The sequence below is a fragment of the Fibrobacter sp. UWH6 genome (assembly GCF_900142465.1).
GTDB lineage: Bacteria > Fibrobacterota > Fibrobacteria > Fibrobacterales > Fibrobacteraceae > Fibrobacter.
The window spans coordinates 1-40,725 of sequence record NZ_FRAX01000025.1 but is presented as its reverse complement, the minus strand read 5'-3'; the positions used below and the strand labels follow the sequence as shown (position 1 = coordinate 40,725).

Sequence of the window (40,725 nt, the reverse complement as noted above, 5' to 3'; positions counted from 1 at the left end):
GCATGTATAAGACACGCCACCAGCGTTCGTTCTGAGCCAGGATCAAACTCTTCATTAATTTTTTAAAGTCTTGGTCCCGTAATCACGTTCGTATTCGACTAATTCCAAGAAATTTCTTGGGCCGTCACTAAGCACATCTCCGATTCCTTCAATCTTCTCGAGAGCCTCTCGGGTTCTCGCTTCCGTCCGTTTCAGCGTTTCGGCTGTCTCGTTCGGAGGTGAGGCCAATTATAGAATTTTCTGGATGAATGTCAAGGGCGTTTCTGCAAAAAAATTCACTTTTTTTGCGATTTTTCAAAGATAACTGTTTTTAATCCACAAAAACTACAGTTTATTAACATTCTATCCACATTTATTTTCTCCAGGTTAGCGCTTGAATGCCCGACTATCCCCATTTTTTCATTTCATTATTCCACCCCATCTTCTAAAAAACTCGAAAATTCTAAATTTGGCACCAAAATTAGGAGGATTCATGCAGCTTAAGCACCACGCTTTGGCAACAACAGCCGCATTTTTCATGTTGAACCTGGCTAGTTGCAGCGATTCAGAGAGCAACGCAGACTTCGCAATCGAGGCTCCATCCAAATCGCCCATTGAAACTTGCAACGAAGAATACAACGTTGACGAAAGTGCCTACTGGGAAGAGGGTCTATCGGATAACACCTATCTAAAGACTTTTGTTTGCGATCGCACAAGCTATTTCCTGGATTACTACGGCGCCACCTGTACAAAGGTCAAATACAACGAACAGAAAAACCGGTTCGACATAACCATCCAGGATAGTCACGGGACCTACGAAATCTACTCCGTCCATTCTTCCAGCGACGCCTACGCTTGCACCTTCAAGCTGGGAACCGACGCGGCCTACATCGCAGTCATTAGCGACATGGGCATTTGGAACATCCCCAATTGTCTCTGCAAGAAAGAGGCTGGAACAATCAGCTACATCAAAAGCGACGCCCTCACCTCCACCGAACCGGAACACTCCACCCAAATTGAATACGAGCAGTCAAGCAGCAGCATAGAATGCAGTTCCAGCTCTTCTATGAATTTGTCCGTAAATTCATCCAATACAGTTTACTACAACGCCGTATCCAGCAGCTCGGAATTCATTAGTTCAAGTTCCTCATCACTCTATTCATTGGAATACTTTGAAGATTTCGAAGGCGATTATACTTGGGAAAGCGGAACACTTGAGAACGGCTATACAGGAAAGGCTTTGACGCTCGTGAACAAGAACGTCCAGCTGCCCATCGCCATGGAAGACACCCTCCCCCAGGGAACCATCGAATTCTATTTCAAACCCGGCGAAAACTTTGACTACAAAAGAAGCGCTCTGGTGGGAAACAACGAAGGACGATTAACTTTTGTTGTCAGCGAAAGCAAGCTTTTCTTCTTCAAGAATGGAAGCGATCGATACGACTATGTTTCCGCCCCAGTTGTATTTAAGGACGGCTGGAATAAAATCGCCGGCCAGTGGGACGGATCAAAAACAGCCATATTCCTGAACGGCAAACAACTGGCCTACATCATGGACCCTTACGGTTACAGTCCATCATTCCGAGCACGCAACGACCTCTACATCGGCTACAAGAACACATGCTGCATGACGGGTATAAGCGGCGTATCCAATTTCATGGTAAAAGGTTCCTTCGACAACATAAGAGTAACTTCCCAGTTACTTTACGATTTCGAATAAACAAAGCAAACAAAAAGGGAAACTCACCAAGGTGAAATCCCCACACAAAAAAGCCGACGAAATTAATCGCCGGCTTTTTTTGATTTTCATTGAGTCACGTGATTCCCGCAGGAATCGCAAACTTAGAATTCGATAATCTTGTCGTTCTGCAACATCTGTTCGAAGGATTGTCTTTCTCGGACAACCTTCATTTCGCCGTTGGTGTACATCACTTCGGCAGCGTAACGACGGCTGTTGTAGTTGCTGGACATTGCAGCACCGTAAGCGCCAGCATCGTGGAGAACCAGGAGGTCGCCCACCTTAGCCTTGGGGAGCTTGCGGGTCACGACGAAGCCTCCTTCTTCCTGAGTGAACACGTCACCGGATTCGCAGAGGGGACCGCCAACCACAGCGTCAACAGTTTCGTTCAGTTCGCGGCCATCGCGGGCGATGACAGAAATCTGATGGTAGGAACCGTAGAAGCTGGGGCGAACCAGGTCGGTAAAGCCAGCGTCAACGATGTAGAACAGATTGTCGCCCTGCTTCTTGACAGCGCGGATTTCAGCCATGAGGTAACCGCTTTCTGCAACCAGGTAGCGACCCGGTTCCACTTCCAGATGAACGTCGTGACCGATGCTCTGCTGGATCTTCTTGCGGGCCTTGTCCCAAATGCCATAGTAGGCAGCCATGTCGATATGCGGGCCCTTGTTCTCTTCGTGGTATTCGATGGGAAGACCACCGCCTGCGCTGATGGTGCGGAGGTGAGAACCGAGACGGCGGCTTGCGTCGCACATAGCTTCAGCAACAGAAGCCAGATGTTCAAAGTCAGAACCGGAACCGATATGCATATGCAGGCCAGTGATCCACATGCCGTTTGCCTGGGCAAGCTTTACGCAGTCCTTGATCTGTTCGTGCCAGATACCGTGCTTGGAAAGATCGCCACCAGTGTTGGTCTTGCGGGAATGACCATGACCGAAACCCGGGTTCACGCGGATGGTCAGCTCGGACTTCACACCGGCATCAGCCAGCTGCTGGATCATGTCCGGGGAACCCACGTTCACGGCGATGTTGTGTTCCTTCACCAGTTCCAGGGCGTCCTTGTCGAAGATGTCGGCGGTGTAAACGATTTCGGGAACCTTACCCTTTTCGCAGCCGCCCTTGTAGCCGGCCTTGAGAGCGCGGACAATTTCGCCGGCGCTGACAGCGTCCACCACGCAACCCTGCTTGCGGACCAGGGAGATCACGCTGAGGTTGGGGCAAGCCTTCTGGGCAAAACGCACGTTATCAAAAACCTTCACTTCCTTGCAACGCTGTTCGATTGTTGCGCGGTCGTAAATCCAAAGCGGGGTGCCGAACTGAGCGGCAGCCTTCACAAACTGTTCTTCGGGGATATTAGTGTTCTTCATGTTTTCCCTTTTCTGGCGCGGCGCGCCTCATTAAATTACAGCGCGAAATTTAGAATATTTTTTTGGCTGTTGCTGGCTCGCGCCAGCCGGGCCCTTGCGCTATAAACGCCTCCGGCGTTTTTCGTTCAACCGGGTTCTGGGAACGCCTTACAAAAAACGTAAACCCGTTCGAATGGCTACGCCACTGCGGTCCCTAACAGAAACACTGCAAATAAAAACTAGTCCTTCACGCAGCGAACTGATAGACCATTTCTCTTGTCACTACTGTTTATGCTGGCGTTATCAGAGTTGTACCCCAAACGCAGATAATACCCGTTGCCGCTAGATTCCTCCGTAGAAGACCAAAAGCGAGTTCGTTTGCCCTCATCGTCAAAAAGACCATCATCAATGCCGTCGTAATCACCAGCAGGCAGCGCGCCAAAACCGAAGTCGTCCGTACCGTTGCCATTCTCTGCCCAACCCGATTTGGACTTCAGCACCACACCAGCCTTTTCAATATCTTCGGCAGTCTGGCCTGCCAATGTTCTCAAACCTTCAAATTCATCCTTGTTAGGCAAATGCCAGCCACCGGGACAAGCATTCATGGCGTCATTCCAAGTATACAGGCGTCCATACTTTTCGCAGTTTTCAGACTTGTCGTCATAGCACTTGCTGGCCGCAGTCTTGTAATTCATATTTTCCGCCATCCAGACCATCTTTCCAATCTTTACGGTCTTATACTTCTGACCATCTCTGGAATCAATCATGGAACTGGTTTCTACGTTACCATTGGAAGTGCCAGGATCGTCTCCTGCCGAGGAACCCGAATCGCTGCCGCAGGCATTCAATGCAAAAGCCATGGCAGAAACCAAAACAGCGACACCCATTCTTGCAAAAATATTCTTCATAAAAACTCCTTTTTTGCAGTCACTATTCTACAATTTTTTTTTCAAAGATGGCAACAAAAGTGTCAAGCGACCTACTTAAAGTTCGCAGTTATCTTCAAGCCGTCTTCAGGATCAATGGTGCGAGTTGCGTCCTTGACGCCATCACTCCAGCCTATGAATATTCCGCCATCCTTCGGCACAGCAGTAAGCGTCACGGGCGTACCCTTGAAGAACTTGATCTTCAGTGAGGATTTATCCAACGGCAAGTAATGAACCTGCACATTGCCATTGCCAGAACTTGCAAGAGTCACGTCCACCATTTCGCCCAAGGCAAAATGTTCCTTCATTTCCTTGCGGACCACATCCTGGCGGGTGGTGGCGAAGGTCTTGATTCTGCCTTCATGTTCCGTCATAGTAGCCACGTTCTTGCTCCAGCGTTTTTGATCGCGGGACACTTCGGCGGTGATGGCTCCATTCAATTTTTCCATGCGGGCCACCACACGTTCTGCGCTAAAGTTCATGCAAAGAATGGCGGCTATCTGGTTGATGAACGCGGCCTTGAAATTTTCATTCTTCAGCAACATGCGCAAGTGCTGAGTGAATTCAGGATTGTTGGGCCAGCCAGAATTTGCGGCAGTCACGAATTCAAAAATATTGCCCTTCAAGTTTTCCTGTTTATCAGTCTGGGAGTTGTCAAAGGCCATATCCGTATCGTACATGAACCACTTCCAGGGAGTCTTGGGGCTACTCCCACGCCAAACCTTGCGATTGTTGCCGGGCCAGTCGCGATTGTTTGCAAATATTTCTGCAGCATAGTAGTTGATGAAATTGTTCAAATCCATCTGCTCATTCACAGTGGCCACATCTTCATCAGTCATGGTCTTAGTAAGCAAGAAGTTGGTCAACGCAATGAAATCCACCGGGGAGCCTGTGATAGATTCAGCGGAACTATTCAAGATGTCCACCTGGTCCCCGTCCAGATTGTACTTGGCCAGGTAATAATTCTTGTTGGAGGATTCGCGAATGTTATGAATGCCGTAGTATTCCCCGTTATAGAAAACAATGGAGGCGCGGCCATGCTGATAATCAATGCCCAGGCCTTCCGTAATGGAGGAAGCCAACATATCGCGGATGTAATCAAAGTGATAGTTGTTTCCGTTGTTGCGCAGTTTGAAGCTCTTGAATTTTTTCAAGTCGGGAAATTCCGGGAACAGCACATAATCCAGTTTATTCTTTCCGTACTTTTCGCGGAAGGTAATTTCCACAGATTTCTTCGCCCAAGTTCGGGTGGCGTTACCGCTAATGGCAAGACCTGCGTTCTCGCTGAAGCCGCTCACCTTTTGACCGGCTTCCAGCAATTCAATGTTCACAGGAATTTCCTTGTCGCCCCAGAAATTTTCATTCATGAACAAGCCGGAATCGGCATGGAACATCTGCAGCGGATCGCCAGTAATAAATACGGAAGCGACCGTAGGCTGGTCTTCAAAAACATAAGTGCGGTTAATGACGTTACCAGGAACAGCACCGTTTTCAAAAGTAGCACAGCGCAAAACCGTGGTGGTATCAATCTTCAAACTAGTAACCATCAGCGGGCTCGTTGCTGTGGGAACAGTACCGCCCTTTTCGCAGCGGATTTCATCATCAGTTCCAAAGGCAATAGAGAATGGCGCAGAATAAAAACCGGAGTTAGGGAATTCTGTTTTCACAGTTTGGGGAGCATTTTCCACAGCGCCTACAGTTTCACCATAAGGCGTTGCATTTGCGAAGCCCCACTTCGCGGAGGTACTGGTAACTGCGCCGGCGACCACACCATTAACTGCCGCAATTTCTCGGGACCAAGTTTTTCCGATAACAGCCGCCGGATACATCACGGAATCCACAAGCTGTTTTTCGCCATTGAACAAATAGAGAGAACCACCATCCTTCTTGGACTTGAAATTGGCGTGAGGTTCGTATCCGCGGCCATAGGCGATATAACTGAAAACCTTAATATCTGTAGCAAGAGAATCGTGATAATCCTTGTCCAGGCGAAGGCCAGTAATTTCAGCCAGGTTAGGATAGTCGGAATGGAGAGGCGGCCTAATGGAATAAACCGTGTTGGAATCTCCCGTTCCCACCAGCATCTTGTTCCAGCTTTTAATTTCGCGGAAACCCTTCTGCAAAATCTTGAAGTAGACTTCGTGATCCTTGGGGATATAAGCTTTCAGCTGAAACTGATTTGCCTTGGAAAGATCCACAGGAACCTTACCCTCGTTCGTCGAGCCGATGGTCAATGACAAAACGTAATAACCCAGGGACGACTTCACGGGAATCATCTGGGCGCCGGCCCTATTCACTCCGTTTTCCACAAAGCAAAAATCGGACGCACCATCCAAAGGTTTTATTTCGCTGGCACCACGACCAGGATAATTTACCGCATCCGTTTCCCCTTCACAATAGGAACTCAAAAGATTGACAGTATCATGGGGCGCCACATAGTCCGGCAAGTTTCTCCCAGACAGGTAAACAATCATGTGGGACTTTGGCTGAACTACCACATTGCCAAACTGGAACTTGGTCTGTTCCGCCTTGGAGTTGGTCAGATAATAACCCTTCAGGTTTACCGCCGTATCTGCTGGATTATAAACTTCCACCCAACCGGCGTCACCACCTTCTTCATCCTTGTAAGACAAATTCACAAGGTCCACTTCGGTAAAGATGACCGGAGGATTTTTCAGCGCAACAACCGTGTCTGCCGTAGGGTCCGTCGCGGAACCTGCCGACAAGTCCTCTGCGGAACTTGTCAAGGAATTTGAAGATGTTCCCGCCAACGAATCAACCGACGAATCTGAAGAACCGGAAACTAAACCGTTAGAATTTTCCTCACCTGACGAAAACAAATAATCTTCAGAACCCGATGACAATTCATCCATCGGAGCCGTGGAACTTTTATCGTCAGAGCCGCAAGCCCCAAGATTCAGAGCCAACGCGCCCAAAAATCCCGCAAAAAAGAACTTCATTCCCTTCACAATATTCTCCACCCACACTTGTTTAAAATTTCTCCATAGAGAATCTAATTCTTTACCGCAAAGAAAATTCTACCCAACAAAGAAACTTTCCCAATAATCCAGGCATTCTAACCTAAAAATGAAAAGGCCCCTCCTTAGAGGAACCTTCTCAAACGCAATTTGTAAAATCAGCAAATTAAACGTGCATGATCTTGTTGTCGCCTACGTCCCAGTTTTCACCGTCGCAAACAAACTTGTATTCATAATCGCCCGGAACAAGTTCCAGCTTGATCTTCCAGAGACCAGTCTTCTTGTCCTTCTTCAGCATGTCCACATCAACCATCCAGTTGTTGAAGGTACCTGCGATAGAAACGGTGGTAGCAAGCGGACAGTCAGCAACGACTTCCTGAGTAACCTTCTTGGGAGCGGCAGACTTCTTTGCAGCCTTGGCGGGAGCCTTGGGAGCGGCCTTGGCAACAGTCTTCTTTTCGGCAGCGGGCTTTGCAACCTTAGTAGCAGCCTTTGCTGCAGGCTTAGCGGCAGCCTTTGCAGGAGCCTTCTTAGCAACAACCTTTTCTTCGGCCTTTACAGCGGGCTTCTTTTCGGCGGGCTTTGCGGCCTTGGTGGCAGCCTTTGCAGCGGGTTTAGCAGCAGCCTTCTTGGCAGCCGGCTTTGCAACTACGGTCTTAGTACCTTTAGACATTTTATTTTCTCCTTGGTTTTTATTTAAGCGTAAAGATAGTAAAATGTAATTTATCCGTCTAATGTTTGTTTGCAAATTCCATGCCAAGCCGTTACATGGTCTTGCGAGTCCTTGGCAAAATTTCTAACTTGCAATTCATGAAACAGATCATCGCACCCAGCGTCTTGAACGCAAACTTTTTGGAACTGGGTAACGGCCTCAAGGCTATCGAAAACGGCGGCGCAGGCCTCGTTCACCTGGATATCATGGACGGTCATTTCGTCCCCAACATCAGCTTTGGCCCGGGCATTTCCGCCTGCGTCAAGAAGGGCACCAGCCTCCCCCTGGATTGCCACCTGATGATTGCCAACCCCGAAAACTACGTGGCTGAATTTGCTAAGGCCGGCGCACACCTCATTAGCGTCCACGCCGAAACCACTAACCATCTGGACCGCTTGCTGCACCAGATTGCAGAACTTGGCGTAAAGCCCGCTGTGGCCATCAACCCCGCAACCCCGCTTTCTAACATCAAGCATGTGCTGGACATCGTTGACATGGTCCTCGTCATGTCCGTGAATCCGGGTTTCGGCGGCCAGAGCCTCATTCCCTATTGCCTGGACAAGATCCGCGAGCTTCGCCAGATGAAGCCGGAACTGGATATCCAGATCGATGGTGGCGTCAAACTGGACAACATCCTCGCCTGCAAGGAAGCTGGCGCCAACGTCTTCGTAGTCGGTTCCGCCATCTTCGGCAAACCCAATCCCGAAGAAGTCTGCCGCCAGTTCGTAAAGATGGTCAACGGCTAATTTTTTGTATCGTCCGCGTCATCCTGAGGGAACGCAGTGACCGAAGGATCCAAAAAGCATTAAACCCCGACACTTTTGTGCCGGGGCATTTATTATTAAATCCATCGTTGACTTTTTTTACTTCACCACTTTTCCATTCACACGGAAAATTTTATTGTCGAAGTGTTCACCGCCACGAACCTTGATTTGGTAATCATCGCGGAAAATCATAGGCTGGTTATTGTGGCGACGATCGTTCCGCACAATGGGTTTTGCAATAGCCTCAATCACTTCGCCCGCATCAGCAGTCAAGCGAACCGCCACAATGGATTTTGCCGGCACTTCGAGAGCCACTGTACCAGCAGCAACATCAACAGTTGCAGCGCCCTTCTTCAATGCATTGCTTTCGTGAGAAACGAAAGTTTCACCGCTGATTCCAGCCAATGTCAAAGTTTCTGCAGAAGCACCCACATTCTTCAAGCCCTTCACATTCAAGGTCACGCTTTGTGCATCCTTTTCTGCGCGGTTCACAAGAATCACCGTCATGGAATCTCTTGCGTTGCTTACAGAGGAATAGGCTGAAAGCAAAGAATCGTTGCTGGATTCAGACTGCACTCGGAATTCCCCGTTATAGCGACTAAAGAGGTGCAGCACTTCGTACATGCCATCGCCCCATGTCCAGGGAGTGAAAATTTCCACACCGTGATCCATAAAGGTTCCAAGCCAGGATGCATATGAAATCGCCGTGGTCATGGGATCTTTCTCGTCAATAATGGAAGTTTCGGTAAGGCCCAAGGTAATGCCGTGACCTTTACCGAAATACTGATCCAGCCAACCATTCACACGTTCGAAAATATATTCCTTGGTCTGGTTGTTATCCCACTTGCCGCTGACCAACTTAATACCATTAGCACCAGAATAATTGTAGGTGGTATCAAAGAAAACTCGGTGCCAATTGACACGTTCTGCGTAAGTCTTTTCCGAGGGATACCAGTGCATGTCAAACACGTCAAGCATACGGACGCCAGACTTTTTCTGTTCTTCGGCAAGGCGCTTGATAAAGTATTCAAGCCAGCAATAATTACGGTCTTCGCCTTTGCCTAGGCCAGACTTGCCTTCAGACGCACCCGTAGTACACCACTGCCATTCGTTTGCAACCACAGGACCCGTCAACTTGATTTCGGGCCAAACGGTGCGGGCCTTCTTGGCCACGTCAACATAGCGTTCCACCAAGAAATCCGGATCCATATCCAGCGGCAAATCTCCGTGGGTGCCGTTCCAGATTTCCATTTCATTGTCCATGCTCCAATACTGGAGTCTGGACATGTCGTACTTCAATTCTTTTGCCCAGTGGTCAATAATTCCAACAGTGGAATCGGCGGGCCAAGGCTCGCAATACAAGCTGTAATCACCAGCCTTGATGAGAGTCTCTCCATCGTCGGCAACTTCGCCACCGCCAGCCAAGTCAAGGGTTGCCTTGGCCCAGGTATCGTTATGAGCCTTGTAGAAAGTCCAATCTGCAAAGTTGTATTCGTTGGTGGCGGCCGCATAACCTGTCAGCTGGAAAGCATACATGGCATCTGCTTGAGGCATGTTGTCCAGAATCTTCTTGGCGGTAATGTCCCAGTCCACGGCATTCACGTTGTTGTACCAGTCCGGATGAACGGTCAACTTTTTTCGCCAGTTGTAGCGGGTAGAATTGTTGCCGTAGTTTGCACGAATAAAACGAATGCCGGCTTCGTTCATCGTCTTGATGGAAGTTTGGTCTTCATCGCTGAGGCGGGCGCTATCGGCGCTGACCTTGTCAATGTTTCGGCCATAGAGGTAAGGGGAAATTTTCTTGACGCCGGCGGACGCATCCACCATTACAGAAATCTCCGCCTGGGCAGAAGTTCCGAGGAACGCCACCAGAGAAAGCGCAGGAACCAAACTTCCCGCAAACCCAAACAACTTTTTCATAACACCACCTTTTTTTTGTCGGCGCCACCCGACTTTTATTTCACGGCTTTTCCATTCACCTGGAATGTCTTACCACCATGCAACTCGCCACCACGAACTTTGATTTGATAACCGTTGCGGAAAACCATCGGCTGGTTATTGCGAGTGTTGCTCTGATGAAGATTTTTTATCCCGAGAGAAGTCGGTCCTCGAATATCCTTTGGACGAACATAGGTTTTGCCCAAGTATAACCCATCCACAGATTTTTCGCACATAAAGATGGATTCGTTCACATTGGCAAAGGAAATCCCTTCGACTTGCAAGACGACATCGTACTTGCCTCGAGAGCTTTTTCCTTCAATGGTAAATTCATTCATTCCATCAAAGGTCAAAGTTGTATCAGAGCCATCAACAACAATGGAGCGTCCATAAACTTTTCGCAAGTCAAAAACATCACTGATATCCATCTCGTATGCAGCCGGGCACACATCACACGGATCTACATCCTCGATAAACACAAGTTTTGCAGACGCAGATTTCGTCAGATTTCCAAAGCCCACATTCTGAATTTTGAACTTTGCTCGGAACAAAGTGTCGTCATACAAAGAATCCGGCAACCAGGATTCTCGCAGAACAAAGCGATAACCTAGATGATCTTCTACATACTTATAAGCAGTTGCACCAACATATTCGGAATCGGGTGCACGAAATCCCTTTCCAAATTCAGGACCGAGAATGGAGTCCTTCATGTTCTGGATTGTTTCGTAATGCCATTCCCAATTCAAATAGCTTGTATGGGTTCGGAAACCTTCATAGCTTAAGTAGCGTGCCGTATTCATGGGATGGTCGCCATTGTAATTCGCCACCATTTCACCACCATAAGGCGTATTCAAAGAATATTGTTCCAACCAGGAAACCATCATTTCGCGAGTAAGCTTTGGATTGCCCATGGCCACTGTGCCCAAATCCGTGGTGCTTCCCAAATAGCCATCGTTGTACATGCCCACACGATAGATGGTATCACCCTTTGCTTTTACCGCAGCCTTGAACACATCGGAATTGATATCAAAATTTTCGTAGCCAACCTTGGTAATGTTGCCAGCGTCATCTCGAGTTTCACTTTGCACGCCCAGCCAATAAGCAACAATATCTGGACGACGCACGCCCACCTTAATGGATGACGGGGTATTCACAATCATGGTCTGCAGGGCTTCTGCGATTTCTGCATTGCTGCCATTGTTACTGGTATGCTGTTCGCCCCAGCTGCCATACATTCCAAGTTCCACATAGGTAATGACATCCGAATTCTTTCCATAAACTTCGGCCAACTGCTTTATATGGCCGAGAATTATTTTCTGAGGAGGATCCTGTTTTCCGCGACCATCAATATCGTAGGATGTACGGACAATGACCTTATTGCCTTTTTCTCTAGCATTCGCAAAAGTGGAATTAAGAGCCGCCAAAGCGTCGTCTGTCAAAGGTTTGGAAACACCGTAAATCGTATCGCGGGGAGTCTTGCTAGAATCAATGGATTGTAAGCCCTTTTCGGAAAAGGCGGAAATGTCCACACGTAAATGAGTCAAAGGCTGAGAAATTCCAACAGCCTTATTGTCGGATTCCTTAAGGCGCAATCCCTGGGTACGATACCAGCCTCTGCCAGGATTATTCAGAGACTTTCTAGAATCACTATACTTCAAATCCTGCAACGCCAGGGCAGAGTTTTCAGCAAAGGCAGAACTTACCGCGGCACATTCCGCGGCAACTGCAACACAAATAAAATTAAGGATTCTCTTTAAACTCATTATTAACCCAAACTTTCCTCTAAATATATACTCCCCAAAAGAAAAAGGCACCCCGCGCAAGCGGGGCACCTTCTCTACATACCTAATTTTTATTCAAATCTAGGGTCAAATTCCCTTTTTCGTGAAGATGGTATTGCCGAACAGATTTCCGTTCTGCAGCACACGCATAATGTACATGCCATTCTTCATGTCACCAATGCCAATGCTGAAAGTTGCGCTGCCGGCATTCAATGTTTGAGCCTTCACCAGGCGGCCATCCATGGAGAAAATCTTCACAGCCACATTGTTCTGCAACGGAGAGCTAGCTTCGATCTGCAACACATCGGAATTTGCGCGGGCACGGAGCTGCGGCACAGTGCTTGCGACATTTCTGCGGCTAGCAACAATTGCTGCAGTAGTGTCTTCTACGACAGGTTCCGGCTTCGGCTTGTTGCGCAACAGGCGCACTCCGAAGATACCGCCCACCATGCCGGTGCTTGCCTGGAACTTTACGGTAATCACCTTCTTGCCCTTCACCATTTCATCGGGAATGGGATACTTCACATTAACGAATTCATCCTTCTTCCACTTGTTGGAAATGTTTTCGCTGGCAAGCTTTTCGCCGTCGATCATAATATCGAATGCGCGGGTGCAACCTTCGTTACCCCAGTAACGCACCATCAAATCCAGGGAGTCTTCGCTGTTGGTTTCCAGCTCGTAGCTAATGAATCCGCCATCGCCGCCAGAGCACTGGCCTGCATCGCGGTAGAATTCACCCTGATGAGTCCCGGTAGAAGAATTTTCGTTCTTCATGCGATGATCCGCCTCGGGCTGCTGTTCGCCAGGGGCCACCTTGTCTACCGTCTTTTCATCAAGAGCCAAGGCTTCTTCCTGTTCCTTCTTCAGCTTTTCAAGAACGGCAGGATCCGTCATCACCATCCAATACATCATGTAACGAGCATCATGAACTTCGTAGAACGGCTCCAGCAACAGGTTAGCATCCTTCTGGGTAGCGAACAAATAGGGAGCCTTGAAATGCAAGGGTTCGCCCTTTACGGGGGTCAGCTTAGAGGGAATGTCAGCCTTTTCACTGGCAAGCATGGGGGCACCATCCAGAGACTGCAAGGCGCCACCTGCAATGTGGCTCCAGCGGCCATCATCAGCCACGAGACCGCTAAGGCCTTCCGTTCCCGTCTTGGCACTCAGCACAATAGGTCCGTGAAGCAGCGCCACGTAATCGCTCATGCCGCGAAGTTCCTCAATATGAGTATGCATGGGGTAAATAACTTCCACCACGTCGCCAGCCTTTACAGTACCAGCAGAAACATAGCTGGACGCGTCAGACTTGGTTACCACAGTATCGCCATTGACCACAACCTTGAACTCATCGGCCTTCACCCAGTACGGATGACGCAGCATCATCTTGAAACTGCCGGCGCCGCTCACGGTAAATTTCGACACCTCACCCTTGGGGAACGCAGTCTCCTGCTTAATCTTAATTCCCTTTTCTTTCCAGTTCAATTCCGTCGCTGCATACAAATTCACGTACAACGCGTCATTTTCCTTGGTGTAGATAAACTGGGCATACTTACCCGGGTTTTCCATGCCGGAACCCACGCAGCACCACATGCCCGCATTCACCTTGGAGTAAACGCGGTAATGGCGGGGGCGTGCCGGAGTAAAGTAGCAGTAGCCACCGTGAGTCGGGTGAATTGTAGACAAAATATGGTTAAATAAGGCACGTTCATAGAAGTCCGCATACTTGGCGCTGGGAGTCATATGGAACAGGCGTTCCGTCAGCTTCAGCATATTGTAAGTATTGCAGGATTCGGGCCCTTCACGTTCCTCGATGTACTTGTTGTACTTGTCATATTCCGGGAAGTGTTCAGAAATACTGTTACCGCCAATGGCGATACTGCGCTTGTTCACCACAATATCCCAGAAGGTTTCAGCGCCCGCCTTATAAGTCTTGTCGCCGCTCAATTCTGCCACACGGGCAAAGCCCACAACTTTCGGCACCTGGGTATTGGCGTGTCTATTGGAAAGCACGTCGTTGTTGGAAGCCATGGCATTCAACAGCCACTTATGGGACCACTTCTTGGCCGCATCCAGGTACTTAGAATTCTTGGTAATTTCGTAAGCGTCGGCGTATACTTCGTTCATGCCACCGTATTCCGTACCCATCATGGATTCCATCTTGGAATCGTTAAGGCCGTTGGTAATGGTAATACCCCAGTCGCACAAAGCGAGGAACATATCCTTGGCACGAGTCACGCCACCGTACATCCAGGCATCACGCAAACCCGCATAAGTCTTGTGAATATTATACCAGGGAACCCAATAGCCGTTCTGTGCGCCGGCATCGCCGTTCTTGAATTTGAGCCACATGGACTTTCCGTTGGGAACGCCACTGATGTAGCCTACAAAGTTTGCGTCCTTGGAATTCTGCTTTTGGATGATTTCCAGTTCATCCACCACATATTCCATGCGCTTCTTGATTTCCGTATCGCCGGTAGCCGCATAATGCATAGCCAAGGCGCTCAAGTAGTGCCCCAGAACATGGCCATCCAAACCAGCCCAGTTGCTAAACTTGGTTGCCTTAGGCTTCATGCCCGCCTCTTCGTAGAAAGGCGCAATCAGTTTATCCGTATCGTAAGCCAGAAGGGTTTCGCCATTCAATTCCTGACGATCCTTCAAAGGACCATCCAGAAGTTTCACAGCCGACAGCGGAAACATTTCCGTGTAAAGCTGATCCTGTGCAAAACCAAAATTTGCAGCAAAGGCCGCAATCCCAAGCGATAAGGCAACTACGCGAGCCTTTCCGCGAAAACCAACTCCGAACATAATTTGTCCCTCATATTATTCTACGTACACACACCAAGGGAACTTCCCCACCCTAAAAATTACGTCCGAAAAGGGCCTATATTCACCCCCCTATAGCAAACAGTTTTGCAATTATTGCAATAGCCGTACAACGAAAAAAGGCCTCGCAAAAGCGAGGCTCAAAATAATAATCAAAACTATTTCCTATTGTACAATTTATCAGCCTTCCGTTCCTGAATCATTTTCAGCTGTTCCTCGGTACAGAAGCCGGAAATATAAATTTTGGCCGTTCCCGATGTATTGAGGCGAACATAATTTGAGTCGTAAGTAACTTTCCAATCCAAATCGTGAAATTTATTTTGCAAACCAGCAATTTCGTTCGCCCACTCTTTTGTTTGTTCTACTTTAAATTCATTTGCAAAAATATACTCTCTATCAAAAGAAAACTTATTAGAACATTTAGAAGGCTTATTCTTATCAAACGAGGATGATCCCATAGGAACACCAAATGAAGACCAAGGATCAGAAATAAAAACGCCATACAAACCTGTATAAGAACAACGAATATATGAAAAAAGGAAAGGCTTGTTTTCTTTATATTTTCCTAGGTTCCACACATTTTTCTCATCTTTGACAAGGCAATACTCGCCAAAGACATCATTTGAAAGGGAATCGCCTTCAGCAAACGATATAACTATGCAAAAGAAAATCACAATACTAATACTTCGGACATTCATAACTATCGCTCCAACCGCCAATTCCATAATCCTTGGACTTGTTGATTTTTTAATAGAGGGTTTTCCGCAAGCCATATTCATTAATCTGACGTTTTAAATATACGAATGTTGCAAATAAAAGAAGATATTCTCTACAATAAAAAAGACCCCGCCTTGGCGAGGTCCCTTTCAAAGTTTTCGCGCTATCCCGCGCGCGACCAATAAGTAAAATTACTTGGCGGGAGTATTAGCAATATTCAAGTAAATAGCCTGCAAGGCGCCAGCCACATAAGCCAGGGGAGCGTTCCAGTTAATGGCCACTTCGTTGGTTGCGTAGCTGCAACGGTTGTCGATGTAGGCCAGGGCCGGCTTGTCGGCAGCGGCATAGTTTTCGCACTTCCAGGATTCCTTGCCATCCAGGTTAATATCCTGCTTGCCAAGGTGCGGGCCACCCACCAGCATGCCAGGCACCGGATCGTCTACAAAGTCACCTTCGCTAGGACGGTGGTGAGGATTGCGGGCACTGCGATAACCGAAACCGGTCACATAGGAAATTTCCATGGGGTTCTTTCCGAGCAGGTAGTCCAGAACCTGCTGGGCGCCATCCACATAGCTCTTGTCGCCAGTCAGATAGTAGGCGTGGAGCAGCACCATGGCGTTGTTGGCCATTGCACTGTTGGAGCCCCAGTTCCAGCTCCAGGGGAATGCCGGCAGATGGTAACCGCTGGTATCGCCCACGGCACGGAGGTTGTTGGCCTCATCCATCACCACCTTCTTGGCAGCCTTGTTCAAGTCAGCACCGAAAGTGGCGCCGTCCATGGCCACGCGGAAAGCGGCAAGCATATTCACGTTGCCCCACCAGGCGCCATCGGGAGTAAACTTGTTAGCCTTCAAGTCAGCCAGATAGCCATTTGCAGCCTTGTCCTTCTGGCCAGCCACCACCTTGGCGCGGTAAAGTTCAGTTGCGGCCCAGCGGAATTCATCCTTGCCGTTTTCATCACCGGGAGCGTAGCTACCAGTCTGAACGTCATCAGGCTGCTTGTAAAAAGCCTTGGGATTCTTCTTGGCCCAGGCGTATGCCTTTTCGGCAGCCTTCAGGCACTGATCCGCATAAGCGGCGTCAAACTTCTTGTACACCACGCTGGCCTGAGCCATCACTGCGGCAAAGTCCAGAGTTGCGGTCACGTTCTTGATAATGGCATAACGGGGAGCGCCATCCTTTTCGGGCATCACGGATCCGCCGAACATCAAGGTAGTCACCTTGTGGTACACGCCGCCGTCTTCGTCCTGCATGGTCAGCATCCAGTCCAGATTATACTTGACCTCTTCAAGAATCAGGGGCATGTTCTTCAACTCACGGGGAATGTTCCAGGTGAGGGAGTCCATGTAGGTGGGGAAATTTTCATAAAGCTGCAGCAAGGTGAACACGGTAATGCCAGAATTCACCACATACTTGCCGTAGTCACCGGCATCGTACCAACCCTTGGAAGAATTGATAACCACATTCTTGCCAGCCTTTGGATGCTTCTTGCCCACGGACTTCTGGTAACCGGCAGCGGTACGTTCATCGGTACCGTAAACAATCACCTTATCGTCAGGATGGCCAGCAGCACGAACCCACTTTCCACCATACTGAGCCTCGATAGGCATGCTGGCACGCTGGTAATAGAACCACTTGATGGCACCCTTGGCCAACTCTTCATAAACGCGATCGCCGATCACGATGGGGTTACCCAGATACTCGCCACCGCGATAAAGGCGGTAGGTACCCGGAGTCTTCACTGCAGAAAAATCATAGGTCTGGACTTCTTCCCCGCTGAATTCCCAGTCATAGACCATAGGGGCTTCCATGGTCAAAACGGTCTTTCCGTTCAAGTCGCGAACCTCAAGTTCGTTGGCATCGCTGCCCGGCACAATGGCCAACTTTTCGGAATTGGGGGTAAAACCCAGCTGGTTAATCAGAAGAGGGCCGGCAAAAGCGCTTGCAAGGGCTCCGGCACCCAGGACAGACAATACAAGATTACACGTTCTCATATTGCTCAATATACTTATAAAAAAAGCGTTTGTAATAACCTCTCGCCACATTTGCGTTTTCAAGAGAAAACAAATTATTCCTATTAGGAATGCTTTTTATGGGTGGACGTCAGACAGGTCCCGCAAACTGGATAAAAAAAGCCCCGGCTCCATTTCCATGGAACCGGGACGTTTCAAAGTTCTAGTAGGAACTAGCCCTTCTTAGAACGCTTGCTGTTCTTGATCCATTCAGTCTTGTGGACTTCAGGAATATCGTCAAGCAGCTTCAGGGTGTGCGGTTCGCTGGTGTTGTCCAGAACTTCTGCAGGAGTACCCTGGTTCACGATCTTACCTTCGTTCATGATGAAGATACGGTCGGAAACGTAGTTGGCAAGACCGATATCGTGAGTCACGAAGATCACGGTCATCTTCAGTTCGTCTTTCAACTTACGAAGATAGTCAAGGATGTTTGCACGAACGCAGGCGTCCACCATGGAGGTAGCTTCGTCAGCAATCAACACCTTCGGGCGAAGAGCGAAGATACGGGCGAGGAGCATACGCTGCATCTGACCACCGGAAAGTTCGAAGGGATACTTGCCTTCGATATCTTCGGGCTTGACGTTCACAGCCATCAGGCCTTCGTCAACGCGACGACGGACTTCTTCCTTGGAGGGCTTATCCTTCAGGATGTTCAGAGCGTCTTCGAGCTGGGAGCGGATGGTAAAGAACTGGTTGAAGCAGCCAAACGGATCCTGGAACACAGACTGGACTTCGTTCCAGTGGTCCTTCAGGTTCTTGATGGGCTTGTCGCGATAGAGGAACTGACCGCGAGTGGGTTCGTACAGACCAAGCATGATCTTGGCGAGAACGGACTTACCGCAACCGGAACCGCCCACGATAGAGATGAATTCTTCGTCATAAATGTCGAAGGAAACATCCTTCACGGCAGTCTTCAGGTTCTTACCGGCACCGAAGTCCTTGCTGATACGCTTGGCAGAAAATACAACGGGCTTATCACTTAGCATAATCGCACCTCACTTGACGATCGCCGACAATGCGGATTTCTTGAGTGTTCTTCTTGCAATCCGGGCAGGCCTTCTTGCAGCGGGGAGCAAAGCGGCAACCCACAATCTTGTTCTTGAGGCTAGGAGGAGCACCTTCGATAGCTTCAGGATGGCGGGTACGCTGAGAAGCTTCGGTAGAGAGCATAGCGCCCATCAAAGCCTGGGTATACGGGTGACGAGGATCCTTAACGATCTGTTCGGCAGTACCGTATTCCACGATTTCGCCGGCATACATAATGGCGATATTGTCGGCCACATGATAGAGCAGCGGAAGTTCGTGGGTAATGAAGATCATGGTGCTGAAGATACCCTTATCGAGAAGGTCGAAGATCATGGAGATCACTTCCTTCTGGGTAGAAACGTCCAGAGCGGAAGTAGGTTCGTCAGCAATCACCATCTGGGGGTTCAGAAGGGTAGAAATACCGATCACGGAACGCTGGCGTTCGCCTGCGGTCAGCTGGATGGGGTAAGAATTCAGAACGCGGTCAGTGTCCATGCCAAACAGGTCGAAACGTTCACGGAGACGAGCGTAGATTTCCTTCTGGTCCAGCTTCTTGCCGGGCTGCTGGTGAGCAGCGATCACGTCGGCAGCGATGTCCTTGATCTTACGAACCGGGTTCAGGGCGTTGAATGCACCCTGAGGAATCATGGAGACCTGCTGAGCCAAAACGTTGGCGCGCACGTCTTCGAGAGAACGGTTCATGAGGGATTCCATCTTGTCGCCGTGTTTCACGCGGACGTCACCCTTTTCGGGGTACAGCGGCGGAATGCACATGCCCATAAGGCCAGACACGAGAGTGGACTTACCGCAACCAGATTCACCAGCGATACCGAGGATTTCACCCTTCTTCATGGAGAAGGACACGTCGGTAACAGCGTGGGTCTTGTCGCCAAAACGACCCAAGTAATAGAGGCCGAGGTTTTCTACTTCAAATACATTTTCAGACATTGTTACCTCTTACTTGCGGAGACGCGGGTTGAAGACGCCTTCCATAGAAGTATTGATCAGGTAAAGTGCGAACACGGTCAAGGTAACGACCAGAGTTGCCGGCAGGAATGCGATCCAGATGGAGTCAGCAAGAGCGCCGTTATCCTTAGCCTGGTTCAGGATGATACCCAGAGAAGTGGTATCCACAGGGCCAAGGCCGATCATAGAAATGGAAGCTTCGGAAAGAATACCGGAACCCACCTGCATGATGAACACCATGAACACGTAGGAAAGCAGGTACGGGAGCACATGCTTGATCACGATGGTCAGGGTGCTAGCACCGTTGATACGGGCCAGGGAGATATGGTCACGGCTACGGAGAGAGGAAGCCTGTGCACGAACGGCACGAGCAGACCAGCTCCAAGCGGTAAGGCCAATCACCACGCCGATAAGAGTCAGAGAACGGCCATCCTTAAAGGCAGAGCTGATGAGCACGAGAATCACGAACTGCGGGATAACGATGAACAGGTTAGTGAACATGTTCAGGACTTCGTCAATCCAGCCGCCGCGGAAACCGCCAAACAGACCAATAAGAACACCGAGAGTAGTAGCAATGATACCGGCAAGGAAGCCCACATAGAGGGAGTTGCCGAGACCTTCGATCAACAGAGACACATAGTCACGACCCAGGTGGTCGGTGCCAAGCAGGTGAGCGGAGCTGGAACCGGCATAGGGGCCAGCCAGGATGTCACGGGCATGAGTGTCAACACTGTAGAGCAGCGGTCCGAAGACAGCGATCAACAGGGTGAGAACGAAGATAGAGATACCGACGACGAACATCGGAGACTTGAGAAGGTTTCTAAAGAGCTTTCCCATGATTACTTACCTCCCATCTGGAGACCGGCCTTAACACGCGGGTCGAAGACTGCGATCAGGACGTCAACAGCGAAGTTTGCAACGAGAACGCAGGTAGAGATCATCAAGGTGCAACCCTGGATGGTAGCGTAGTCCTGCTTGTTAATGGCGTCGAGCATAGCCATGCCGAGGCCCGGGTAAGAGAAGATCATTTCGGTAATGAGAGCACCGCCCACCATTGCACCGAGAGACTGGGCAAGACCAGTGAGCTGCGGGAGCATAGCGTTACGGAACACGTAGCTAATGATGCGGCCTTCGCGGAGGCCCAGCCACTTAGCATACTTCATGTAGTCGGTACCAAGTTCATAGATGGACATGGAACGCATACCGGTAGCCTGACCGGAAAGAAGGATGGGGAAGCAAGAGAAGAACGGCAGGATGTAGTACCAACCGACGCTCTTGAGGCAAGCCCAGGAGAAGGTGAATTCCTGAATATCCGGGCTCATGTTACCCACAGCCGGGAACCAGCCGAGAGTGATAGAGAAGAGAGCCACGAGAAGCATACCGAACACGAAGTACGGAACACCGTTCAGGAACATAGCAACCGGGAAGAACACCTTGTCGAAGATGCCGCGCTTGTAAGCAGCGAAAGCACCGAGAAGGTTACCGATGATCCAACCCAAGAGGATGGTGGGAGCCTGGATCAAGAGGGTCCACGGAAGAGCGTTCTTGATGATGGTGGTCACTTCAGTGTTGTTGGCATAGGACTTGCCAAGGTCACCCTTGAACACGTTGCCAATGTAAGCGAAGAACTGAGAAACAGCGGAGGAACGCTTGGGTTCGGTCTTCATAACGACTTCGTCAACCATGACGGTTTCCTGATGTTCGGTCTGGTACTGTTCCATGACAGCCACCTTTTCGACCTGGGCTACCTTCTTCTTGGTCTTCTTGTCCTTGATCATGACCTGCTTGCCCTTGGCATCCAGGACCGGCTTTTCTTCGAATACGGGCTTACCTTCAGCGTCAACCTTCTGACGTTCAGCCATCTTCGGAGTGCCGTCTTCATTTACGTCCTTGACGGTAACGGTAACTTCAGCACCGTTTTCGTCCAGCTTGGCAACCTTCTTGGTGACCATCTGGCCGTTTTCGTCAACTTCCGGTTCGTAAACAGGATTGCCCTGTTCGTCCAGTTCGGCCATGCCGAAAGAAACCAGGAGTTCGGCCTTCTTCTTCTGAGCTTCAGTCGGAGAAAGACCCTTACCGGCCTGACCCATGATGATGTCGACCGGGTCGCTACCGCCCACGCGGGGCAAAGCGAAGTTCAATGCCACTGCAAAGACGAAGGTCAGGAGATACCAGAACCCCTTCTGCAGGACATAGCGTAGCATAGGATATTGTTTAAGCATTTGTATTCCTTTTAACCTTTATTTTGCAAGCTTCAAGTTCCAGAGAATCTTGGTACCGGATGCAACCCAGGGGAGCTGGGCAGGAGCATACGGATTAGCGGCGGTGGGCCAGTTGGTCCATACGCGGTCGCTGAATTCGTAGAACTGTTCCGGCAGGTATACCAGCGGGATGGACGGCTGATCTTCCATGAAGATCTTGTTCAGTTCGCGGTAAGCCTTTGCGATTTCAGTAGAATCAGTCATCAGCGGAATTGCAGACAAAAGTTGGTCGACTTCCGGACGGTATTCAGGAGAACCCGGCTTGTTGTAACGGCCGATGTTCACGCCAGCCCAACCACCGAGGTCGGTCCAGTCACGAGAAGACATGATTTCGTTGAAGCGGCTCCAGGGGAGAGACGGAGTCACGTCGGCAACCGGCTTGTGCATAACCAGGTCGAAGTTGCCAAGACCCATAGCCGGCCAGTACTGACCACCATCCACGAAGCCTTCACGAATATCGATACCAGCCTTACGCATACCGTCAACAGCGATAGTGACCATAGCTTCCCAGTCGGTCCAACCGGCAGGGGAAGTGATGGACAAAGTCGGCAGACGTTCGCCCTTGGCATTTTCCATATGATCCAGAGTACCATCGTCATTGAACACAGACTTGAAGCCAGCTTCGGAGAGCATCTGCTTCACAGCATTCAGACGTTCAGCATCGTCGGTAATAGAGAGGTTTGCACCATACTTGGGCAGGTCTTCGTCAACGATGTACTTACCTTCCAGGTCGGTGGGCATGATAAGGCCAGCCTTCAGGGTGGAAGTATAGTTGGAGACTGCGAACTGACGGAGAGCAGTGTAGTCAATAGCGGTTGCGAGAGCGCGACGGAAACGCTTGTCGTTCAACGGTTCCTTAGTGGTGTTGATGACGAGCATGGGCATTGCACCCGGACGGAAATAAGGAGGTTCATCCCACCAAGTATGAACGCCGGCAGCAGCCTTACGGTTAATACGAGGAATGAAGCTCTGAGAAGCATCCAGGTTACCTTCGCGCATAGCGATGGTGTTATGTTCGTTGTTCTTGTAAATCGGGTGAACGATGTACTTAGGAGCAGGAAGCTGACCGTTATGGAGAGCGGCGTTGCCCCAGTAGTCGTCACGACGTTCAAGAATAATCTTGGTTTCGTTTGCAGAGCGGAGTGCATACGGACCGGACACCACGGGGTTCTGATCCATGGGCATCTTCTTCACTTCGTCCAGCCCCTTTTCCTTGATCATGGGTTCGAAGATGTGAGCCGGAGCGATACGGGTAGCCTGCAGCAAGTCACGAACGGTAAGCGGGTTGTTACGAGCCTGCTTGTTCACAATGAAGGAAAGACGTTCGGCAACCACACCTTCAGGTCCGTTCTTCAAAGTATCAACGTGAATTGCAGAAATCTGTTCAGCAGAGTTGATGGAACCGCGGAGAAGCATGAAGGTCACGTCGGTGGAGGTCACCGGCTTGCCATCGCTCCACTTTGCAGCGGGGTTCAAGTCAATAACGATACTGTCATTATTGGAAAGTTCTTCGACCAGGTGGCCCAGAAGATCTTCGATCTGACCGTTCAGGGAGTTATAAGTGATGAGCGGTTCATACATCAGGTTAAAGCGTCCACCTACCGGCCAAGATGCAGCCCAACTTTCTGCCAGGGGGTTGAAAGAACCCGGAGCAGAAGTCTGCTGGCCAGACAAGTAAAGCGTTTCCTGACGAGGCAATGCACCGCTAGCCAGTCCGCCTTCCGAAGATGCGTCGCCGCAGCCGGAGAGAAGCGCACCAGTTGCCGTAAGCGCAAGCGCCGTCCTGGCAATTGATTTCATTCCAATCATTTGTGTCCTCTTTAAGTAAGCTAAAAAAGCTTGTGTGAAAAAAATTCTCACGTAATATAGTTTTTAAAGAAAAATCTGTTTCCGAGTCAATCCGAAAATGCGTTTGCAACAGCAACCATGGCCAAAACAGCGAAATTTCGGGCCCTGCACGGCACTCAAAGTTTACGGAAGTTTACAAACAAGGACGTTTTGAGCGGTACCAAGGAATCAACCATCACACTTTCACCTATTCAAGGTATGCGGGACCTACCTGCGAACCCCCATTGTAAACAGGAAATTTCACAATCCCCCCCCAGGAGGAACCTCCCTCCTCACAATCCTGGTGAAACTCCCCCACCCCCGTGTAAGCCCATCCCCGCAAACAAGCAAAATCTTTTTTGGCGGATGCAAATATTTTATATATAAAATTTCAGATAAAAGAAAATCATACTAAAAAAAAAGAAAGCCCCGACTTTCATCGGGACTTCCTTTAAGCTTTTTGCTCTAGAGAAGAATTACTTCTTAGCAGCCTTCTTAGCGCAAGCCTTCTTGCAAGCAGCCTTAGGAGCAGCAGCCTTCACAGCCTTGCGAGGATCACCGGCATAGACAGCGTTCTTGCCAAGTTCTTCTTCGATGCGGAGGAGGCGGTTGTACTTGCAGACGCGGTCGGTACGAGAGAGAGAACCGGTCTTGATCTGGCCAGCGGCAGTACCAACTGCGAGGTCAGCAATGAAGGTGTCTTCGGTTTCGCCGGAACGGTGAGAAACGATCGGAGCATAGCCTTCGTTCTGAGCGCGCTTGATAGCAGCGAGGGTTTCAGAAACGGAACCAACCTGGTTCACCTTGATGAGGATAGCGTTAGCGATGCCAGCCTTGATGCCTTCGTCGAAGATGGTCGGGTTGGTAACGAACAGGTCGTCACCCACGAGGTTGAGCTTGGAACCGAGCTTGTCGGTCATGACCTTCCAACCTGCCCAGTCAGCTTCATCCAGACCGTCTTCGATGGAGAAGATGGAATACTTGTCGATGAGCTTTTCATAGAGCTTGACCATGTCAGCAGACTTGAGGGTCTTCTTGGTGCTCTTCTTGAAGGTGTAGGTTTCCGGCTTGCCAGCCTTGGTGTTCTTGTCGCAGAATTCGGAAGAAGCAACGTCAAGAGCGATCTTGATGTCGGTGCCGAACTTGTAACCAGCATTGGTGGTTGCAGTCTTCAGAGCGTCGAGAGCCTTTTCAAGGGTCATAACGCCAGTGATTTCGTAACCGAACTTGTTCTTAGCCGGCTTGATGGAAACACCAGGAGCGAAGCCACCTTCGTCACCAACGGTGGTGTCGAAACCACCCTTCTTAAGGACAGCCTTAAGAGCGTGGAAGATTTCGGTCACCATCTGGAGACCCTTGGAGAAAGTCTTAGCGCCAACCGGAGCGATCATGAATTCCTGGAAGTCGATCGGAGCGGAAGAGTGAGCACCGCCGTTGATGACGTTGCACATCGGGCAGGGGAGAGTGAGCTTTTCGGTGCCGTGCATCTTAGCGATGTACTGGTACAGCGGCATCTTAGCGTCGTTAGCAGCAGCAACGCAAACAGCCATGGAAACGCCGAGGATAGCGTTTGCACCGAGCTTGTTCTTGAGCATGCGGTTGCCGTCGAGAGCGATCATAGCGTCATCGATTTCGACCTGCTTGGAAGGATCCATGCCGACGAGCTTCTTAGCGATCTTGGTGTTGACGTTCTTAACAGCGGTAAGGGTGCCCTTGCCGAGGTAAGTCTTCTTGTCACCGTCGCGGAGTTCGCAAGCTTCGCGTTCACCGGTGGAAGCACCACTCGGAACAGCGGCGTGACCGGTCACACCGTTTTCGAGGGTAACATCAACTTCGAGAGAGGGATTGCCGCGAGAGTCGAGGATCTGGCGGGCAACAACGGACTTAATTTTAGAAGCCATTTTATTTGACCTTTGGTTAGAGTGAAAAAATTTTCAACTGGGTATAATATAAAAAAAGTGATTAGTGGTTAGTGGTTAGTAGTTAGTAAAATGTTGAGAAAATGGGGGTGAAATCACTTACCCACTTGAGTCCCTCCCCAACGAACAAACAAACCTACAGCCCAATCTTTATTCGTATAGCGGAGGGATGCTCCCAAATCAATGTATGATGTAGATCTTCTTTCATTTTTTTTATAAACATAACGCAAACCGACATTCTCTACATAGCCCCACTCATCACTCCAGAACCAGCTTACCACATGGTGATAGTCAAACAAACCAAAACGCCCACCGTCCGTAAGACTCCAGTAGTTATTCCCCGAAATAAGTTCCAGCAAAACACCAAAGGGAAAAGCCGCTTTTTCGTGAACGCTCCCAGCAATTGCCATCAATATTCCAACAGGCCCCACGAAGAAAATGAATTCATCCGAAATAATCTGATCTGTTTTAAAATTCAATTCAAAGCGAATAGCACTGAATCCCACCGAAGCGCGCTTCTTGTTTAAAAAGCCCCACAAATCATCAAAAGACCCCATGCCTCCGATTAAGTCAATATCAAATATTGCCGGATTATCAACAGTTGCTATGTAGCTAAACCCGTAATGAAATCCTCCAGGCCACCAAGAATCACTAGCAGTTTTCATTCCGCTGGAAATATGCGGTTCCTCTTCCTGGGCTATTGCAGCCTGCGTACATGCAACAAGCAGTAGTATCGTAAAAAATCGGGTCATACAAATTAGAATGTAGATAAATTAAAACGTACCACACATGCCTAGAACCATCCAATGATTTCATTTTTTACTACGCACCAGGATCCGTTCTCTTTTCGTAGGTAAAATCTATCCATCGTAATAGAATAGCCCTCAACAAGAGCCAAGTCTCTATTTTCATTCACATATATTCCAGTCACCTTAAGTAGTCCCTCATTTCCATACATCGGAACGCCATTAGGAGTCAGGTCGCTAACAGGAATAATGTTGCCTAGAAACTTCTTTTTCAGGAGATTGCTTTCGTAACTCCAGGGAGACTCAAGCTCCATAAATACATCCAAAGCATACTTATCGGTCTCGGTCATCAAGAGTCTATTCAGATTCAAGGAATCCGCTACAACACACAGATTGCTCGCCACTGGACATTTTTCATAATGACAATCAATCTTTTTAACGTAAGCCTCTAATTCCTCAAAACCTCCAGCAGGAATTACTTTGTACACAACATCTACTTGTTCTGCAAAGTACAAAGAGAATTGCGCGTTTCGGTCAGAGCACTCACCTGGTTTATACAGAGCCAAGTAAATAGCCCTTAACTCGTCTGCAACGGGCCCCTGGGCAGCAGATGCAGCGCAGGTCAAATCAGAGCGCTGTTTCCATTTTTCAAAGAAAGGACGAGCAAGCAATTCCACGCTATCGTTAAAAGCCAGATCTTCATCTTCAGGCAAGTTGAACCTGTAGAGTTCGTAGGCCTTATTCAGCAAGGCGTAGGTGGAGTCAGCATCCAGTCCATCCTTCGTCTGTTGGAACAAGGCTCACTTGTGTAGGCGATCTTTCTCCACAGACTTTTCATGAGCCTCGTAGGCACGCCTTTCGGGCGACTTGCTGCATCCCGAAAAAAGCATGGATAACAGTAAAAATAGAATGGAGCTCGTTAAAATATCAGATACCAGCAACATGCGACACTTACCTTACGTGCTACTCTAGGATACTACAAAAGAAAAGGTTCCACTTTTCAGTGGAACCTTTTCTTCTAGGATATTCTTTACTATCGCAAGAATTAGAAACGGAAGTGAGCGAAAGCCTTGTTAGCTTCAGCCATCTTGTGAGTATCGTTCTTCTTACGAACAGCGTTACCTTCACCGTTCTTTGCAGCAACGAGTTCTGCAGAGAGACGCTGAGCCATGTTCGGTTCGGTGCGCTTGCGAGCTGCGTCGAGCAACCAGCGGAGAGCGAGAGCCTTGGCACGGTCCGGTGCGACTTCCATCGGAACCTGGTAGTTTGCACCACCGATACGGCGGGACTTAACTTCCAGCTTCGGCTTGATGTTGTCGAGGCACATTTCGAACTTTTCGAGAGCGGTTTCAGTACCTTCGATCTTCTTATCGAGAGTTTCGAGGGTGGTGTAAACGATCTGTTCAGCGATGGTCTTCTTGCCCTGCTTGAGAACAACACCAACGAGTTCGGTAACGAGAGTGGACTTGTAACGCGGATCCGGGAGGATGGAGCGATGGAGAGCCTTTCTTCTTCTAGACATAGTTTACCTCTTACTTCTTGGCCGGAGCGGCGCCTTTCTTCTTAACACCATACTTGGAGCGACCGTTCTGACGGCCGTTGACAGCCTGGGTATCCAGGGTGCCGCGGATGATGTGGTAACGAACACCCGGAACGTCCTTCACACGACCACCGCGGATGAGCACGATGGAGTGTTCCTGGAGGTTGTGGCCTTCACCGGGGATGTAAGCGGTAACTTCCATCTTGTTGGAAAGGCGTACACGAGCGATCTTACGAAGAGCGGAGTTCGGCTTCTTCGGGGTGCTGGTATAAACACGGGTGCAAACGCCGCGCTTCTGGGGGCAGGACTTCAAGGCCACGGAAGCGGTCTTGTTGCTGATCTGTTCACGTCCGTTACGGACGAGCTGTTGAATAGTAGGCACTTTATTAATCTCCTAGATTTTGGAGTGCAAATATAGTTCTTATTTCCAATTATTTCAAGTACTTAGGATTAATTCTCCGAATCTTCTTCGTCGGAAGAACCGATTTCGTTATCCAGCATCTGGATTCCGTTGTCAGTTTCGTCCTCAAAATCAATCTGAGTACTCATAGGCCGAGCCGCAACATCCAGCTGAGCATCGGCATCATGCACCTCGACGTTCCTGAGGTGGCGTGCGCCGGTACCGCACGGAATCAGACGACCCATAATCACGTTTTCCTTAAGACCCATGAGCGGGTCCACGCAACCTTCGATAGAAGCGCGGGTAAGGATCTTAGTGGTTTCCTGGAAGGAACAGGCAGAAATGAAGCTGTCTGTTGCCAAGGATGCCTTCGTGATACCAAGGAGCATCGGCGTGTAGGTCGCCTCAGTCTTACCAACAGCGACCAACTGGTCGTTGATGGAACGCAGACGGGCCTTGGAAATTTCTTCGCCCGGGAGCAACTCGGAGTCTCCAGAATCCTTGATCTTGACCTTACGCATCATCTGACGAACGATACATTCGATGTGCTTATCTGCGATAGCCACACCCTGCAGACGGTAAACCGCCTGGATTTCGTTCACCAAGTGACGCTGGACTTCTTCAGGTCCAAGGACATCAAGAATATCATGGGGATCTACGCTACCATCGCTGATCTTCTGACCAGCACGGACACGGTCACCTTCATTAACCGCCAGATGGACACCACGAGGAACCAGCACCTTCACTTCCTGGTCATCCATCTTAATAATCACAACCTGATTGTTGCGGACTTCTTCACCGTAGCTCACCAGACCGTCGATCGGTGCGATGAATGCCTTGGACTTCGGCACGCGGGCTTCGAAGAGTTCTGCCACGCGGGGAAGACCACCGGTAATGTCGCGGGTCTTACCTGCGGCACGGGGAAGCTTAGCAACAGTCTGACCGACGCTAACCTTGTCACCTGCACGGACGGTAAGAATAGCGCCGTCAGGGAGCATGTAGTTACCAATCTTAGTGTTGGAAGAATCAACAATGGTAACTGCCGGGTGGAGGTCCTTCTTACCGTGCTGCTTATCGCTAATCACGGTCCAGGTTTCAACACCGGTAACTTCGTCGGTTTCGGCACGGTATGTACGGTTTTCTACCATATCCGTGAGAACAACCTTACCAGCAACATTACTGATAATGGGGCTGTTATACGGATCCCATTCGAACATGGACTGACCCTTAGTAACGGTAGCGCCATTTTCGACCTTCAGGATAGAACCGTAAGGAATCTGGTAACGACCCTTATTAATACCGGTCTTATCAAAGATAACGAGTTCAGCCATACGGCTGGTAACGATCTTCTGGCCTTCGTTTTCAACGGTTTCCACCATATCCAGTTCGACGTGACCGTCAACCAGAGCCTTCTTGTCGCTTTCGACAGTCAGACGGGAGGCTGCACCACCCACGTGGAAGGTACGGAGGGTAAGCTGAGTACCCGGTTCACCGATGGACTGTGCTGCGAGCACACCCACGGCTTCGCCCAGGTCAACAGGGCGACCAGAAGCAAGCATACGGCCATAGCACTTGGAGCAGATACCGGTGCGAGAATCGCAGGTCAGCACGGAACGCATCTTGATGTGTTCCAGACCGGTAGCGGTAATCTTAGCCAGGTCACGTTCGGTGACCAGTTCGCCAGCCTTGACGATGACTTCGCCAGTCACCGGATGCTTGATGTCATCCACGGGTGCACGACCCAGGAGACGTTCTTCAAGAGCGATGATAGTATCGTCACCGTCCTTGAATGCAGAAACTTCGATACCGTTGGTAGTACCGCAATCTTCTTCGGTAACCACCAAGTCCTGTCCTACGTCAACCAGACGGCGGGTCAAGTAACCAGCGTCAGCGGTCTTCATAGCGGTATCAGCCAAACCCTTACGAGCACCGTGAGAGGAAATGAAGTATTCCATCACGTTCAGGCCTTCACGGAAGCAGGACTTAATCGGGTTTTCAATAACTTCACGACCATCCAGAGACTTGGTCGGCTTCTGCATAAGACCACGCATACCGGACAGCTGCTTAATCTGTTCACGGCTACCACGAGCGCCGGAATCAGCCATCATGTAAACGGGGTTGAAGCCATCGCGGTCACCGGAAAGGAGTTCCCACTGCTTGGCAGCAACGTCAGAAGTAGTCTTGGACCAAACGTCAACGGTCTGGTTGTAACGTTCACCGTCGGTAATCACACCGTCTTCGTACAGACCACGAATCTTGGAGATTGCGTCAGCGGCCTTGTCCAGCATTTCCTGCTTTTCCTTGGGGATCACCATTTCGGCGATAGCCACAGAGGAACCGGCGCGAGTTGCCCACTTATAACCGTTGGCCTTCAGGTCATCCAGGTAGTCAACCGTTACGCGGTTGCCGGTACGACGGTACAGGTCATCGATGGACTTGGCGATAACCTTCTTACCGAAGGTTTCGTTTGCGTAGCCCAGGGCGTTGGGAACGAATTCGTTGAAGATGATTCGACCGACAGTGGTCTTAATAACGTTTTCTTCCTTGAGGGTAAGGAACTTCACCTTGTCGCCAGCCTTGACATTGACTTCAACATTGCCAAAGTCATCAGCTTCTTCGCGGAGGCAGACGCAATCCTTTTCCACAGCGCCGATGTAGATCTTGCGACCTGCAGGGAGCTTCAGGTATACGTAGGCGTTCAGGTCGACGCAGCCGTTTTCGTAGGCGCGGATGGCTTCAGCCGGATCGTAGAAGTGCATGCCTTCGCCCTTGCGACCCGGACGGGGCTTGGTCAGGTAGTACAGACCCAGCACGATGTCCTGGCCCGGCACAGCAATCGGCTGACCGGAAGCGGGGTGAAGAATGTTGTTGGAAGACAGCATGATGACGCGGCATTCCAACTGGGTTTCGAAAGACAGCGGAAGGTGGCAAGCCATCTGGTCACCGTCGAAGTCTGCGTTAAATGCAGTACAGACGAGGGGGTGGAGGCGAATTGCATTACCTTCAATGAGTTTCGGGTAGAAGGCCTGGATACCGAGACGGTGCAGAGTAGGAGCACGGTTCAGCATCACCGGATGGTCTTCGATAATCTGTTCGAGAATGTCCCAAACTTCAGGACGTTCTGCGTCCACATACTTCTTGGCAGACTTGAGGGTATATACGATACCTTCTTCTTCCAGGCGCTGGATGATGAACGGCTTGTAAAGTTCCAAAGCCATGCGCTTCGGGAGACCGCACTGGTGCATGCGAAGTTCCGGGCCAACCACAATAACAGAACGGCCGGAGTAGTCAACACGCTTACCGAGGAGGTTCATACGGAAGCGACCCTGCTTACCCTTCAGGAGTTCAGCGAGGCTCTTCATGGGACGTGCGGAACCGGCACGGGCCGTGCGACGGCCACTGTCGAACAGCTGGTCAACAGCTTCCTGCAACATACGCTTTTCGTTGCAGAGAATGACGTTCGGGGCACGGATATCAATCAGCTTCTTCAAGCGATTGTTACGGTTGATCACGCGACGATAGAGTTCGTTCAAGTCGGAAGTTGCGAAACGGCCACCTTCCAGGGGAACGAGAGGACGCAGATCGGGCGGAATAACCGGAAGTACGTCAAGAATCATCCAGGACGGCTGGTTTGCGAGCAAACGAGCTTCGTTAGGATACTTGACACGGAATTCTTCGTAAGCGTCTGCCACGATGAAGTTTTCGTGGGAAGCTTCGTAGGAAGCCTTGAATTCTGCAACGGCTTCGGCGAGGCCACGGAGCCAGGGCTGCTGAGCGTCCTGCTTCATTGCCTTTTCCGGATTTTCGTAGTAGTCGCGGAAGCTTTCGCGCTGAGACTTCAGGAAGGCGTCCACAACCTTGAGGCGCTTGAGAGCGTCATCCTGCTTGGTCTTGGACTTGGACTGAGCCTGCACGCGGAGGTCAGCAGAAAGTGCAGCCAGATCAACGCGGTCGAGGAGCTGCTTAATAGCGGAAGCACCCATCTTGGCGTCGAACTGACGACCTTCGTTGGAAAGGTCCTGATACTGAGCTTCGTCAATGAGAGTGTTGGGTTCCAGATCGGTGGTACCCGGATCGATCACTACATACTTTTCGTAGTAGATGATGTTGTCCAGATCCTTGGTGGAAAGGTTCAGGAGAGCACCGATAACACAGGGCTGGTTACGGACGAACCAGGTGTGAGTCAGAGGAATGGCCAATTCGATATGGCCCATGTACTTACGGCGTACGTTGGAGTGAGTCACTTCAACACCGCAACGGTCGCAAACCACACCCTTATAACGGATGCGCTTGAACTTACCGCAGTTACATTCCCAGTTCTTAACAGGTCCGAAGATCTTTTCGCAGAAAAGACCATCCTTTTCGGGCTTGAAAGAGCGGTAGTTGATGGTTTCCGGCTTGGTCACTTCACCATGGGACCAGCTGCGGATCATTTCCGGAGCGGCGAGGTGAATCGAAATATCGCCAGAATTGTCGCGTTCAATTTCTTCGACCATTTTACTTATCTCCATTGGTCTGAATATTGAGACCCAAAGAACGAACTTCGCGGATCATAACGTTAAAGGATTCAGGTACACCCGGCTTCGGAGTGTTCTGGCCATGAACGATGGCATCATAGACCTTGGAACGGCCCTGGACATCGTCAGACTTGACGGTGAGGAGTTCCTGCAAGGTGTATGCGGCACCGTATGCTTCCATTGCCCACACTTCCATTTCACCGAAGCGCTGACCACCGAACTGGCTCTTACCGCCAAGAGGCTGCTGAGTAACCAGTGCGTAGGAACCGATAGAACGAGCATGAATCTTGTCGTCTACCAAGTGGCCCAGCTTCAGGTAGTACATGTAACCGATAGTCACGGGGTTCAGGAAGGCTTCGCCAGTCTTACCGTCGTAAAGCTTTGCCTTACCGATAATCTTGCCGTTGTCCGGATCCATTTCGTAGTTAACGATGGGGTTCTTTTCGTAGGCCTTCTTCAGTTCTTCACAAATGTCTTCGAACTTGGCACCGTCGAACACGGGGGTGGTCACCTTGAAGCCGAGAGTCTTTGCAGCCCAGCCCAAGTGCACTTCAAGCACCTGACCGATGTTCATACGAGAAGGCACGCCCAGCGGGTTCAGAAGGATCTGAAGCGGACGACCGTCTTCGGTGAACGGCATGTCTTCGACCGGAACGATCTTGGACACAACACCCTTGTTACCATGGCGACCTGCCATCTTGTCACCGATGGAGAGGCAACGCTTCTTGGCGATGTAAACCTTGACGGACTTGAGAACGCCCGGCTTCAGTTCGTCGCCCTTAGTCACCTTGTCAATTTCCTTTTCCATGGTGCGGGTAAGGGTATCCAGATTGTCGCGTGCAACGAGGACGAGAGTCAGGACCTGTTCCTGGAGTTCGTCATCGCCCACCACGAAGGTAGAGGCCGGAGAAACCTTGGTCACGTCGATAGCGGCCAGGTTCTGTTCGGTATAGGTCTGACCTTCGCGAATCAGGAGTTCATGGGTTTCATTGTCCATCACCTTGCCGGCAGCCTTACCGCCGAGAAGTTCGAACAAGTGTTCGGAGCAAGCAACCTTGATCTTGTCGATCTGAGTCTGGAAGTTGCTACGGATTTCGTTAATGGTTTCCTGATCCTTTTCCTTGCTGTTCTTGTCAGCCTTGTCCTTCTTGCTGAAGACGCGGGTTTCAAGAACGATACCCTTCATTCCCGGAGGAGCCTTCAGAGAAGAATCGCGGACGTCGCCAGCCTTTTCACCGAAGATGGCGCGGAGGAGACGTTCTTCCGGAGAGAGTTCGGTTTCGCCCTTCGGGGTAACCTTACCGACGAGGATGTCGTCTGCGGTGACTTCAGCACCGACACGGACAACACCGTTTTCGTCCAGGTTGCGGAGAGCTTCTTCACCGACGTTAGGAATTTCACGGGTCAGTTCTTCAGGACCACGCTTGGTTTCACGAACTTCCATTTCGTATTCTTCGATATGGATAGAAGTGAAGGTGTCCTTAATAGCCAATTCTTCGGAAATGATAACTGCGTCTTCGTAGTTATAACCATTCCACGGCAAGAAGCCGATGAGGATGTTCTTACCGAGAGCCAGTTCACCGTGGTCGGTGGACACGCCGTCAGCCAGCACGTCGCCAGCCTTGACGAAGTCACCAACGTTGACGATGGGCTTCTGGTTAATGCAGGAATCCTGGTTGGAACGTTCGAACTTACGGAGAACGTATTCGTCGATAGGATCCTTGCCGAGGAATTCATAGTCTTCGCCGAGACCGGTCAGCGGAACGAAGGAACCGTCAACCATGTTACCGCGCTGAACAGTGACGTTGCGTGCGTCAACGAAGGTAACCATACCGTCGTGCTTTGCACGGACAACGGTACCCGAGTCGAGAGCGGCGCGACGTTCCAGGCCAGTGCCCACAACGGGAGCTTCTGCACGGAGCAGAGGCACAGCCTGACGCTGCATGTTAGAGCCCATCAAGGCACGGTTAGCATCGTCATGTTCGAGGAACGGAATAAGACCTGCAGCCACAGACACGATCTGCATCGGGGCCACGTCCATGAGGTCGATACGTTCGGTTTCGTTGTCTTCGGGTTCGAAGGAATCCTGACGCATAACGTGGACATATTCGCTCTTGTCGCGGACGATGACGTAGCCGTCCATGTCGCCCTTGAAGCGGTTGTCTTCGTCAAGTTCGGTAGAAGCCGGAGCAACCTTGAAGGCGTCTTCTTCATCTGCAGTGAGGCAGGTGATGTAGCTAGAAACGATCTGTTCGACAGCGTCGCCAGCCTGTTCGTAGTCGGGAGTGCCTTCGAAGTTTTCAACGGTGAAACCGTTGCGGTAGTAAGTAACCTGACCTTCGGTGTCCTTGAAAGCGAATACCTTGTTCACAAAACCATCGAACAGGTCACGCTGGGTGTTGTCCAGGTTCATACGAACAAAGTCTGCCTGTTTCTTGGAAAGTTCGAGTTCCAGGAACAGGTGCGGATCGTGTACGAAAGCCTTGAAGATACCGAAGTGCCACTTGGCTTCCGGAACCTTTACAATGTTGCCCTTGGCATCCTTGAAGTCAACGAGGCCCACGATACGGTACGGGGTTTCGATGAAGCCGAAGTGGTTAACCACGGCGAAGGATGCGAGAGAGTTGATAAGACCGATGTTAGGACCTTCCGGAGTTTCGATCGGGCAGAGACGGCCGTAGTGAGTGTAGTGCACGTCACGGACTTCGAAGCCTGCGCGTTCGCGGGAAAGACCACCGGGGCCGAGAGCGGACAGACGACGCTTATGAGTAAGTTCAGAAAGCGGGTTCATCTGGTCCATGAACTGGGACAGCTGGCTGGAGCCGAAGAAGGCCTGCACAACAGTAGACACCATGCGGGTGTTCACCAGTTCGCGAGGAGTGGTCTGTTCGTCTTCGCCGTGGAGAGTGAGGTTTTCACGGATCACACGGGACATGCGGGACAGGCCCACAGAAATCTGGTTAGCAAGAAGTTCGCCAACGGAACGGGTACGACGGTTGCCCAAGTGGTCGATATCGTCGAGAGCGTAACCTTCGGTGCCGTTGTAGAGACCAACCATGTAGACGATGATGGCGAGGAAGTCTGCCTTGCTCATGGTCATGGTGGTGAGGGACGGGATCTTGAATTCCGGGCCCTGTTCTGCGAGCACGCTGCGAATTTCAGCCTTGCTGTAAATCTTGGAGTTCAGGCGGTAACGACCGACTTCACCAAGGTCATACTTATGAGGATCGGAAATGAACTGGCTGTCGAAGTAGATTTCGGCAGTGCGCATATCCGGAGCTTCATCCTGCTGCTGGTGGGTCACGGAGTAGATTGCCTTGAGAGCATCTTCGCGAGACTTGGTCTTGTCTGCAGCCAGGGTGTAGTGGATGAGGAGGTTGTCTTCTTCCTTGGAGAGGAGGACGATCTTCTCGACGCGGTTTTCGATGAGGCGGCTCAGCTTCTTGTCGTCGATAACAGTGTTTGCTTCGAGGATGATTTCGCCGGTAGCTTCGTCGATGACGTCTTCAAATACAATGCGGTCGATGAGAGCGCAGACACCGTTTTCGTCGTACTGTTCAGCCATTTCTGCAACAACGACTTCGTCTGTCTTCTTGTAGAAGAGCTTCAGGATGTCCTGCGTGGTTTCGAAACCGATGCAACGAAGCATGGCGGTTGCAGCCAACTTCTTCTTGCGGTCGATAATGAGGTAAAGGATGTCGCCTTCGGTGTTGAATTCAACCCAGGCGCCGCGGTGCGGGATAATACGGCTCTTGTAGTCGTCACGACCGGAAATCTGCATTTCCTTGTCGAAGCTGACACCGTAGGAACGATGCAACTGAGAAACGACAACGCGTTCAGCGCCATTGACGATGAACGTACCGTTTGCGGTCATGATCGGGAGGTCGCAAACCAGAACGTCATTCTTGACTTCTTCCTTGAGCTTGCGGTCTTCGCCGTCTTCTTCAAAAATCTGCAAAGACAGAGTGGCGAACATTTCCATGGAATAGGTAAGTCCACGTTCGCGGCACTCGGGGATGCTGTATTTCGGGATACCGAAATAGTAACCTTCGTAATTAAGGGAATAGAGACCCTTGACGTCAGTAATTGGGAAAATGTCCTGGAACACGCGTTCCAAGCCAACCTTGAGACGTTTTTCTTGCGGAATATCCTTCTGGAGGAATTGCTCGTACGAAGCCTTCTGGACTTCAATCAGGTACGGGAGTTCCAACTGGAATTTGTTGGAGGAGTATGACTTTCTCTCCGTGGTCATTTGAAATACCTCATCCGGTAAAGAGCTAAATGTTGGCACCAAAGGTAGAAAAATATTAAGAATGACTATCTTCTTGACCTTGTTGCCATGGGCTTTTTTCGGTAGAAAAAGCAGAAAATCTTAATACACCAAAAGCCCGCACGAAAGTGCAGGCGATTGGCGTATAAAAGATTCAGTGAAGTGAAAGCATTACTTCAGAGCGACCTTTGCTCCGAGATCTTCCAGTTCCTTCTTGAGCTTTTCAGCGTCAGCCTTCGGCATAGCTTCCTTAACGACGCTGTTGGCCTTTTCGACGAGGTCCTTAGCTTCCTTAAGGCCGAGACCGGTGATAGCGCGGACAGCCTTGAGGACGTCCATCTTCTTAGCACCGCATTCGACGAGGATGACGTCGAATTCAGTCTTTGCTTCTTCAGCAGGAGCAGCTGCAGCTGCCATAACTACGGCGCCACCAGCAGCGGCTTCAATGCCGTGGGTTTCCTTGAGGTAGTCAGCCAAAGCCTTGGCTTCGAGAAGGGTAAGACCAACGATTTGATCGCCCAATGCCTTGATATCAGTTGCCATGATGTGTTTCTCCGATTATTCCGTTTAAATTTTTTGGTTTGTGGTTTGTTGTTAAGCTTCCGGTGCGGCTTCAGCTTCTGCTGCAGGTGCTGCTTCGGAGCCCGATGCTTCTTCCAGCTTTTCCTGGAGGGTCTTGATCTGACCAGCGATAGTGGAACCAGGTCCGAGAGCGATGGAGACGATCATTGCGATCATACCCTTGCGATCCGGAATCTTAGCGAGGTTCACGACTTCGGTGCCAGGCATCGGCTTACCATCGAGGTAAATGCTCTTGGCGATCAAGAAATCGGGGTTAGCTTTGTGGAATGCTTCAATTTCGCGAGCCGGCAGAAGAGGATCTTCTTCGAAACCAACCATGACGGAAGTTGCGCCAGTCAGCTGGTCTTCGAGACCTTCTACACCGAGAGCAGCGAGCACGCGCTTGAGAAGAGTATTCTTCACAGCCTTGTACTGCACGCCCTTAGCGCTGAGGGACTTGCGAAGGGCATTGTCCTTTTCAACGGTCAAGCCTTGATAGTTGAGCAGGTAGACAGCGGTAGCACCCTTGAAGGATTCTACGAGAGCGTCCACAGTCTGTTGTTTTTTAACTACAGCTTTCATGGTATCTCCTAGCGTGTCAGTGCCATATCAAGTTTAATGCCCGGAGCCATAGTTGCGGACAACGTAAGGCTCTTAATATAGGTGCCCTTAGAAGATTGCGGCTTAGCCTTGACAACAGAGTCGATAACAGCCTTGGTATTTTCAACCAGCTGATCGAGGCTGAAGGAGAGCTTGCCAACGGGGGCGTGAACGTTTGCACCCTTGTCGACGCGGTATACAATCTTACCGGCCTTCAGTTCCTTGACGGTCTGTGCAACGTTAACGGTCACAGTACCAGCCTTGGGGGACGGCATCATACCACGGGGGCCAAGAACGCGAGCCACCTTACTAATCACCGGCATCATGTCGGGAGTAGCAACGACGGCGTCAAAGTCCAGCCAGCCTTCCTGAATCTTCTGAACCAAGTCGGCACCACCAGCGTAGTCAGCGCCAGCGTTCTGTGCAACTTCAATGTTATTGTCCTTGCAGAAAACGAGAACGCGAACCTGACGACCGGTACCATGCGGAAGCACGACAGTGCCACGAACCACTTGGTCGGAATGTTTTGGGTCCACACCGAGATTGAAGTGGATTTCGACAGTCTGGTCGAACTTCAATTCGGACTTTTTAAGGATTTCGATTGCTTCATTCAGACCGTAAGCTTTGTTACGTTCGATGGATTCAGCAATCTTTTTGTATTTTTTTCCTCTGAACATGAAATTTTCCTGTCAGATACGTAACGGTGAATTACCTGCCTCAGTCAACCACTTCAACACCCATGGAGCGGGCAGTACCAGCAACCATGCGCATAGCGGCTTCGAGGTCGATTGTGTTTAGATCCGGCATCTTCTTTTGGGCGATTTCCTGGATCTGGGCCTTGGTGATCTTGCCAACTTTCTTACGGTTGGGTTCGCCAGAGCCACTTTCAATGCCGACAGCCTTCTTGATGAGGGCCGGAACCGGCGAAACCTTCGTGATGAAGGTAAAGCTCTTATCAGCGTAGACGGTAATAACCACGGGAATGATCATTCCCTTGGCATCCTGAGTCTTAGCGTTGAACTGCTTACAGAACTCCATAATGTTCACACCCTTCTGACCAAGGGCGGGACCTACCGGAGGAGCCGGATTAGCTGCACCACCGGGAATCTGGAGCTTAATATAACCTGTGATTTTCTTTGCCACTGTATTATCTCCGTTTCAAAAACCGTACGTTATGCGTTGTCGGATTCAACCTGGTTAAAGGCGAGTTCAACAGGTGTAGAACGACCGAACACAGTTACCATGACCTTGATCTTGGCATCCATGATTTCGTCTACGACGCCCACAAAGTCCTTGAAGGGACCTTCCTTGATGCGGACATTTTCGCCAATCTTATACGGAATTTGGATCACGTCTCCGGAATCACTAGGATCAACTCCCAGAAGACGATCGACCTCGCTCTGTGCTAAAGGAATGGCCACGCGCTTAGTCGGGGTCATTCCCAAGAAATGGGTGACGCCATTAATGTTCATCACCAAATGCTGGGTGAGCTCGTCCAGCACCATTTCAATAATAACGTAAGTCGGCATCATGTTCTGGACAGAAACGTGACGACGACCGCGAACTGTAGAAGCCACTTCGCGAGTCGGTACGATAATCTGACCGAACTTTTCTTGAACGCCTTCGCGTTCAATCATCTGCTCGATACGTTTCTTAATGTTGTTTTCTTGACCGGAAAAGGTGTGAATGGCATACCAACGCATCATAATTAACCTCTTCCCATAATCTTGTCAACGATCCAAGAGAGACCTACGTCTAACCCAGCAATATATACACCCATAACGACGCTGAAAAGCATCACCACCATGGTAGAACCTTTAAGTTCTTCCCAAGTGGGCCAAGTAACTTGCTTCAATTCTTGGATGGATTCTTTGATATATTGCTGAATCTTACGCATAATGACTCCAGGAAGTGAGCAGGTCGGGAGGGACTCGAACCCCCAACCAACGGTTTTGGAGACCGTGACTCTACCAATTGAGCTACCGACCTATTCGGACTTCCTTACTTGGTTTCCTTGTGAACGGTATGCTTGCGGCAGAACGGGCAGTACTTCTTGTATTCTACGCGAGAAGGATGAAGACGCTTATTCTTGTCGCAGTCATAATTGCGCTGATTGCATTCGGTGCATTCGAGCGTGATGAGTTCTCTAGGCATTATATATTATCCGATTACTTGATGATTTCGGTTACAGAACCAGCACCAACGGTACGGCCACCTTCACGGATAGCAAAGCGGAGCTGCTTTTCCATTGCGACAGGAGCGATCAGAGTGGTGTGGATAGTGACGGTGTCACCCGGGGTCACCATTTCGACACCTTCCGGCAGCTGGATGGTACCAGTAACGTCGGTGGTGCGGAAGTAGAACTGGGGACGATAGCC

At 50.2% G+C, this 40,725-nt stretch carries 30 protein-coding genes, 1 tRNA gene and 1 pseudogene; 2 read left to right on the top strand and 30 right to left on the bottom strand.

Going from position 1 to position 40,725, the window contains the following annotated elements:
• Positions 1 to 472 precede the first annotated feature (472 nt).
• Entirely contained in the window at positions 473 to 1,699 is a 1,227-nt protein-coding gene (locus BUB73_RS15300; protein WP_073287165.1) for a LamG-like jellyroll fold domain-containing protein, read from the top strand.
• 122 nt (positions 1,700 to 1,821) lie between these two features.
• On the opposite strand, the gene lysA is transcribed toward BUB73_RS15300, so the two are convergent.
• The 4 genes from lysA to BUB73_RS15280 form a co-directional block, all read right to left on the bottom strand.
• The gene (gene lysA, locus BUB73_RS15295; protein ID WP_073287163.1) at positions 1,822 to 3,084 is read right to left on the bottom strand and encodes a diaminopimelate decarboxylase; all 1,263 of its coding nucleotides are present in this window, start codon (positions 3,082 to 3,084) and stop codon (positions 1,822 to 1,824) included.
• 218 nt (positions 3,085 to 3,302) lie between these two features.
• The gene (locus tag BUB73_RS15290) at positions 3,303 to 3,971 is read right to left on the bottom strand and encodes a fibrobacter succinogenes major paralogous domain-containing protein (protein ID WP_073287160.1); all 669 of its coding nucleotides are present in this window, start codon (positions 3,969 to 3,971) and stop codon (positions 3,303 to 3,305) included.
• 71 nt (positions 3,972 to 4,042) lie between these two features.
• Positions 4,043 to 6,949 carry a CotH kinase family protein gene (locus BUB73_RS15285; RefSeq protein WP_139259239.1) on the bottom strand — a complete coding sequence of 969 codons (2,907 nt, stop codon included), beginning with the start codon at positions 6,947 to 6,949 and terminating at the stop codon, positions 4,043 to 4,045.
• Between the two features lie 184 nt (positions 6,950 to 7,133).
• Entirely contained in the window at positions 7,134 to 7,640 is a 507-nt protein-coding gene (locus tag BUB73_RS15280) for an early set domain-containing protein (RefSeq protein WP_073238411.1), read from the bottom strand.
• A 137-nt stretch (positions 7,641 to 7,777) separates the two neighbouring features.
• On the opposite strand from BUB73_RS15280, the gene rpe reads away from it, so the two are divergent.
• Positions 7,778 to 8,425: a ribulose-phosphate 3-epimerase gene (rpe, locus tag BUB73_RS15275; protein ID WP_073287168.1), complete on the top strand. Its 648-nt coding sequence runs from the start codon at positions 7,778 to 7,780 to the stop codon at positions 8,423 to 8,425.
• Positions 8,426 to 8,542: 117 nt separating this feature from the next.
• Here rpe and BUB73_RS15270 read toward each other — a convergent pair whose 3' ends face one another.
• The 26 genes and pseudogenes from BUB73_RS15270 to tuf all read right to left on the bottom strand — a co-directional run.
• Positions 8,543 to 10,363, bottom strand: a complete 1,821-nt coding sequence (locus tag BUB73_RS15270) for a glycoside hydrolase family 44 protein (protein WP_073287154.1) — start codon at positions 10,361 to 10,363, stop codon at positions 8,543 to 8,545.
• Between the two features lie 35 nt (positions 10,364 to 10,398).
• Complete coding sequence (locus tag BUB73_RS15265) at positions 10,399 to 12,144, bottom strand: DUF4874 domain-containing protein (protein ID WP_073287151.1); 1,746 nt, start codon at positions 12,142 to 12,144, stop codon at positions 10,399 to 10,401.
• A gap of 105 nt (positions 12,145 to 12,249) precedes the next feature.
• Positions 12,250 to 14,967: a beta-L-arabinofuranosidase domain-containing protein gene (locus BUB73_RS15260; protein ID WP_073287149.1), complete on the bottom strand. Its 2,718-nt coding sequence runs from the start codon at positions 14,965 to 14,967 to the stop codon at positions 12,250 to 12,252.
• Positions 14,968 to 15,143: 176 nt separating this feature from the next.
• Entirely contained in the window at positions 15,144 to 15,710 is a 567-nt protein-coding gene (locus BUB73_RS15255; RefSeq protein WP_073287146.1) for a hypothetical protein, read from the bottom strand.
• Between the two features lie 183 nt (positions 15,711 to 15,893).
• The gene (locus BUB73_RS15250; RefSeq protein ID WP_073161443.1) at positions 15,894 to 17,696 is read right to left on the bottom strand and encodes a glycoside hydrolase family 9 protein; all 1,803 of its coding nucleotides are present in this window, start codon (positions 17,694 to 17,696) and stop codon (positions 15,894 to 15,896) included.
• Between the two features lie 191 nt (positions 17,697 to 17,887).
• Complete coding sequence (locus BUB73_RS15245; protein WP_073161444.1) at positions 17,888 to 18,700, bottom strand: ABC transporter ATP-binding protein; 813 nt, start codon at positions 18,698 to 18,700, stop codon at positions 17,888 to 17,890.
• Positions 18,690 to 19,688, bottom strand: coding sequence for an ABC transporter ATP-binding protein (locus BUB73_RS15240; protein ID WP_073161445.1), 999 nt, complete (start codon positions 19,686 to 19,688; stop codon positions 18,690 to 18,692). Before BUB73_RS15240 ends, BUB73_RS15245 begins: the two co-directional genes overlap by 11 nt.
• Positions 19,689 to 19,697: 9 nt before the next feature.
• Entirely contained in the window at positions 19,698 to 20,543 is an 846-nt protein-coding gene (locus tag BUB73_RS15235) for an ABC transporter permease (protein WP_073161446.1), read from the bottom strand.
• Between the two features lie 2 nt (positions 20,544 to 20,545).
• A complete protein-coding gene (locus BUB73_RS15230) occupies positions 20,546 to 21,928 on the bottom strand; it encodes an ABC transporter permease subunit (protein ID WP_073161447.1) in 1,383 nt (460 codons plus the stop codon).
• 18 nt (positions 21,929 to 21,946) lie between these two features.
• The gene (locus tag BUB73_RS15225; protein WP_073161448.1) at positions 21,947 to 23,776 is read right to left on the bottom strand and encodes an ABC transporter substrate-binding protein; all 1,830 of its coding nucleotides are present in this window, start codon (positions 23,774 to 23,776) and stop codon (positions 21,947 to 21,949) included.
• A 494-nt stretch (positions 23,777 to 24,270) separates the two neighbouring features.
• Positions 24,271 to 25,695: a phosphopyruvate hydratase gene (gene eno / locus BUB73_RS15220; RefSeq protein ID WP_073287144.1), complete on the bottom strand. Its 1,425-nt coding sequence runs from the start codon at positions 25,693 to 25,695 to the stop codon at positions 24,271 to 24,273.
• Positions 25,696 to 25,808: 113 nt separating this feature from the next.
• Entirely contained in the window at positions 25,809 to 26,378 is a 570-nt protein-coding gene (locus BUB73_RS15215) for a hypothetical protein (RefSeq protein WP_073161450.1), read from the bottom strand.
• Between the two features lie 128 nt (positions 26,379 to 26,506).
• Positions 26,507 to 27,256, bottom strand: coding sequence for a hypothetical protein (locus BUB73_RS15210; protein WP_073161451.1), 750 nt, complete (start codon positions 27,254 to 27,256; stop codon positions 26,507 to 26,509).
• 248 nt (positions 27,257 to 27,504) lie between these two features.
• On the bottom strand, positions 27,505 to 27,981 hold the full coding sequence (rpsG, locus tag BUB73_RS15205; RefSeq protein WP_073161452.1) for a 30S ribosomal protein S7: 477 nt from the start codon (positions 27,979 to 27,981) through the stop codon (positions 27,505 to 27,507).
• A gap of 10 nt (positions 27,982 to 27,991) precedes the next feature.
• The gene (gene rpsL, locus BUB73_RS15200) at positions 27,992 to 28,381 is read right to left on the bottom strand and encodes a 30S ribosomal protein S12 (RefSeq protein ID WP_072980597.1); all 390 of its coding nucleotides are present in this window, start codon (positions 28,379 to 28,381) and stop codon (positions 27,992 to 27,994) included.
• A 68-nt stretch (positions 28,382 to 28,449) separates the two neighbouring features.
• A complete protein-coding gene (gene rpoC / locus BUB73_RS15195; protein WP_073161453.1) occupies positions 28,450 to 32,895 on the bottom strand; it encodes a DNA-directed RNA polymerase subunit beta' in 4,446 nt (1,481 codons plus the stop codon).
• 1 nt (position 32,896) lies between these two features.
• Entirely contained in the window at positions 32,897 to 37,168 is a 4,272-nt protein-coding gene (rpoB, locus tag BUB73_RS15190; protein WP_073287141.1) for a DNA-directed RNA polymerase subunit beta, read from the bottom strand.
• Between the two features lie 189 nt (positions 37,169 to 37,357).
• Positions 37,358 to 37,729 (bottom strand): 50S ribosomal protein L7/L12, encoded by a 372-nt coding sequence (gene rplL, locus BUB73_RS15185; protein WP_073161455.1) that lies wholly within the window; start codon positions 37,727 to 37,729, stop codon positions 37,358 to 37,360.
• Between the two features lie 51 nt (positions 37,730 to 37,780).
• A complete protein-coding gene (gene rplJ, locus BUB73_RS15180) occupies positions 37,781 to 38,329 on the bottom strand; it encodes a 50S ribosomal protein L10 (RefSeq protein WP_073161456.1) in 549 nt (182 codons plus the stop codon).
• Positions 38,330 to 38,337: 8 nt separating this feature from the next.
• Complete coding sequence (gene rplA, locus BUB73_RS15175) at positions 38,338 to 39,024, bottom strand: 50S ribosomal protein L1 (protein WP_073161457.1); 687 nt, start codon at positions 39,022 to 39,024, stop codon at positions 38,338 to 38,340.
• Between the two features lie 40 nt (positions 39,025 to 39,064).
• Positions 39,065 to 39,490 (bottom strand): 50S ribosomal protein L11, encoded by a 426-nt coding sequence (gene rplK / locus BUB73_RS15170; protein ID WP_073161458.1) that lies wholly within the window; start codon positions 39,488 to 39,490, stop codon positions 39,065 to 39,067.
• A gap of 29 nt (positions 39,491 to 39,519) precedes the next feature.
• Positions 39,520 to 40,053, bottom strand: a complete 534-nt coding sequence (gene nusG, locus BUB73_RS15165; protein ID WP_249269456.1) for a transcription termination/antitermination protein NusG — start codon at positions 40,051 to 40,053, stop codon at positions 39,520 to 39,522.
• Between the two features lie 2 nt (positions 40,054 to 40,055).
• The gene (gene secE / locus BUB73_RS15160; RefSeq protein ID WP_073161460.1) at positions 40,056 to 40,244 is read right to left on the bottom strand and encodes a preprotein translocase subunit SecE; all 189 of its coding nucleotides are present in this window, start codon (positions 40,242 to 40,244) and stop codon (positions 40,056 to 40,058) included.
• Between the two features lie 19 nt (positions 40,245 to 40,263).
• Positions 40,264 to 40,336 (bottom strand) — tRNA-Trp (locus BUB73_RS15155).
• A gap of 12 nt (positions 40,337 to 40,348) precedes the next feature.
• Positions 40,349 to 40,501 carry a 50S ribosomal protein L33 gene (rpmG, locus tag BUB73_RS15150; RefSeq protein ID WP_072801172.1) on the bottom strand — a complete coding sequence of 51 codons (153 nt, stop codon included), beginning with the start codon at positions 40,499 to 40,501 and terminating at the stop codon, positions 40,349 to 40,351.
• Positions 40,502 to 40,515: 14 nt separating this feature from the next.
• Positions 40,516 to 40,725 (bottom strand): annotated as a pseudogene (gene tuf / locus BUB73_RS15145) (elongation factor Tu); the annotation flags it as partial.

Excerpts from the sequence above, each read along its gene's own strand:
- BUB73_RS15300 (WP_073287165.1), top strand. The coding sequence starts at position 473 with ATGCAGCTTAAGCACCACGCTTTGGCAACAACAGCCGCATTTTTCATG.
- lysA (WP_073287163.1), bottom strand. The coding sequence starts at position 3,084 with ATGAAGAACACTAATATCCCCGAAGAACAGTTTGTGAAGGCTGCCGCT.
- BUB73_RS15290 (WP_073287160.1), bottom strand. The coding sequence starts at position 3,971 with ATGAAGAATATTTTTGCAAGAATGGGTGTCGCTGTTTTGGTTTCTGCC.
- BUB73_RS15285 (WP_139259239.1), bottom strand. The coding sequence starts at position 6,949 with ATGAAGTTCTTTTTTGCGGGATTTTTGGGCGCGTTGGCTCTGAATCTT.
- BUB73_RS15280 (WP_073238411.1), bottom strand. The coding sequence starts at position 7,640 with ATGTCTAAAGGTACTAAGACCGTAGTTGCAAAGCCGGCTGCCAAGAAG.
- rpe (WP_073287168.1), top strand. The coding sequence starts at position 7,778 with ATGAAACAGATCATCGCACCCAGCGTCTTGAACGCAAACTTTTTGGAA.
- BUB73_RS15270 (WP_073287154.1), bottom strand. The coding sequence starts at position 10,363 with ATGAAAAAGTTGTTTGGGTTTGCGGGAAGTTTGGTTCCTGCGCTTTCT.
- BUB73_RS15265 (WP_073287151.1), bottom strand. The coding sequence starts at position 12,144 with ATGAGTTTAAAGAGAATCCTTAATTTTATTTGTGTTGCAGTTGCCGCG.
- BUB73_RS15260 (WP_073287149.1), bottom strand. The coding sequence starts at position 14,967 with ATGTTCGGAGTTGGTTTTCGCGGAAAGGCTCGCGTAGTTGCCTTATCG.
- BUB73_RS15255 (WP_073287146.1), bottom strand. The coding sequence starts at position 15,710 with ATGGAATTGGCGGTTGGAGCGATAGTTATGAATGTCCGAAGTATTAGT.
- BUB73_RS15250 (WP_073161443.1), bottom strand. The coding sequence starts at position 17,696 with ATGAGAACGTGTAATCTTGTATTGTCTGTCCTGGGTGCCGGAGCCCTT.
- BUB73_RS15245 (WP_073161444.1), bottom strand. The coding sequence starts at position 18,700 with ATGCTAAGTGATAAGCCCGTTGTATTTTCTGCCAAGCGTATCAGCAAG.
- BUB73_RS15240 (WP_073161445.1), bottom strand. The coding sequence starts at position 19,688 with ATGTCTGAAAATGTATTTGAAGTAGAAAACCTCGGCCTCTATTACTTG.
- BUB73_RS15235 (WP_073161446.1), bottom strand. The coding sequence starts at position 20,543 with ATGGGAAAGCTCTTTAGAAACCTTCTCAAGTCTCCGATGTTCGTCGTC.
- BUB73_RS15230 (WP_073161447.1), bottom strand. The coding sequence starts at position 21,928 with ATGCTTAAACAATATCCTATGCTACGCTATGTCCTGCAGAAGGGGTTC.
- BUB73_RS15225 (WP_073161448.1), bottom strand. The coding sequence starts at position 23,776 with ATGATTGGAATGAAATCAATTGCCAGGACGGCGCTTGCGCTTACGGCA.
- eno (WP_073287144.1), bottom strand. The coding sequence starts at position 25,695 with ATGGCTTCTAAAATTAAGTCCGTTGTTGCCCGCCAGATCCTCGACTCT.
- BUB73_RS15215 (WP_073161450.1), bottom strand. The coding sequence starts at position 26,378 with ATGAAAACTGCTAGTGATTCTTGGTGGCCTGGAGGATTTCATTACGGG.
- rpsG (WP_073161452.1), bottom strand. The coding sequence starts at position 27,981 with ATGTCTAGAAGAAGAAAGGCTCTCCATCGCTCCATCCTCCCGGATCCG.
- rpoC (WP_073161453.1), bottom strand. The coding sequence starts at position 32,895 with ATGGTCGAAGAAATTGAACGCGACAATTCTGGCGATATTTCGATTCAC.
- rpoB (WP_073287141.1), bottom strand. The coding sequence starts at position 37,168 with ATGACCACGGAGAGAAAGTCATACTCCTCCAACAAATTCCAGTTGGAA.
- rplL (WP_073161455.1), bottom strand. The coding sequence starts at position 37,729 with ATGGCAACTGATATCAAGGCATTGGGCGATCAAATCGTTGGTCTTACC.
- rplJ (WP_073161456.1), bottom strand. The coding sequence starts at position 38,329 with ATGAAAGCTGTAGTTAAAAAACAACAGACTGTGGACGCTCTCGTAGAA.
- rplA (WP_073161457.1), bottom strand. The coding sequence starts at position 39,024 with ATGTTCAGAGGAAAAAAATACAAAAAGATTGCTGAATCCATCGAACGT.
- nusG (WP_249269456.1), bottom strand. The coding sequence starts at position 40,053 with ATGATGCGTTGGTATGCCATTCACACCTTTTCCGGTCAAGAAAACAAC.
- secE (WP_073161460.1), bottom strand. The coding sequence starts at position 40,244 with ATGCGTAAGATTCAGCAATATATCAAAGAATCCATCCAAGAATTGAAG.
- rpmG (WP_072801172.1), bottom strand. The coding sequence starts at position 40,501 with ATGCCTAGAGAACTCATCACGCTCGAATGCACCGAATGCAATCAGCGC.